Genomic DNA, 54,831 nt, shown 5'->3' on the forward strand with positions numbered 1-54,831 from the left:
TTTTAAGCTAAGTGATTGAAAAATATGCAGCGGGCTCAAATTGGAAGGCTTCTGCTCTACCATTGAGCTACACCCGCGCGGCGGCCCTCTTCCTTGGCCGGCACCGATTTGTCAATGGGGCGCGTTTTCCAGAGCGATCGGGTCGGCGAGCGTGATGCCGTCAAGCACATGCGCAGTTTCGTCGCGCACGCGCAGCATGAGCTCGCGCAGGCGGCACTTGCTCTCTTCGAGGCAGTTCTTGCATGTCTCATGCGCGAAGCGGCTGGCGCAGGGGACGAGAGCAAGCGACCCGCGCGTCAGCCTGACGATATCGCCATAGCTTATGTCGACCGGAGCAAGCGCAAGCCAATAACCGCCATCCTTGCCGCGAAGCGTCGCCACAAGGCCGGCGCGGCTCATCTCGGAAAGGATCACCGTCAGGAACTTTGCCGGAATATTCTGCGCGTCAGCTATCTGTGTGAGCTGGATTGGGCCTTCACCATAATGGTCGGCCAGGTGCTGGAGCGCTCGGATTGTGTACCGGGTCCGTTGAGAAAGCATATTGCGTCAATGAACCCGAAGGCGCGCGATTGCAACTGGCCTGACGCAATCAGCCAATCCCCGGATTGAACGACGGTGGATCGCTGGCTGGGAAGGATTCGTCCGAGGCCTCGTCAACCTCGTGCCAGGCGCGGTTCGCGCCGTCACGCATCGCCGCCGGGCCGGCATTGCGGACCTGCGCATGCGCTTCACGCTCGCTCTCGCCGGGCGAAAAGGCGGCTGCGTGTCCATTCACGGAATCGCGCGATCCGGTCCGCTTGCGAACGAAAAGCCAGCCCGCCAGCAAACCGAGTCCGGCCGACGAAAGTCCGACCATCCATTTGTCGACCTTGATGCTCCGCGCCTTCGCCATGTCGCAACTCCCATGTCCGATGCCGCATCACCAACCCGGCAATGCGCGGCACGTTCCGTTCTATCGCCAACCCTTCTATTCGGGTCGGGGGCGCTTTCCAACGGCCCGCCGCACAAATCGGAACATCCCCTTCGAGCCGCGGGTTGCTTCCCTATCCCGATGACGGGACGATGCAGGAGGACCTTGCAATGCCTGACAAGAAAAAGCAGCAGCAGCAACAGCCCCAGCGGCAGCAACCCGGACGCGACGATCGCCAGCAGCAGCAGCAGCAGCCCGACCGTCAGCGCCAGATGGGTGATGATGATCGCCGCCAGGACCATCAGCAGGGCGGTTTCGACCGCGACCGTTAGGGCAATCGCTCAAGAAACGTCGGGGGCCGCCACGCGGCCCCCATTTTTATCCGTCGCCGACCATGGCGCTTTCAGTGGAGAACAGCAGCGCAAGGTCGCTGCGCTTCACGAGAAGGTCATCGAGCGAATAGCCGTCGAGCACGGCCATGAATGCGGCCAGCGCCTCCCTGAGCGCGCCGGTCAATCCGCAGGCGGGTGCGATAATGCAGCTGCCGCAATCGACGAGATCGAAGCCGTCCTCGGTATGCCGCACCACCGCGCCGACATTGATATCCATGGCTGGGCGGCCCAGTCGCACACCGCCGAAACGGCCACGCACGCTGGTGACATAACCCGCATTCACCAGATCGTTGACGACCTTCATCAGGTGGTTCTGCGAGATGCCATAGGCGCGCGAAATTTCGGCAATCGAGCATAGCTGTTCGGGGCGCGCGCCGAGATAGAGCAGCACACGCATTGCATAGTCGGTGTAGCGCGTAAGGCGCATCTCATTCCCTTGTTTCTCGCCGTCTACTGACGTGGCGCCGTTATATGTATTTTTGTTGCATGTTTCAAATCAGCTGATACATGCACATAATACATGATTGGAGCGTGAGTCGTGAACGATGCAGCACAGATCGACGATACGGGGCTCGAACGGCTCGTCGCGCTGTTTTATGGCCGCGTCCGCGAAGACGCCGAGCTAGGCCCCGTCTTCAACGACGCCATCCACGATTGGCCCGAGCATCTCGACAAGCTTGTCGCCTTCTGGTCGTCGGTGATGCTGACAACGGGGCGCTACAAGGGCAACCCGATGGCTGCGCACCTGAAACATGCTGCACGGATAACCCCCGAACTCTTCGAGCGCTGGCTGACGCTGTGGAATCACACTGCGGCCGAGGTGATGGCGCCCGATGCGGCGGCTGCACTTCAGGGCAAGGCGGCACGCATCGCCGAAAGTCTGCAACTCGCACTGTTCTTCAGGCTCGAACCCCGTCCTGCTTCGAAAAAGGCGGCCGCGTGACATGACCGAGCCCTATCGCTCCACCGCGGTTTTCGACGAAACCACCCTCCCCGCAGCGCTGCGCGCGGAGCACAGCACCAAGGCGGGTGTATGGGGCATGGTGCGCGTCCTTGAAGGACGGCTGAAGCTGACCTGGCTCGATCCCGAAGGCGAAGCGATCCTTACGCCCGACACGCCCGGACTGCTTCACCCTCAGCAGCCGCATTTCGTTACGCCACTGGGACCGGTGAAGATGCGCGTCGAATTCTACACCGGCCCACCCGACGGCTGATCCCCGCCTTTCGCAATTTCCCAACCCGACAAGGAAACGCTGATGACCCAGTCTCTCAGCGAGCGCACGATCGCGCTCGTCAAAGCCACCGTCCCCGCGCTCGAGGCGCACGGTCTCGACATCGTGCGCGAAATGTATGCGCGCATGTTTGAAAATCCCGAGATCCGCGACCTGTTCAACCAGTCGCATCAGGGGGCGGACGGCGCACAGCCTCGCGCACTGACAGGCGCGATCCTCGCCTATGCGGCCAATATCGACAATCTTGGCGCGCTGGCGGCCGCGGTCGAGCGGATCGCGCAGAAGCATGTCGGGCTGCAGATACTCCCCGAACATTATCCGCACGTCGCGAACGCACTGCTCGGCGCGATCAAGGCGGTACTCGGCGACGCTGCGACCGACGAGATTCTCGCGGCCTGGGGTGAAGCCTATTGGTTCCTCGCCAACATCCTGATCTCGCGCGAGAACAATATCTATGGTGAACTCGCTGCGGCAGAGGGCGGCTGGGCCGGATGGCGCGATTTCGTGATCGAGAAGGTGCAACCCGAAAGCGCGGTAATCACCTCGTTCATCCTGCGGCCCGCCGATGGCGGCGGGGTCATCCGTCACAGGCCCGGCCAGTACCTCACTTTCTGGCTCGAAATTCCCGGGAATCCGCCGATCAAGCGCAACTATTCGATCTCCAGCGCCCCCAATGGCGAATATTACCGCATCTCGGTGAAGCGCGAGCCGATGGGCCTTGCCTCGGGCTGGCTGCACGATCACGCGACGCCGGGGACGGTGCTGAAGGTTGCCCCGCCTGCGGGCGAGTTCTTCCTGCCCGAACGGCCCGAGCGCCCGGTGGTGCTGCTATCAGGCGGCGTCGGGCTGACGCCGATGGCGGCGATGCTCGAGAGCGCGGCCGAGCGCCATGCCGATCTGCCGATCCACTATATCCATGGCACGCATGACGGCACGACGCATGCGATGCGCGCATCGGTGAGCGCACTCGCGATGGCGCGCCCCGGCATCAAGGTGACGACCTTTTACCAGACGCCGCGCGCTGAGGACGTCATCGGAGAGCATTATGACCGCGCGGGACTGATCGACCGTGACTGGCTGGAATCCGAGACGCCCATCGAGCAGGCGGACTATTTCCTGTGCGGCCCGCGACCGTTCCTGCGCACATTTGTTACCGCGCTGTCGCAAGCCGGAGTACCGGCCGACCGCATCCACTACGAGTTCTTCGGCCCCGCCGACGAACTGCTCGCGGCCTGACGATGGGGGGACGCGCCTCGGCACGTCCCCCTATACCCATCAGGCAACCGAGCGAAGTCGCGCCTTCGGGCGCTCGTCGCCGGTGTCGAAACGTTCGGCCTGTTGCGCGAGCCCGACCGCTTCGGTGGTGAGATTGCGCGCTGCGGCGGAGGTTTGCTCGACCATCGCGGCATTTTGCTGGGTCGACTGATCCATCGTGGTCACCGCGACGCTGATCTGCGTGATTGCGGAAGACTGCGCCTGATTGTCCTCGGCCATCTGGCCGAGCAGGCCATGGACCTCGCCCACCCCGCCCGAGATCGTCTCGAGCGCGCCGTCGACGCGTTGCACCGCATCGACCGCTGTGACGATGTCCGACTGCGTCACCGTCAGCTGCTCGCGCGCACGCTTGGCCTCTTCCTCGGCGCGCATCGCGAGCGCCGAGACGAGATCGGCGACCACCGCGAAGCCGCGGCCGGCATCGCCGGCCCGCCCAGCCTCGACCGCCGCGTTCATCGCGAGCACGCGCGTCTGGAAGGCGATCTTGTCGACCCCCTCGATCACCTGGTCGATGCCCTTGGCGCTCTCGATCACACGGTCCATCGCCTGCACCGCCTCGACCGCGATCGCACGGCCGTCCGACACCGTTGCAAGCGCGTCGTCGGCACGCGCGACGGTCTTCGATGCGGCGACCGCCGAGGCCTTGAGGCGCTCGTCGATCTGGACGAGCGCCGCGGAAGTTTCCTCGAGGCTTGCCGCATTGCCTTCGGTACGCCGCGCCAGATCCTCGGACGCCTGCGCGATCTCCTGCGAACCCGTGCGGATCCCGCTCGCACTCGCCGTCACCGCGCCGATCATCTGGCGAAGACCCGCCAGCGCTGCGTTGAAATTGTCCTTCAGCGCCGCATAGCCGGCCGGGAAGGCCACATCGATCTCCGCGGTCAGGTCGCCATTGGTTAGCGCGTCGAGGCCCGCACCAACCGCCCCCGTCACCACACGCTGCTCCTCCGCTGCCCGCCGGTCGGCCTCGGCGCGATCCGCCGCGGCGCTGCGGAAGACGTCCGCCGCACGCGCAAGCGTCCCGATCTCGTCCTCGCGGTCGACATGCGGGATGGCCATATCCTCGCCGCGAGACAGGCGATCGACCGAGTCGGTGAGCGAAGCGAGCGGACGCCGAACGATCGCACCGATCGCCTGAAAAAGGCTCCACAGCGCCACGCCGAGCAGTGCGATGCCGCCAAGCGTCAGGATCCACGCCAGATGGGTTGCCGGCGCAGCGATGGTCGCGCTCGGCACGTCGAGTACGAGTGCCCAGGTCGCATTCAGATCCTTCATCCGGATCGGATAGATCACGCGCAGCATGCTCTCGCCGTCGACCTCGAAGTCCTCGATGACCCGCGTCTGTCCGGTCGACAGCGCCTCGCGCACCTGATCGGCACCAGCTTCCTTGTAGGTCTTCATCCGCACTTCGGCCTTGGGATGCGCCACCCACATCGCAGAGCCCGACAGGAGCATCACGCGCCCGGTGCCGAAAGGCTTCAGCTTGCCAAGGCGTTCGGAAATATTGTCGAGCGCGATGTCGATGCCGGCAACGCCGATCAGGCGTCCGTCCGATTTCACGGGATAGGCGATAGACGTCATGGTGATCGTCTTGCCGCCGGTTTCATACGGATAGGGATCGGTGATCGCGGCTTTGCCGGTGTCACGCGCCAGTGCGTAGTAGGAGGCGGAATAGAGTCCGGCCTCGGTATTGGGTTCCATCCTGATCGCGCCATTGTCGCGGATCCAGTAGGGCACGAAATTGCCCTTCGGGTTCGAAGCCGGATGACCGGTCATCGCCGGGTCCTGCCCATCAAAGCCGTTGGGCTCGGCGAAATACCAGCTTCCGAGCGCCATGTCCGAGACGAACGTGTTGGGCTTGAGCGTCGCCATCACCAGCGAACGATCGCGCACGCCCGATTCATGCATCGAGCCGATGTTGACGCTCATCGAGCGGACGGTGCCGCTGATGAGATCGAGATCCGCGCGCAGGCCATTAGCCTGCGATTCCGCCTGCGCCACCGCGGAGTCCGCCGAGAGCTGCTCGACCACCCCGCTGGTCTTGAGAACGACGCCGGTGAAGCCGATCAACACCAGCGCCCCGATCGCGAGGCCTGCGACCGTCATCAACTTGCCCGCAATGTTCATGCGGCTGAGCACGCTATTCATCCTGTTTCTCCGCCTGAAGGGTGGGCTCGCAAGCCTCAGAAGGCCGCGCTGATCGAGAACAGCGCCGCGGCATCGACCGGCCGTGCGCCGCCGAGATCGGTGTCGACATAGGCGACGCCCAGTGTGAGCGCACTGAATGTGAGATCGGCGCCGAGTGACCAGTCGAGATAATCGCCCTGCCCGGGCGCCATCGCGCCCTTGCTGCGCCCGAAATGGCCCTTCAGCGTCAGTGGTGTGCCCGTGACGGGCGCGGCTGCGTCGCCGAACAGATAGAGATGATCACCGCCAAGGGCCGATTGATCCCAGCTATAGCCCGCGCCCAGCGTCGCCTTGACCGGACCGATCTCGCGATTGAGCTTGGCTATGGTCTCGAAATAGTCGGCATTGCCCAGGCTGTCGTCGCCGGCAGGGTAGCTGTAATAGGTGATCGCAACGTCGAGTCCGGTCCTGGGCGCGATCGTCCCGGCCCAGCCGGCATAAAGGTCGATCTCGGTCGGCCCGTAGAGCTCGCCCATGTCGAGTGATGAGCCCCAGGCGCCGACATAAAGGCCGCTTTCATGCGTAATGTTGATCGTGGCCTGAACTGCAGGATCATTCTCACTCAGCGAGATACCACGGAACCGATAGTCGCTGACGATCGCAGCGGAGCCCGAGACGGCGACGGACGATGGCGAGTCCTCCGCAAAGGCGGGCGAAGCAGGCAAGACGAGCGTCGTCAGGGCGAGAAATCTCGCCGGAATGAAAGGGCGCATGGTTATCCTGTGCTGTCAGATTGAATGGCACAGTCATTATAGGAAGGGGGCCAGCCGCAACGGCCGCACGGCGCAAATTTCGGAAAATCCGCGAAATAACAGCGCCGCGGCTCCGGCAACCATGGTCAGGCCGGTAGAGTTACGCCTTCGAATTCGGGGGATGGTGGACAGGGCTGGAGAGTCACTATCGCCAACCATGATATTGATTTTCCTAGGTTCTTACGACCCGGTTGATGCCCAATCCGTACCTGTTTTCCGTACCTATCGCAAGCATCCAAGGCGATGCGGACTCGTGCGCCCTAGCGCGCCATCCAATGGACGCGCCACGGGTGCCCTTCCTCATTGGTCGCAGGAAACGAATCCTTGTGGGCAACAAGCACGTTCCAAACGTCGTCGGGAACAAACATCGGCACATGCTCCATGTCAAAGACCTGTCCCGGACGGAGCGCGTTGCGGATGATCCCGCGCGCGAGAAGCGTGGCGGCGTGCCCCCCGTCTGCCGCACAATCAAAGCTCTTCTGGTTGTTCGCCAAAAGATAGCCGACAATCTTGCGCTCGTCCTCGGTCATGTGTGGGATGTAATCCGTCACCGCTTTTCGGCGCGCTCTGGAGTTCCGCCACCGGTTCCAATGCGTGACGAGCCCAATCATTTTCCAAAGGTCTCGAATGATAAGGGAGGCCCACAGTGCCCCCGCAAAAATGCCGATAAAGACCGCCAGCAACAGCATCCACGGCTCTAGGGGCGGCAAGAGCCCGCTCTTTGCGAGATACACAAAGACGCCACATGCAACTGACAGGGCGAACGCTTGCGCCGCCGATGCCTTCAAAATGTCTGGTAGCTTCAAGCTTTCAAGCAATGCCATGCGTGCCCCTCCCCAAGGCGCTAAACCTGCCACAGCAATCTCACATAGGATAGGATATCGCTAGGTTTCGAAGGGGCTCTTCAGGCACGGTGAAGGAGATGACATGGGAGTACGCTTCGAGCAGGGCAGCACAAGGAAGGTCATCATAATCGGCCCACTCGCGTTCAAGCTGCCCAAGGGTGCCGTCGGCAGGCGCTGCAATCTCCACGAACAAGGGGTCTGGGAGAGAAATCGGGCTCACGAATCGCGAGGACCACGCCTGTGCCCGGTTCGATGGTGTGCGCCCGGTGGATGGCTGCTGATCATGGCTGCAGCAGCACCTGCTCCTCTCGACTTCGACATCTGGGCGCTCGATGATTTCTGGGACTACTGTCCGGGTGACGATGAATGGCCGGGGGAGCCTAAAGCGGCTGACTGGGGTGTCTTTCAGGGGCGACTTGTCATGGTGGACTACTCCACCCCAGCGCTGACCTAATGTCCACTCAGGGGAACTAGGGCCCTGCGAAAAAAGCAGGGCATCTCGCCCCCGAGCGAAAACTTAGGCCACCTCAGCATCCCGCAGGCGGTATATGGTGGACCGAGCGACCCCGAGGCGCTTCGCGAGGGCTGCGGGGCGTTCGCCTCCTGCCAGCGCGGTCTTGATTTCCGCCGCGTCGATGGTCGCCGGGCGTCCCTTGTAGACCCCCTTGGCCTTCGCGGCCTCGATCCCGTCCTTCTGGCGCTCGGCCCTGATGTCCGCTTCGAACTCCGCCACGGCAGCCAGGACGGCGAGTGTCAGCTTGCCGGTTGATGTTGAGGTATCAATCCCCGCCTGTTGCAGGACGCGGAACGATGCGCCCTTCTCCGTCACGCGGGCAATGATCTGGTGGAGGTCGATGACGGAGCGCGCCAGCCGGTCGAGGCGGGTGACAACGAGGGTGTCCCCTTCCCGGATGAAGTCGAGTGCAAGGTTCAGCTGCTCACGGTCGCTGGCCTTCCGTCCGCTCTTCTTCTCGGCAAACACCTTGGTGCACCCGGCATCCTTCAGGGCCTCCAACTGCACCTCAAGGGACTGGCCAGTGGATGATACGCGGGCGTAACCGATAACTGACATGTGAAACTCCCTGTCCGATTTGGGTCTAGAGCCTCGCCAGTAGCTGTCCGACAAATGACATGTCAACCCATATCGGACGCAATGGCGACAGGGATAGGACGTCCGCTATGAGTATACCCATATCGGACCATCAGCTCTGTCGACCCATCCCTCACATTCGAGACCAGTACTCGTCCTCGCCCACTCCGCCCCTACTTTCTTTGCAGGCCGTTTCGACAATGGGCCTCGGCCTAGTCATTGGGATAGGACCAAGGCGAGTTAGCAACCACGCTCACTGGGCAACCACCCCGATGGGGGGAAATGCGCTGTTGCGAGCGTAGGTATGGGCCTTCGAAAATCTGCACCAAATCTAACCGGCCTGCATCTCTCGTTGGTCGATGGGTCTCCCGAGGCGAACTGACCTCGGGGTGACCATCGTGACCGAGAGTTGCGGCTTGTGCCTGAAGACCATCCTGCTCCAGCCCCTTTCCTCGTCCTTTTTGAAGGGGATGGGGAAAGGGTTGGCGAGGTCTGCCCCACGTCGACTTTCTTCCACGCCGGTCCGCCTTCGATGCCCCCAAGATTGAAGTGTCCGAAGTGCTCCCGGCATGATGCTTTCTGTCAGGCTTGCTTGACGGTCTTGAGCTTGGTCGAGCTGTGAGGTGTGGCTCTATAAGAAGGGGTAATTATCGGTGTGCCTCACGCGAACATGTACGTCGCGTCCAGCACGCTTCGAAGATCGAGTTCACCCTTGTTCGGCAGGGGCGGAACTTTCGCGCGCAGCTTGGCATCGTCGAGTTGTCCAAGAATCTCAGCGCGGAACTGGGCCAACGGGTCTGCTTCGTACATGGTCACGAAAGTCTCCCGCAGGAGCCGCGAGAGGCAGGCTGTGTCAGCCGCATGCGTTCCGAAGCTGTCATGAATGACGGCGATGTCGGTGATGCCTTCGTCGGCCGCAGCCAATACGGTCAACATCAGGTGGGCGGAATCCAGCGAGTGGACGAAGTTCGGTGCAATGCCGCTCAGTGCCCGCTTGCCATTTGTGAGGCGAAGGTCAGGGTCTTCGATGAAGTTCGATAGCGTGGGCGGACGCTCGTCGATCAACCCCAATTGCATGCGCTTTCCGCGAAACATCACCTCGGTCTTTTTCAGCTCGGTGTTCGGGTAGCGCTGTAGGACCGGAAGCCCTGCAGGCGATGTCCACCATATTGGTTGGTCAGCGTCGTTCATCACCTTGGCGGCGGAACGCAGCCATTTCATGGCTCCGCTCGCGGCTGGAACCGTTTCTTCAATCAGCTTGAACAGCCGGGTGGACAGCCACCGTGCAGCATCGAAGTTATCGGCACCCAGAAGATGTGGCGGAGCGCCGCTTGCCTTCGCCGCATCGTCGAGGTCATCCAGTTCCTTGACGATCTGCTCGGTCATGCTGAACGCTTTTGCCGAGTAGACGTACGTCATGCACGGACGCTTCACGAGACCTCGGGTAATCTTGCCGCCCTTCCACGATCCAGCGAGGGAGTCGTTGCTCTCGTCCACCATCGCCTGCGCCTTCGCTGCGACCAAAGCGTAGATGTCCCCCGGCCTGCCTGTGGCAACCAAGTTCACATGCGGGGCCGCATCGGTGTCCCGCAGGAGCGCCGTGAGATGCTGCAGGCCCGAGTTCGATCCGTCGATGGCGATAGGCAGGCGCGAGACAAGCTCAGCGCCCTGCTCGACATAGCCCGCCCACTCGAAACATGCGGCCAGCGCCGCCCACGGTTTATCGGCTCTCGTCCAGAACCGCTGACCGTCCAGCGGGTCTTTCGCGCTGTCGAGGATGGCTGCGGTGTTGGCGTCTACCCACTCAATGCGGTCATCGAAGCTGACCTTGTCGATGCCGAACACATTGGCGACGTGGATAGCCAGCCATCGCGCGCCGTTTGCGCCCAGCGCCTTGCCTTGAGAGAACTCCAGCAGCGAGCGTCCGGTATCGCCAGCCTGCGGATGAGGTCCGGCCTGAGGGATGGGATAGACCCGGCCACGCCAGTCGAGGTCGTGCGGGAAATAGATCGCCGGAAAATCGGCCAGCTTGCGGGCAACCCAGAGTTGCTGTGCGAGGGCGAAGCGCTTGCTCTTGCCCCTTGCATTGCGGGCGTGGACTTGTGCCCTCGCGCGTTTCCAGTCGACTTCCAGCTTGGTGCCTTTTGCAGCGGTTTCGGGGCGCTCAGGCAGCGGCTCAAGGTCACGCAGCGGAAGACCCGCCATACCGCCACCGCTTTCGCTGATGGCTTCCATGACGTCCAGAACGCGCCGGTTGATGCGCCATGCGGTGTTCTGGATTGTGTTCACCCCCCGATAGACAGGGTCGATGTCCATGCCTTTCAACTCTTCGAGATACGGCCGCGCATAGGATTGCACCAACTGATTGCCGATAGGCGGTTCAAGATAACCGCCATCGGTTGGCGTCGTCCAAGGACGTGGCGGGACGACCATCGGCAACGGCAGAGGATCGAGAAGTTCACAGCGTTTGTGCTGTTTTTCGAGCCACGAGAGAGCCTTGTCGGACATTTCCAGTCGATATTCGTGACGGTAGTCCTTGCTACGGTTCTTCTTATTCAGCGTAAGCTCGAACAGCCCCGTAGCGTCCGCAGCAAGTTCGAGTAGTTTCGTTCCGAGCAGCAGCTTCTCCCTTGGCTCCCAATGCAGCGCTACGCCCTCGGCCTCGTGAATGGCCGTAACGGCGCGCTGTCGTTTGGCGCTGACCACCGAACGGCCTGCAAGGCTCCGCTGAACACCTTCGGCACCGGCGGGGTTCGCTCTAGCGAACTCCATGCCCTGTATGTGGTCCATGACAGCCCGCGCGACCATGTTCGCCGCGCTCTGTGCGCCAAGCTGTTGAGCGCCTGCCTGAATGGCACAGCGAAGCGTCAGGTACGCAAGCGCCTTCGGGTCTACGTCGTATGGCTTGAGGAGACCGAAAGCGACATGACGTCGGCCCGCACGGCCTGCCTTGCCTGACGCAAGGAACTCTTCGATTGCTTTGACAGTTGGCTCAAATGCCTGCCGCAGCATGGCCCGTCCGGGAGGAAGTGATGCTTCGTCAGCCTGTGGCCCGAACGCATCCATCCAAGATGCCGTCCGCTTGTTGCGGTACTGAGCCTGACCGATGGCGCGAGACTCCGCTTCGAGGCCCCGCTGGCCCTCCATGAGATCAACTTCGACTTCTGACATAGACCGGACTTGCTTATCGTGATGGTAGGAAGACTGGGTTGAAGCAGTTACGGTGCCGCCGCTTCCGGCCCCTGCCCAGCCGCTCTCAACGCCTCATAGAGCTGCCCCGGCCCCAGCAGAATGTCCTTGAGACCCGCACGGACCTTGTCGGACCCGAGTGCCTGTTGGCTCATCTTCTGGTGAGCGTCTAGGGCGTCGATGATGGCGTTCAGGAGTTCATTGTCGAGCGTGGGCGACGAGGCGAACTGAGCCTTGCTGTTGTTCTGCGCCTGCGTGACGAGTTCCTCGGACTCCAGCAGCTTGCCCCTGATAACCTCGTTCACATAGACGAGCTGGTCGCCATCGGTGAGGTCGCCATCGAACAAATCGTTCACGCGCTCGATGATCTCGCGCAGGAGGGCTTTCTGCCTCTCCTGAAGCGTCCCCGAGCCCGCATCCCCCACCGGCGCGATCTTTGGTGCTTCAGCGTCTCCGAGGATCATCGGCTGCTTGCCGAGCTTCTTGAGGGCGTGGTGGGTGAGGACGAGCTGCGACACGTCGACCGTCGTCCGCTCGCGCCCGAAATCAAGGAGGCGGACCAGATACTTGAAGAACAGGAAGCGCTTCTCGATGTCCGTGTTGCCGTAGTCGAACATCTGGCTGAGGAAGGTGTAGATGCGGATGAAGGTCTGCGCATCCGCCTTGAACATACTGAGCGCGTTCATTTCGTCGGACGCCGCAGCCGCTGCCTTCTGATCCTCCAGTTCCTCGGCGTTAGCCTTCGATTCCTTGGCAGCCGCGAAGCGTTTCAGCAGTCTATCCGCGACGGGCCCGACGGCTCCCGCCAAATCACCTTGAGTGGACTTCGGGTCCATGACGACGGCAGCGACGCGATCCACTTCAAAGCTGTCGTACCAGCCGCCCGCGTCGAGCTTGGCGCGAAGATCGTAGACGATGTCGGGGTTAGTCACGCCTTGGAGCTCGGCGGTCTCAAAATAGGTCCGGAACGCGGCGAGCACGTCGTCGGAGCTGTTCACGAAGTCGAGGACGTACGTCGTGTCTTTGCCTGGATGGGCACGGTTGAGGCGCGACAGTGTCTGCACGGCCTGAACACCCGCCAGCCGCCGGTCGACGTACATGCCGCAGAGCAACGGCTGGTCGAAGCCGGTCTGGAACTTGTTGGCGACGAGGAGCAGGTGATAGTCCTCCGCCTTGAAGGCGTCGCGTATGTCACTGCCCTTCAGGTTCGGGTTCAACTCCTTGCTCGCCTCGCTCAGCGGCTCAGGAAAGGAGTCGGGATCATTGACCTCGCCCGAGAAAGCAACGAGCGTTCCGAGCGGGTAACCTTGGCCCTTGATATATTTGTCGATAGCGAGCTTCCAGCGCACAGCCTCCTTGCGGCTGCTGAGCACGACCATCGCCTTCGCCTTGCCCTCCAGCAGCGGCTGGACGTTCTCACGGAAGTGCTCGACGACGATCTGGACCTTCTGGACGATGTTGTAGGGATGCAGCGAGACCCACTGCATGATCCCCTTCATCGCGGTCGAGCGCTCGACCTCGTCGTCGCCCATCTCCTGGCCGCCATGAGCGAGCTTGAAGGCCAGTTTGTAGGGTGTGTAGTTCTTGAGGACGTCGAGGATAAAGCCCTCTTCGATGGCCTGCCGCATCGAGTAGACGTGGAATGGCTCGGGGAGCCCGCCGACTTGCTTGGGACGCCCGAAGAGCTGCAGCGTCTTGGCCTTGGGCGTCGCGGTGAAGGCGACGTAGGTCACGCCCTTGTCACTCGCCCGCGAGGCCATCTGGGCAGCCAGCAGGTCCTCCGTGTCGATCTCGCCGCCGTCGTGCAGTTCGGCGACCTCCTCGGGAGAGAGCACCTCCTTGAGCTTCGCCGCCGCTTCGCCCGTCTGCGAGCTGTGCGCCTCGTCCGCGATCACCGCGAAGCGCTTGCCCTCGGTTGCCGCCAAGTCTCGCACGGCCTGCAGTGCATAGGGGAAGGTCTGGATGGTGCAGACTATGATCTTCTTGCCGGCCTTCAGCGCTTCAGCGAGCTGACCGCTCTTACTACCGCTGTCACTCTTGATCGTCTCGACGACGCCAGTGGTCCGTTGGAAATCAAACAGGGCGTCCTGCAGCTGACCGTCAATCACCCGGCGGTCGGAGACGACGATCACCGTAGAGAACAGCTTCTCGTCGTTCTCGTCGTGCAGCTCGGACAGGAAGTGTGCGGTCCATGCGATGGAGTTGGTCTTGCCTGATCCCGCCGAGTGCTGGACCAGATATTTCCCGCCCACGCCTTCAGCCAACACCGCTGCCTGCAGTTCCCGCGTGACATCGAGCTGGTGGTAGCGCGGGAAGATGATCGAGCGGATGTTCTTTTTCTCGTCACGCTGCGTGACGAGGTAGCGGCCGAGCAGTTCGAGCCAGCTGTCGCGCTGCCACACCCGCTCCCACAGATAACCCGTGGGATGACCGAAGGGCTGCGTGGGGTTGCCTTTGCCGCCACGGTCGCCCTGGTTGAACGGCAGGAAGAAGGTCTGCGGCCCCGCGAGCTTGGTCGTCATCATTACCTCGCGGTTCGACACCGCGAAATGGACGAGCGCCCCCGATGGGAAGCTCAGCAGCGGCTCGCGCTCATGGCCCTTCTGCTGCGGCAGACGATCAAAGCGATACTGGTTGACCGCATCCTCGACTGACTGGGTGAAGTCGGTCTTGAGCTCGACCGTGGCGACAGGGATCCCGTTCAGGAAGAGGACGAGGTCGATGCAGTTCTCTTTGGCGAGGCTGTAACGGACCTGCCGCACGACACGTAGGCGGTTAGCGTTGTAGCGAGCGACGACGTCCGGGTTCATGCCCATAGCCGGCTTGAACTGCGCCAGCGCCATCATCCCACGCACGCCAATCGTCTCGACGCCATTGCGGAGCACATCGAGTGTTCCACGGTCATCGAGCGACTTGCGGACGCGGTCGAGCAGGATGCCCTCCGCAGAAGCCCCGTGGAGCTTGGTCAGACTCTCCCATGCCTTGGGCTGCGTCTCCTGAACCCAAGCGACCAGATCGGCCGGGAACAGCGCCCGCTTGCGATCATAGGCCTGCGCGTCGCCGAACTCGTAGAGCCAGCCCTTGGAGGCGAGTACGGCGCAAACCTCGCTCTCGAAGCTGATCTCCTGATGCAGCGCGCTCATCTGATCGGTTCGTCAAACAGGGCGTCGACCTCGGCGTTCAATTTCTGCGCCTCCCATTCCTTGTAGCTTCGCCCAGTTGCCACCTGCTTCCAGTCCTTAGCGCCGTTTGCCGACCGGCCGGTCGCAACAGAGGCAGCCGCACTCGGACTCTTGAAAGCGTAATTCTGCAGAAACTGCCAACGCCCTTCGGCTTGGCCGATCACTCCTTCGCGACGAAGGTCCCGATAGAGCGATGCATATGAACTCGGCCCATGGGATTCGCGAGCCGAAGAACCGGTCAACACGACGAACTCCCCAGCTTCATTCTGCACAGCCTCGGCCTTGAATCCGTCCTTCCGCATTTCTAACACGAACCGTGGCTCCGGATTGAATGGCGCGCTGACAGTCGATCCGATCTCTGGAACCGAGCTTGCCGGGCGCCGCACCGTAGACTGAGCTGGCACGGGTCGAGTTCGTTGGATGAACATGTCGACGCGAACGGCGGGAAGGACGATAAAGAGGTTCTCCAAGAACGCTTCCATCTTTGCGATGTCGGCCTCGCTGAGGATGGCGGGCGTTGGGCTCGTGTTGTTGTCGAGCGGCACACGACCGATGGTGCGCGCCTCGGCGATCAGCCGAGCTTCAAGGTAGCGCACATGAGCTTTGTTGAGCTTGTTGGCTGCGGCCGTGATCAGGACGGCGCTGGTCCACCATTCCTTGCGGACGTCGTGACTGCGGATGCGGGCCGAGATGTCCTCGCCCTCGCCCACATAGGCGCGCGGCTCGCCCTCCTCTTCTCCAATTAACAGGTAAACGCCCGCATAACTTGCCTCCGGCCGCGCCAGCGCCTCAGCGATCTGGGTGCGCGGAGCCATCAGCACATGGCCGGTCCAGTTGAACAGCTCGGCCGTCAGCATCCCATCCGGCCGACCGTCGATGTAGTAGAGCTCCAGCGAGCGGCCGACCGCTGAGCTCATAGCAGCGTCCCCGTGTTTGTTCTAGGACCCGAGCCGGCGGGGACAATGCCATGCCGACGCATCCAGCCCAGCCACTCGGCTAGCTCATGTGCGTGAAACTTCTCGCGCTTCTCTGGGTGCCAGTCATTAAGGAATCCAGAGATGATGTCCGCGTCGGTAGGCGATGCACCCTCAATGAGCGCGTCGTTCCACACGCCATAAAGAGTCGCCACAGCTTCAGCTCCTTTGGTGCTGAGTGTTGCGAAGTCGGCAATCAGCCTGTCAAACTTGGCCGTCCGATCCGCGCCGAGCCAGTCGGCAAACTCTTGGCGATGCGTGCCGCGCTGCTGACCGGGTCGATAGTTGACGGTGGTGCCAGGGCCGCCCGGTTGATCGCGCCGGATGTCTGCCATGTTCCGAGCGCTGCTCTCCATCTCGTCGAGCATTGAACGGTCGAGTGGGCCGGCAGCCTCGCGCGTGTAAGAGCCAGCAAGTTCGTTTACGCCGACGTGCGCTTCAGTGAGGAAGGCAATCTTCTGGAGCTTCACGCGGCCGAAGGTCGCCTGATGGGAGGAACGTTCAATGATTTCGACGGCGACCAGTCCTCGCGCACGGGATCGATCCATCGGAAATGTAAGTACCGCAGCTGACTCGCGGACATCAATCTTGCCGGTAACGGAAGCGGAGATGAGAGCGGCGCGGTGCTCCTGAAGATAACCTATCGCCCGATTGGCTTCTTTAAGAAGAGCGTCGAAGCGTTCCACTTGTCCAGAAATGACCGTAGCGATCTGATGCTGTTCTTCCAGAGGGGCCACTGGAATCTTGAAGTTGATGATGTCGGAGATATTTATGTGAGGGGAGGTCGCCCCGCCAAGATCAGAGAGGACCTGCTGGTACACTGCGTCGCTGTTGAGCGTCCACATCAGATAGGTCGGTGCAGCGGACGGAGCGCAACGAAACATCATCATGCGCTGTCCTAGGCAAAGTTCGACGCCCTCGGGGACCAGCGCTGCCAAGCCAAAGCGCTCACCTTCACGCGAATAGAGGACATCTCCGGCAAGCGGACGGAGGCGCTGAATCCGCTCCTCGTATATTTCGCGCGACACGAGGCGCGCTTGATCAAGAAGCAACCTTCCTCGTTCGACATCGGCCGTACGGATCGCGGGGTAGATCAGTTCTCCGTCGTACGTGGGCGTGGTGTGCAGGCAGTCCACGACGTGTGAGCAGAGGTGTTTGAGGCTCCAAATGTCCCAATGCGCTGGCACGTCGCCCAGCCATTCCACGCCGGAGTCTTTCATGGGCACCGTGGGGTCGAGGCCCTTGGTTACCGCATGGGAGATGACGGCCTGTCGCTTCTCCTTGAGCAGCTCGATGAGCCGCCGCTGCTCATCCACCAGCGCATCGATCTTGGCCGTCTCGCGGTCGAGGAAGGTGGCGATGCCTGGAACATCTTCATCCGGCGGAATGGCAACCCGTACATCAAGCAGATCGCCTGTGTTGAGACGCAAGAATGCCGTCCCCATTCCCCGACAGCGCGTAAATAGTTCTCCCGCTGCAAGGTCTGTACGAAGCGCCGCACAAAGCAGTGGGCCATACTTTGGCTGTAGGAAAGTGAACACCGAGTAGTCAGGGCTGACCATGCCGTGGTGTGACGAGATTGCAAACACGCCATTCCACGCCTGCATCTTGTTCATCACGAGCTGGCCGGGCTTTACCAGCTTATATTTCCCGTAGTCGCTGGATTCAGCGGCCCCCTGACTCAGTTCGGACCGCTTCACCACTCCCGCAGACTTCGACAGTCCAAGAAGTTCCACGTCTTGAGCGCCGACACGCTCGTCCACTTCCTCGAGCATTGTCTTCAGGCGCACAACTCGCCAATCACTCGGCACAAACCCAAGCCACTCAACGCCGCTATCTTGATAGCTCGGATAGGCCGGAAAGCTCACGCCGCCAGTTCCTCAATCATCGCCTTGATCCGATCGGTCACCTGCTTGAGGTCCGCGTCGATCTCCTCCAGCGGCCGGGGCGGCTCGAAGACGTAGAAGTGGCGGTTGAAGGGAATCTCGTAACCCACCTTGGTCTTGCTCCCGTCAATCCATGCGTCCTCGGCATGGGGCAGGACTTCGCGGCGGAAGTAGGCCTCCACATCCTCTCCCAAGGGCACGTTCTCGGTATCGCGCAGGGCGCTGTCGGCCTGCGGCTTGCCCTTGGCCTTGCCGCGTTGAGCCAGCACCACGTTGCCCTCCTCGTCCCGCTGGGGGCGCTCGACGGTAATCGTGCGGTATCCGAAGGCGCTGTTGGGGAAGAGACGCGAGAGCGGGGCGAGCCTCACCTTGCCGCCCTCAGGCGCGTCCGGTGCCTTCTCGCCGACCCAAACGATCTCGCGGGCGACCTCCTTGCCGTCGGCGTCCAGCACGGTGGCAACCTCTGCTTCCTCGGCACGGCCGAAGAGCTGAGTGATCTGGCGGATGTGTTCCTCGCTCAGTTCCTTGCGCTTCGAGCCGAGAGACTTCCTCATCTTCTGCCAGAAGGCCGAACCGTCGATCAGTTGCACCTGACCCTTGCGGCCGGCCGGCTTACGGTTCGAGACGATCCAGACATAAGTGGCGATGCCGGTGTTGAAGAACATGTCGGTGGGCAGCGCGATGATCGCCTCGACCAGATCGTTCTCCAGCATGTAGCGCCTGATCTCGCTCTCGCCGCTGCCAGCGCCGCCGGTGAACAGGGGCGAGCCGTTGAGGACGATTCCGAAGCGGCAACCGCCCTCGGTCGCCGGCCGCATCTTGGACAACATGTGCATCAGAAACAGCAGCGAGCCATCCGAAACGCGCGGGAGGCCGGGGCCGAAGCGGCCGTTGAAGCCCTGCTGTTCATGTTCCTTGCGGACTTCCTTTTCGACCTTCTTCCATTCCACGCCGAAGGGCGGATTGGCGAGCATATAATCATAGGTGTGGCCGTGGTGCCCATCGTCCGACAGTGTGTTGCCAAAGGCGATGTTGGACACGTCCTGCCCCTTGATCAGCATGTCCGCCTTGCAGATGGCGTAGGATTCCGGGTTCAGTTCCTGCCCCGACATGGTCAGCCGCGCACCGGGGTTCAGTTCCGCCAGATGCTCCTCGGCCACCGACAGCATGCCGCCGGTGCCTGCGGTGGGGTCATAGATTGTCCGCACGACGCCGGGTTTCGACAGGACGTCGTCATCCTCAACAAACAGCAGGTTGACCATGAGGCGAATGACTTCACGCGGGGTGAAGTGGTCACCCGCCGTCTCGTTCGAGGCTTCCGCGAACTTGCGGATGAGTTCCTCGAATACGTAGCCCATCTGGTTGTTCGACACCTTCTCGGGGTGAAGATCGATACCAGCGAACTTTTCGATGACGAGGAACAGCAGCTTGGCACGGGCCAGCTTGTCGATCTGGTTGTGGAACTCGAACTTTTCGAAGATGTCCCGTACTTCGGGCGAGAAGCTCTGAACGTAGGACGTGAGGTTCGCGGTGATGTTATCCGGGTCGCCCAGCAGCTTCTGCAGGTCCATCGGGGAGGTGTTGTAGAAGCTGACGCCCGCCTTGCGGCGCAGGAACGGTTCGGGATTCAGGCCCGCGTTCGAGCGCAGGTCGTATTCGGCCAGAACGTCTGTCTTGGTTACTTCCAAAACGCAGTCGAGGCGGCGCAGGACGGTGAAGGGCAGGATGACCGAGCCGTAATCGGCTGGCTTGTAATCCCCGCGCAGCAGGTCAGCGACCGACCAGATGAATGCGGACAGAGCGGCTTGGTTCATTACGATGTATTCCCCTTTGGCCGCTTGCTACGCGGGTGCGGCATTCCTGTGCAAGCGAAGAAGCGCGTCATTCCCCAAGACACAGGCTGGCAGGCGGACCGTCAGGAAGTCGCATACCGGGGCAGCTTCTCAACGGCAGCTTGCAGAACTGGAAGCGGCTGCTTGCCGTACTTCTCGCCTTCGGTGCGCGGCACATGGCCCTGTATGGCGTCCCGAATCTCCGCGTCGATACCTGCAGAGCGCGCCACGGTCTTGAACCGATGTCGCCAGCCGTGGTTGGGCTGGGGTGTAGTTACGCCAAGTCCCCTGACCCATTCGGCCAGCTTCGAAGCCCGCTGCTTCGGTAGCGGGTTAACCAGCGAGCCACCGTTCTTCGGCAAGTCGTAGAAGAGCGGCGTAGCATCGCCTGCCTTTGCTAGCTGCAGGATGCCTTGCTCGATCAAGTGCGAATGGATCGGGATGGACCGTGCCTTGCTGTCCTTAGTGCTGCCCGCCTCTGGCGTGATGTGATAGACCCAGACGCCGCTCTCCTGTCGGATGTCCATTGCCCGAAGTTGGGTCACTTCACCAACGCGCGCGCCGGTGTAAGCGCAAATCCACGGCACCCACCGTCGTGCCAGCTTGTGGCGCTCCGTCAGTGCATCCGGCTGGGGCGTAAGGGTCGCCTTCAGGATCGTCTCTGCGGCTTCGTCGCTGTGGTCCTTGTCCTTCGTCTCCACGGCCTTCGGAGCGCGGACCTTCAGGCCACTGGCAGGGTTCGACAGGATAAGCTCATCATCGTAGGCGATACCGAGAGCGACGCGAACGGCAGGGATATAGCTATCGGTGATAGTCTTCTTGGCCAATGGCTTGGCAACCAAAGCTTCAACCCATCTATTAAGGTCACCGCGAGTCACCTTGGTGGCATCATCGTGGCCCACATGCTCCACGAAGTTGCGCACCTGCGGCCTCCACTTGCTGCAGGTACGGACGCTGGCAGCGCCTGACTGGGCGTAACGCTCGAATAGATCGGTGATGGAAACAGCGGCCTTAGGGGGTGTCTTGGGCTTCTGGGGAACCGCTGCGGGGAGTGTGACGTCCACAGGCGGAAGAGCGACCAGTGCGGGGTCTGGTCGGGTGTCACCAGCTTCACGGCGCTGCAGACGGTCGAAGTAGGCAAGGTGTAGTTGGCCAAGCTCTTCCAGCAGCATGGCGGCGCTATCGTCGGTGACCTTCAAATCGCGTGACCGGAGCAGCTCGTCCCGCGCGTCGATCAGCTGGAGGCCGGGGACCAGACGCACCTCTGTCGTCTCGGTGTCGTAGACCTCATCAAACAGAAGAGCGCGGGTGGCCTCCCAGTCCACTTGGGAGCCGTCTGGGGCCGTGAGGTCGATCTCCCCTTCCCCGTTAACCGCATCGCGGTACCAGACCCCAGCCAGCGCTTTAGCCTGCTGACGAGTGAGACGGACGAGGCCAGCGCCTGATAGCTTCTGCTTGTGGAGGTCGATCTCTGATTCAATCTTGGCGCGCCACTGCAGGTATTCTGCCAGCGCCTGCGCGTCTGTCAGGTGAGCGGGCCAAGTGCATTTCTCCTCCCGCTTGCCGTAGGCAGGACGAATCCCCTCAGGGATTTCCTTGCGGCCCTGCCAGATGCCTGTCTTGGATCGCTTCAAGCTCACACGCGCTATACCCATTTCCGTACCATCCTTCCGTACCACATTGGGCGAAAGAACCTCGGAAAATCAGCATCTTGTTGAGAAGCCTCGGCTTCTGGGTTTGGTGGTGGACAGGGCTGGATTCGAACCAGCGTACGCTCTCGCGGGCAGATTTACAGTCTGCTGCCATTAACCACTCGGCCACCTGTCCAGGGTGCCTGTCATCAGGAAGGCGGCTCAATGGCGAAACGGCGCTTGCCTGTCAACGCCTCGACGCGCAAAAGCGCCGAGATTATGAAAAGAGGCCATAGACCATCGCAGCAGGCGCACGGACGTCCCCGTTTCTGGGGTCGGCACGCCGTGCTTGCCGCGCTCGCCAATCCCGAGCGCACCGTCCGTAAAATCTGGGGAACGCGGGAGGCTTTGACAAGGCTCGACCTGCCCCCGGTGATTCCCGTCACCTACTGCGATGTCGCTGATCTGGGCCGACTCGTCCCCCCTGACGCGCCGCATCAGGGGATGGTGGCCGAGGTCGATCCGCTCGAGGATGTGTGGCTGGGCGAACTCCTGGAACGCGGAGCCGAGCAGAATCGGCCGCTCGTGGTGCTCGACCAGGTTACCGACCCGCACAATGTCGGTGCGATCCTGCGTTCGGCCGCGGCCTTCGACGCGCTTGGCATCGTGACGCAGGACAGGCACGCCCCTCCCGAATCGGGCACGGTGGCGCGTGCGGCTTCAGGCGCGCTCGAGCTCGTGCCCTGGGTGCGAGTCGTCAATCTGGCGCGCGCACTCGATGAGATCGCGGAAGCCGGCTTCTGGCGCATCGGCCTCACCGGTGGAGCAACGCGTACGCTGGGTGAGGTGATGGGCACGGCCAAGGTCGCGCTCGTGCTCGGCGCCGAGGGTGAGGGCCTGCGACACAACAGCGCGGCGCATTGCGACGAACTTGCCAAGCTGCCTATCAGTCCTAAGGTGGAAAGCCTGAACGTATCGAACGCCGCGGCGATCGCGCTCTATGCGGCGGCGACGCGGCCACAAGTGGGGGGCTGATTCATGCATCACCGGATCGGGCGGCTCGCGCTCGCGATCGTCACGCCCTTGCTGCTGACCGGCTGCCTCCTGACTCCGGGCAAATTCGCCTCGACGCTGAGCATCAACGCCGATCGCAGCTTCACCTTTGCCTATAAGGGCGAAGTGGTCGCGTTCGATCCGAGCGACGAAATGGGCAAGGCGCTCAAGGAAGGTTCGGAGGACGAACCGGGTTCGGACAGCGAAGACGGCGACGCCAAGGAAGACGACACCTACTTCACGCCGGCCGCCCTCCAGAGCGAGGACAAGGACACGGCGGAGACCGATGCCGACAAGGAACGCAAGCATCGCGCAATCGCCGAAGCGCTGACCAAGGAAGCCGGCTATCGCTCGGTGCAGTATATGGGCAAGGGCAAGTATCTGATCGACTATCAGGTGAGCGGGACGCTCACGCACAATTTCGTCTATCCCTATAATCTCGATGCAGAGGTCGTCTTCCCTTTCATTGCGATCGAATTGCGCAAGAACGGGACGGTGCGGCTGAAGGCGCCCGCCTTTGGCAACGAATCGACGGGGGACCAGACTCCGGGCCGCAGCGAGGCAACCAGGCTGCTCGACGGCACCTTCACGCTCGATACCGACGCCGAGATCGTCAGCCAGAACAATGAGGATGGCGTGCAGCTTGTGAGCGGCCGCAAGACGATCGTGTGGCAGGCCAATCCGCTGAGCAAGGCGGCGCCTTTGGCGGTGCTGAGGATGACGCGCTAGGCTCGTCCAAGACCGAGCGAGTCAGAAGACGAACCGCGCGGGAAGCGCCGGCATTGGCCGGCGCCGCCGTGACTCAGTCTTCCTGTGCGATCGTGACGCGCAGGCCGTCGAGGCTGTCGTCGAACGGGATCTGGCACGACAGCCGCGAGGAGTCGTTGCGGTGGTCCGAGCTGTCGAGCAGGTCGTTCTCGTCTTCGCTCATCGACGGCACCTTGTCCGCAAACGCCGTGTCGACATGGACATGGCAGGTTGCGCACGAACAGCAGCCGCCGCAGAGCGCGAGGAGTTCGTCGAAACCGGCGTCGCGGATAACCTCCATGACCGACAGGCCTGTTTCGCCCTCGATCTCATGCTCGGTCCCATCGCGCGTGACTACCACCAGCTTCGGCATCAACCCGTCTCCCATTTCACTGCGCGCCCTATCCCCGAGCGAAACGCACAAATCAAGCCGTTTGGGCAAAGCCCGCAAGCTAGGACATATTTTCGGCCGCAAAGCCGGGCTTCGTCAGAGTTCCCTGAGCGCGCGCGCGGGCCGGATCGACATCAGCGGAATCGAACCGGCGAGACCGATGCCCAGCGTCAACAGTGCCCCCGCGAACAGGGTCGTCAGCACCACGCCCCAGTCAGGCGCCCAGCCGAAATCGAACACCTGCACGATAACATACCATGCCGCCGCACTTCCAAGCGCCAGCGACAAGAGCGCCAGGATTGCGGCCAGAAAGCCATATTCGAGCGCCTGCGTACCGAGCACCTGAAGCCGTGTTGCACCAAGCGTCTTGAGAACGACGCTGTCATAACTCCTCGCCTGGCGTGAGGCTGCGATCGCGCCGATCAAAACGGCTATCCCCGCAAGAATCGCAACCGACGCCGCGGCGACGATCGCGCCGGACATCTGCGTCAGCAGCGCACTCACCTGCCCGATCACCTCGCCGACCGCGATGATCGACACCCCGGCAAAGGCACCAAGCAGCGCGCGCGTGACCGCAGGTTCGCGCTCGGGCGACATAGTGATCGTCGCGGCCAGCGTGTGCGGTGCGTTGCTCAGCGCGTTGGGAGAGAAAACGAGGACATAGTTGAAGCCCATCGTGTCCCAGTTGACCTGCCGCAGCGAGGCGATCCGCGCCTCGATCTCGCGTCCCAGCACGCTGACCGTCAGCGTGTCCCCGACCCCGATGCCAAGCGTCTCCGCCGCCTCCCGGTCGAGCGAGATCAACGGCGGGCCCACATAGTCGGCGGGCCACCATTTTCCGGCCACGAGATCGCTGCCCTCGGGCAGGGTCGCGCTATAGGTTACGCCGCGCTCGCCGCGCAGGAACCATGCGCCCTCGGGCAGTTCCTTCAGATCTGCGACGCGCTGGCCGGCATAAGCGACAATCGTACCGCGCAGTGCCGGAACCATGTTGAGTTCGGCGCCCGGCGCTTCCCTTGCGACGATCGCGCGGAAGCGGGCTTGTTCGGTAGCGGGTATATCGAGCACGAACTGGTTGGGCGCCGTTTTGGGAACAGTACGGCTGATTTCGGCGTCGAGGCTGGTCTGGATGGCCGCCAGCGTCACGAACAGGGTGAGTGCGAGGCCGAGCGCGACGACGAGTGCCGAGGTCTGCGCGCCGGGCCGATAGAGATTCGCGATTGCCAACCGCCAGAGCGGCCGTCTTGGGCGGGGCAGCCGTCGCGCCAGCCGACTGACCGCGACGCCCAGCAACAGAAGGAGGAGAAGGACCGCCGCGACTGCCCCCAGCACCGCAGCCGAGAATAGGGGTTCGCGGGCGGTCAGCAATGCGAGCGCGATCAACGTAGCGGTCGCGACCGTGACGATGATCGCACTCCGCCGATCGAACCGCCAGTTTTCCTCGACCAGTGCGCGAAATATCGCGGCGGCAGGCTGGGTGCGTGCGCGCGCCAGCGGCGGCAAGGTGAAGATGAAGGCGATGAGCAGCCCGTAGGCAGCACTCGTCAGCAACGGCGGGATATGGAGGCGAAACCCGGGACGGACGGGCAATGCATCCCCTGCCAGTGCGACGATTGCGGGCGGCAGCAGCGCCCCCATCGCAAGCCCGCAGGCAATCGCCAGCATGCCCACGGCGCCGATCTGGAGCAGGTAGATGCGCTGGATGTCGGCAGACGTTGCGCCCAGCACCTTGAAGGTAGCGATGCTGCCCCGCTTGAGCATCAGGTAGGAGGACACGCCATTGCTGACGCCGATGCCCGCGATCACCAGCGCGGCCAGGCCGATCAGCGACAGGAACTGGCCCATGCGCTCGAAGAAGCGGTTGGCGCCCGGCGCCGCGCGGTCGCGGTCCTTGAATTCCCAGCCCGCGGACGCGAAGCGCTTTTCGAGTGCGGCGCGCACCGACGCTGCATCAGCGCCCTGCGCCAGCCGAATGCGGTATTTGCTGGTGTACAGGCTGCCGGGCTGGATGAGCCCCGTGCGTCGCAACCCTTCGATCGAAGTGAGCGCGACGGGACCCAGTGTAAAGCCTTCGCCGACGCGGTCGGGTTCATCGACGATCACGTCGCGGATCGTGAAGAGCGCGGAGCCATAGCGCAGCTGGTCGCCCGGCGAGAGGCCCAGCCGCTCTGCAAGTGAATCACCGATCAATATCTGATCGGGCGCCAGATTGCCCGCATGGGCGCCGCCACGGAGCACGAGCGTTCCATAGAGCGGATAGGCTGCGTCGACGCCCTTGAGTGCGGTCAGGACGGCGGGGGGGGCAGCGCCCTGCCCCGCCTCCACGCGCTGCGCCATGGCGCGCATGCGGATCGTTTCACTGAGCCGGCCGGTTTTGCGCAGCGCCTGTTTTTCCGCGTCGCTCGCCTCGCGCTGCGTCATCGCGATCTCGATGTCGCCCCCGAGCAGGTTCTGTCCGCGCACGGCCAGTTCGTCGGTGATAGCGGCGGTCAGGCTTCCAATGGCAGCGAGCGTCGCGACGCCAAGGAACAGGCAGACGAAAAGCAGGCGCAACCCGCGAAAGCCCGCGTGAAGGTCGCGGCGCGCGATCCGCCAGCATGCGCGCCAGCCAAGCGCGGTCATGCGCGCCGGTCCGCGACGATCCGGCCGTCGCGCATCTCGACGATCCGGTCGCAGCGCTCGGCCAAAGACGGGTCATGCGTGATCATGACGAGCGTTGCCGCCGAAGCCGCCTGGCGGGCAAAGAGCAGGTCGATGATCGCTGCGCCCGTAGTCGCGTCGAGATTGCCCGTAGGCTCGTCGGCAAAAATGATCCCGGGCCGGGGCGCCACTGCACGCGCGATCGCCACGCGCTGCTGCTCGCCCCCCGAAAGCTGCGCTGGATAATGATCGATGCGGTGGCCGAGCCCGACCGCGGAAAGCTCTTCGGCGGCGCGCGCAAAGGCATCCTCATGCCCGGCCAGTTCCAGCGGGACCGCAACATTCTCCAGCGCGGTCATCGTCGGCAACAGGTGGAAGGACTGGAGGACGATTCCGATGCGGCCACGACGCGCACGCGCCAGCGCGTCCTCGTCGAGCGCGCCATAATCGACGCCGGCGATCGCCACCTCGCCTCCGCTCGCGCGCTCCAGCCCCGAAAGCACCGCCATCAGTGACGATTTGCCCGAGCCCGACGCACCAAGGATCGCGAGGCTCTCACCACGTCCGATTTCGAGATCGATCCCCTTGAGGATTTCGACGCGCGCCTCCCTGCCGCCCAGCGAGAGCGTGACATTGCGCGCGCGGATCGCAATATTGGAGATATCGACAGGTGCATGCATGAAAAAGGAAAACTCCTTGGCGACGAGATTTGCTCAATATGGATTATTGTTTGCACTTGTCCATCTGGCGGCCGGATGTTCTGACGGCGGTACGAAGGAACAGGCCGCGCCGAGCGGAGTGACCGACGCCGTCGCGTCGACTGCGGTTGCACGGGACACAAAACTCGTCGTCGCCTTCGGAGACAGCCTGTTCGCAGGATACGGCCTTTCACAGGAACAGGGGTTCGCGCCCGCGCTCGAACGCGCGCTTGGCGCTGCAGGGACAAAGGCGCAGGTCTTCAACGCCGGCGTGTCCGGTGACACGACCGCGGCCGGGCGTCAGCGGCTGTCCTTCGTGCTAGACGGCCTTGCCCGCAAACCCGATCTCGTGATCGTTGGCCTGGGCGGCAACGATATGCTGCGCGGGCTTCCCCCAGAGGCGACGCGCGAAAATCTCGACGCAATCCTCACAGAGCTGGGCAAGCGTGGCATCAAGACGATGCTGACCGGGATGCTCGCTTCCCCCAATATGGGGGCGGACTATGCGGCAGCGTTCAATCCCATCTATCCCGAACTCGCAAAAAAACACGGCGCGACACTCTATCCCTTCTTCCTGGATGGCGTTGTCGGCCGGCGCGAACTCCTCCTGCCCGACGGTATCCACCCCAATGACCGCGGCGTGGGCGTTGTGGTGGAGCATATTGTCCCGAAAATATCGGGCGCACTCGCCGGATAACCGCTGGCGTTATCCCATAGACAGGATCGTCGCCCGACATATCCCATAACATTGACTTCAAAGAAGTAACGACGCTATGCAGTCGCCGGGCGAATGGATGCCAAGCAAACAATAAGGACGGAGCGGCACCCGATATGAAACGAAGTCCTGGCACTTCGTACGCTGATCTGGTTCGCCGCGTCGCCGAGCATCCGCCGATGCCCAGATCCCCCGATACCGCTATCATCGACCGGCATCGCTGGACGATCTTTCCCAACAAGATCCGCGAATGGCGCCGGCGTAGCGGCTTTCCAAAGTTGCTGGCGCTGTCGCAGCGTATATCCGGCATACCCTATATCCGGCTGTCCAAGATCGAGCGCGGGGAGGTTTTCGCGCGCGCGGATGAGCTTGCCGCGATCGCGCGCGCTCTGGGGGTCAAGCCGCAGCAATTGCTGATCGACATTGACGATCCCGGCTTCGACATCGCGCGATGGGCATCCGATTTCCAGGATCCCGCAGCTTTCGATGTTACCGAGGACACGTTCGCGGTCCTGCTGGCCGCGGCTTTGCGTGCGCGACGCGATGCCGATGCGCGGCTTTCGATTGCTGCCATCGAGACGGAATACGGGATCCCGCCGGTGATCCTTTCGCGTCTGGAAAACGCATACAAGACGCTGGATCGCTGGAATGATGCCACGCTGGCGGCGCTTTGCCGTATCTTTGGCGTGCGCGATGTCAAATCGCTTCGTGGGGAGATCGCCGACGCGCACGCGAATGGTACGCTGACACCCTATCTCGCCCAGGTTGCCAATCCAGCCCTCAGGATCGCCAAGACCCGCGCGAAGGTTTCGGCGTTGCGCGCGGATCTGGCATCGCCCGGGGCCACGGCTTCAAGCCAGACCACGAAGGCGCCGCCGCCATTGCGCGTGCCCGAAGCCTCCCGTCATGCAAGCGAAACGCCGACATCCCCGGCAGTGATGGCGGCGATCCAGGCCTCGGATATGGCAATGATAAGGTTGGTGCCTGTCTTTGGCACACCGCTGCACGATGGACTGATCGCACGATCAGCCACCGGGGGGACGGTGGAAGCGCCGCGCATCGCGGGCCCCAATGCATTCGGGTTGCGCGTCTGCCGTCCGTCACTCGGAGCGGCCTTGCCCGGCCGGGCCACGGTGATCGTCGATCCCGATCGTTTCCCTTCGGCCGGCGGCATTGCGGTGGTGCGGGAAGAGGGCGGTCTGCGCCTGCTTTCCGTAACCTTCGACCGCGACGGCCGCATGATGGGCCACAGCCTCAATCCAGACCGCGAGATGGCCATAGACAGCCTCGACCCCAGCGATGTGGCAACGGTGATCGGCGCGGTCTTCGAATAGACTGGGCCACCGGTACTCCGATCGGCTGCGGCCGCCCGCATTTGTCCTATAATACATCCGTAGAGGATCGAGTAGGACAGTGGCATGCGCGTACCACGCTGGGCGGAATGGTTATTGTCTGCCCCGACGCACGAACCGGCTCCCGACCCAATCGGCGCGCCCAATGATCCGCTGACGGGTCTGCCACCGCGCCCGATGCTTGCGGAATTGCTCGCGGAAGCGCGGCAAGCTGGCCAGCCGGACGGCGTAATTTCGATGATCGTCGTGAACCTTGATCGCTTCAGGCTCGTCAATGATCTTTGCGGGCATGCCGCCGGCGATCAGGTGCTCAGGGTCGCCGCCGAGCGCCTCCGTCGGATGGTGGAGGCGCATATGCGCCTGCTCCATCTGGGTGGCGACGAGTTCGCCTTGCTCGTCGCACATCAACGCAGCGATCACACGCTCGACGGCCTGGCACGGAGCATCCTCCACGCGGTCACGATGCCGATCGACGTCTGCGGCCGCGTCGTCGACGTCGGGGCTTCGGCGGGCTCCGCGACCGACGAGACCGGTGCAAGCCCCGCTACTGACCTTCTGCGCGCGGCGTGCATCGCGATGTCGCGCGCCAAACGCGATGGAGGCGGAAGCTTCTGCGCCTTCGAACCTTCGATGGACATCGATCTGCGCGATCGCGCAGCGCTGGAGGAGGACCTGCGATCGGGTATCCAGTGCGGCGAGCTCGTCCCGTTTTACCAGCCGATCTTTTCGCTGCGTTCCGCGGATCTGGTGGGCTTCGAAAGCCTCGCGCGGTGGAACCATCCCGGTCGCGGCATGCTCGATCCCGGCACCTTCATCCCGATCGCGGAGGATCTCGACGCGATCAACGACCTTTGCTTCACACTGCTGCGTCAGGCGTGCCGGGACCTCAGAAGCTGGCCGGCGCACCTGACGCTGTCGATCAACGTCTCTCCCATCCAGATCTGCGATCCCGAACTGCCGCTGCGGCTGCTCCAGATCCTTTATGCGGGCGGAATCGCGCCCGGAAGGCTGATCGTGGAAATCACCGAAAGCGCGCTGGTGCGCGACGTCGAACTGGCGCGCGCGACGATCACGTCGCTGCGCAATGCCGGGGTCAAGGTCGCGCTCGACGATTTCGGGACGGGCTATTCGAGCCTCCATCATCTGCGCGAGTTGCAGTTCGACCGCATCAAGATCGATCGATCCTTCATCCACGCGCTCGACGGGTTTGCCGGGAGCAAGATCGTCAAGGCAATCGTCGATCTGGGACAGAGTCTCGGCATGCCGGTCACGGCGGAGGGAATTGAAACGCTTGAACAGGCGACGATGCTGTCGAGCCTGGGCTGCACCTATGGGCAGGGATTTCTGTTCGGCCGCCCCCTGCCCTCAGCCGCGACGCTGCGCATGGTGATCGAGCTTGAGGACGACACCGGACCGCGCCGCGCGGCGGGTTGACGCCAATTCCGCCAATTCCCAGGAAATGTCGCCACCGGTGGCGAGGACTTTGCGCCAACCTTGTTGTAGGACGGTGGGAGGGGCATGCCCTCCCCCGGTTCAATATTCCGAGTTGATCGAAATCGGTGTGGCCATTTCCATGTGCGACACGTTGCCCTGCGCCCCATAGGTCGAGGTTCGGCTGCCCGACAGCCGCTTCGCCTCGGCAGCGACCGCGCCCATCATCTCGGCCGAGAGGTCGATCTGGCGCTCAAGGATCGCGGCATTGGCGGTCGATGCGTCGCCGAGCGCGATCAACGCGTTGGCGAGCGCATCGCGCTGTTCGTCGTCGAGCGCCTCGGTCCAGCCCGGCTGTTCGCGATTGATCCGTGCAAGCTCAGTTTCGAGGACGCCCACAAGGCGCACCTTGGCGGTCGCGAGTTCCGCGAGATCGAGCGCGCGTTCGTGGCCGCGCAACCGATCCGTTTCCTCATTCATGATCAGCGTCAACGAAGCCATGACATCGATCACATTACTGGCCATTGGCCGATCCCTCCTGCATCTTGATCATCTGATCCAGCACCATCGGCGCCAGCCCGAAATTGCCGCGTTTCGCGATCTCATTGCCCATCTGCTCGGCAAGTATGCCGCGGAACATCTCCTCGGCATGACCACCTGAAAAGCCGGTGTCGGTTTCCACCATCTCGACCATGAGCTTGGTCATCTGCCCGACGAACACCGCCTCGAACTCGCGCGCGGTGGTTGCCATGTCGCGGGTCGGCCTGGGCATCTGCGGCGCCTGTGGCGGCGGCAGCGAAGACGTCGGATCCATCATTGCACCTCGATTTCGGCCTGAAGCGCGCCCGCGCTGCGCAGCGCCTGGAGAATGGTAATGAGATCGCGGGGGCTGACGCCCAGCGCGTTGAGTCCCGAGACGAGCGACTGGAGCGAGGCACCACCGCCAACCATCGCGAGCGCGCGGCCGCTGCCGTCGTCGACATCGATCTGCGTACGCGGCAGCACCACGGTTTCGCCCTCCGAAAAGGGTGCGGGCTGCGACGCGATCGGAGACTCGGAAACGCTGATCGTGAGCCCCCCTTGCGCAATCGCGACCGGGCTCACGCGCACGTCGGACCCCATCACCACGGTGCCCGACGCCTCGTTGATCACGACGCGTGCGGGCAGATCGACCTCAACGGGCAGGTTCTCGATCCGTGCGACCAGTTCGATCACGGCCCCGGGGGCACCGCTGCGCGAGCGCAATTCCACGGTGGCCGGATCGAGCACCTCCGCCGCACCCATTTCCTGGCGGTTGATCGCCGCGGCAATGCGGTGCGCAGTCGTGAAGTCGGGGTTCTTGAGCGCCAGCTTCAGGCTGGCCGCCGATTTGAGCGCATAGGGGACCTCGCGCTCGATGATCGCGCCGCCCGCGATCCGGCCCGACGTGCTCACGCCGCGCGTCACGCTTGCCGCCTGGCCGCGCGCCTGAAAGCCCGAAATCGCAACGGGCCCCTGGGCGACCGCATAGATCTCCCCGTCGAGCGCCCGCAGCGAAGACACCAGCAGCGTACCCCCCTGAAGGCTGGAAGCGTCGCCGAGCGCGGAAACCTGGACGTCGATCTTCGAGCCGGCGCGCGCAAAGGCCGGCATCGTCGCGGTCACCGAGACCGCGGCGACATTCTCGGTCCGCATCTGCGTGCCGCGAATGTTGACGCCCATGCGCTCGAGCATCGCCTGCATCGTCTCTTCGGTGAAGGGCGTGTTCCGGATGCGGTCTCCCGTTCCTGCAAGCCCCACTACAAGGCCGTAGCCGACAAGCTGGTTCCCGCGGACGTTCTCGACATCGACGATGTCCTTGATCCGCGGCGCGGGGCCGGCCTGGGCGGGCGTCGCCGCGCACATGGCCAGCCATGCCGCCGAAGCCGCGAAGAGTGCGCGCACGCTGAAGCTGGATGAGGTTCGCATCATAGTCCTTATAGGATGAAGGCGCTGTCGAGAACGCGCAGCGGTGCGGGTTTTTGCGCGCATCATGCGGCCTTTCGCGCCAGCCGCATGACATAGCCGATGATTTCGGCAACCGCGGCATAATGCTCGATCGGGATCGGATGATCGATGTCGACCGCCGCATAAAGCGCGCGCGCGAGCGGCGGGCTTTCGACGATCGGGACCTTGTGCTCGCCCGCGATCTCGCGGATCCTGAGCGCGACCGCGTCGACACCCTTGGCCACAACGACGGGCGCCGCCATGTCGCCATGCTCGTATCTGAGCGCGACCGCATAGTGCGTCGGATTGGTGATGATCACGCTTGCGCCGGGTACTGCCGCCATCATGCGCTTGCGCGCGCGCTGCATGCGGATCTGGCGGATCTTGGCCTTGATCTTGGGATCGCCATCGGTCTGCTTCATTTCGTCCTTCAGTTCCTGAAGGCTCATGCGCATCTTTTTCATGTATGCGCGGCGCTGATAGACGAAGTCGAAACCGGCGAGCAGCAGGACGAGGATCGCGACCGCCTTGATCATCTGATAGACCAGTTCGCCCGCAACCTGCCCGATCGCGCCGGGGTCCGAGCCGATGAGCTGATCGAACGCGACAGCCTTGGGCCAGATCACGATCACCGCGACAATGCAGATGACGACGAACTTGGCGAGCGTCTTGGCGAATTCGACGAGCGCGCGCTTGCCGAGCAGGCGGCCGAATCCGCTCATCGGATTGAGTTTGGACCATTTCGGCTTGACGCGTGACCATGACAGCGATGGACGCCCCTGCAGGAACAGCGACAGCAGAGCGCAGCCGACGAGCAGCCCCGCCACCGGCGCGAGCGATGCCGCGATCTGCGACATGACGCCACCGATAAGGCTCTGCGCGCCTTCGGGTTCAAGCGCGAAATCGTCCGCGCTGCCCCAGAACCGCACAAACATCGCGCTCAGGCTCGACAGCGCGATTGCGCCCATCCCGCCCGCCATCGCGACCAGCGCGACGAACATCGCGGCATGGCGCATCTCGGGGGCATTCGCCACGTCGCCCTTCGCGCGCGCGTCGTCGAGCTTCTTCTGGGTCGGCTCTTCGGTCTTGTTGTCCTTGTCCTCGGCCATGACCTAGAGGCTCCATCCATCCTGGAAATAGGCCGCCATGGCCTGGGCGAACGCGGTCAGCGCCGTGCCGATCGTCACTGCGAAGAGCGACAGACCAAGCAGGATGTTGAGCGGCTGGGTGATGAAGAACACCTGGATCGCGGGCGCCATGCGCGCGGCAAGGCCCAGTGCGACGTTGAAGACGATGCCATAGACGAGCAGCGGCGCGGCCAGGCTGAGCGCCAACGCCAGCGCGCTGCCCGTGGTCTGGACCGCGAGCCGCGCGAAATCCTCGGCCGGGGGCAGCCCTCCGACCGGAAACAGCGCATAGCTGTGCACCATCGAGGCGATCCAGAGATGATGCACCCCCATCGCCATGCAGGTGACCGCCGCAGCAACCGTGACGAGACGCGACAGCAGGGTCGACTGCCCGCCGGCCGAAGGATCCGCGATCAGCGCCGACGACAGGCCGACCTGCATCGAGACGATCGCGCCTGCCATGGCCGCGGCATTGAACAGGATGCGGATGATCATGCCCATCGCGATGCCGACCAACGTTTCCGCGATGATGATTCCCGGCAGCGCAGTATCCGACCGGATCACCGGCGAAACACGCCCTTCTAGCAGCCCGAAAAGCCCCGCGGTGAACCCCAGCGCGAGCATCAGCCGCACGCGCGGCGGGATCGCATCCTCCGAAAAGGCGGGGAGCAGCATCAGCACCGCCCCGATCCGCGCGAAGAGGATCAGGAAGGCAGTCGCGTCGAAGGGCAGGTCGGTCATCGATCAGCCCGCGACGATGATGTCCGCGATCCGCGCCATGAAGGCAGAGAGCGCCGAACCGATCATCGGCAACGAAAGCAGCATGACGATCCCCATCACGACGATCTTGGGAACGAAGGTGAGCGTCATCTCCTGGATCTGCGTCAATGCCTGGAACAGGCCGATCGCGACACCGACGATCAGCGACGCAATCAGCATCGGCCCGACGATCGTGAGCGTGAGCAGCAGCCCGGCCTTGGCCAGCTCCATTGCCTGAAAGGAATCCATGAGTGTGTTGCCTTTGAATGTCCGGCTAAGCCGCTCGTCCTGAGGAGCCGTTGAGCGAAGTCGAAACGGCGTCTCGAAGGGCACATGGGAGCCGGTCCTTCGAGACGGGACTTCGCCACGCTCAGTCCCTCCTCAGGATGAGCGGAGGGTGGTCGTGGCTTGCCAGCCGTCAGATCTGCATCCGCATGATTTCGGAATAGGCGCTGACCACCCGGTCGCGCACCGCAACCACGGTGTCGAGCGCGGTTTCGGCCGCGCCGATTGCGGTGACGACGTCGATCAGGTCGCCCTTGCCCGCAACCTGCTGCGCGCTGGCGGCCTCGGCCTGGCGGAGCGATCCCGCAGCGTCGGTCACCATGGTCTCGATCATCGCGCCGAAGCCGCCCGATGCGGGCGCGGTGGCGGGGCCGGCGTTTCCGACGTCCCCTGATTTGGACGCGATACCGGTCATCGCGCGTCCATAGGCGGACGCGGCGTCAAGAGCTCCAATGGACATCTGTTTATCCTCTTACTTGAGCAGGTCGATGGTGCGCATCGTCAGGCCGCGCGCGGCCTCGATCGCGTTGAGATTGGCTTCATAGGAACGCTGTGCCGCCTTCATGTCGGCGGTCTCGATGAGCCCGTTGACATTGGGACGCAGGACATAGCCCTGCGCGTTGGCGGCGGGATTGCCGGGCTGATAGACCTGCTGGAACGCGGTCTTGTCGCCTTCGATCGATTTGACGGTGACGTTGGTCGCACCCGTATTGCGGTCGACCTCGGCCTTGAAGGTGGCGACGCGGCGGCGATAGGGATCGCCACCCGCGGTCCGGGCGACCGAATCCTGATTGGCGAGATTCTCGGCGATCACGCGCATGCGGAGCGACTGCGCACGCAGGCCCGAAGCGGATACGCCGATCGAAGACTTCAAATCCATGGTTCCTCCAGCAAGTACGCTGCCGACCTCTCCCTTATAGGCATTTTTTGCCTAGTGCCGGCGGATCCCGTAAAATTAATCCTATAACGCCCTTGAAAGGAGACACTCATGTCAGTGCTCGAGGGCATTCCCATTGACCTGTCGATCGTGCTTGGATCGACCGATATTCCCATCCGCCAGGTGCTCAAGATGAGCCGCGGCGCCATGATCCCGCTCGATTGCGGGCACAATGATCCGACATTGGTCTATGTGAACGACGAACTGGTCGCGAAGGGCAAGGTGCTCGTCGACGGCGAGCACATGTCGCTCGAGATCATCGAAGTCGTGCAACGGACGCGCTGAGATGGACTTCCTCTCGCTGCTCCGCACGCTGGGCGCGCTGGGCGTCGTGCTCGGTCTGCTCGCGGGCGCGCTCTGGGCGGTACGCCGCTATGACATCAAGCTGCCCGGCGGAATGATCGGTGGCCTGATCGGCGCCGGTACGGGCACCCGCCGCATCGAACTCGTCGAGCGGCTCCCCATCGATGCGCGCCGCTCGGTTGCGCTCATCCGCCGCGACAACAAGGAACATCTGGTGATGATCGCCCCCGAAGGGCTGCTGATGCTCGAAGCCGCGATCGCGTCAAAGCCCGCTACCAAGGCAAAGCCCCATGCGTAAGCAATCTCTGTTCGCAGCCGCCGGACTGCTGCTGCTGTTCGCAGAGCCCGCGCTCGCCCAAAGCGTTTCCGCCAATCTTGGCGAAGGTTCGATTTCGGGGCGCGCCATCCAGCTCGTGATGATGCTGACCGTGCTGAGCCTTGCGCCCGGCATCCTGATGACCGTCACCTCGTTCACGCGCATCGTCGTTGCGCTCTCGCTGCTGCGCACGGGTATCGGCGCGCCCGGCGTGCCGCCCAATCCGGTGATCATCAGCCTCGCGCTGTTCCTGTCCTTCTTCGTGATGGCGCCGACCTTCGACCAGGCCTGGAAGCAGGGTGTGACGCCCTATAACGAAGGCCGCATTTCCGAGGCGCAGGCCTTCGAGCGGACGTCGAAGCCCTTTCATGCGTTCATGCTCAAGCATGTCCGCGATGAGGATGTGCAACTGTTCGTCGAACTTTCAGGAAAAACCCCGAAAACGCGCGCAGAGCTGCCGATGACGACGCTGATGCCCGCCTTCATGATCTCCGAGCTGCGCCGCGCCTTCGAGATCGGCTTCCTGCTCCTGCTGCCCTTTCTCGTCATTGATCTTGCGGTTGCCGCGGTGCTGATGGCGATGGGCATGATGATGCTGCCACCTGCAACCATATCGTTGCCAATGAAGATCATATTCTTCGTGCTCGTCGACGGGTGGGCGTTGATAGCGGGGTCGCTGGTCAAGAGCTTCGGCGGTTCGGGCTGAGCTGCCCCACCCGCCCCGGTCCGGCCCGGTCCGTCAATCGGGCCGGGCCTTTCCGTGTCACACGGCGGCATAGCGCGTCGCCGGATCGTCGAGCCAGGCCGCCAGCGTGGCAAAGGCGATCGGCTCGAAGAAGGCGATCCCGGCATTCTCGCCGCGCACCCAGCGCACCACCGCACGCATGGGTTCGAGCCCCGGCACCGACAGCGTCAGCATCGCGCCCATCTCCAGCGCCGTCCTGGTCCGCAACTTGGCCCCGCCCTGCGACAGATCGAGCAACGATGCGCGCTGAGGATGGCCATCGATGCGGATATCCGCCCAGCAACTCGTCGGCAGGCGCGGTGCGCGCGGTGCCGGCGCGCCCTTGCGCCGGACCGTCGACGATTCGGCCAGCAAGCGCTCGACATCGACGGGTGCGTCGAACTGCGCGCCGATCGCCTTGCGATCGGTCCAGCGCACGACGCCCGCCACAGCGTCGCTGTTACGGAATTCGATGCGAACGCGCTCGCCGATCATGAAGCGTGCGCGGACCTCCGCCCGCAACCCACCTTCGGAAAGGTTACGGATGCGGCACAGGGCGTCCCGCTTGTCCCCGATGATGCGACCGACAAGCAGCAATGTCAGAGTCCGTGGCGCGCGTGGTGCCAATGATGCAACGGGCTCGTCGCGCGACGTCGGTTCGGCGCTGTTCCCGGGATGCTCGAACGACAGCAAGGTCATGGATCTCTCCTCGAAAACCATATCAAACGGGTGAAGCCTGGGTGACCACGGCGCGACGCACCATGTCTTTGCCGTAGGTCTCGTTGGCGGCTTCGACGACGACCTTCCGAAAGGCGGTCAGGCTGGGGATCAGCCCGTCGCGACCGCTGGCCATCGGCGTGCGATAGGTCCGCATGTTGATCGCGTTGAGCAGGATCGGCAGACGCGCCTCGACATCCTCGCGCGCGCTCGAAGGAACTTCGAGCTGGACCTCGAACGAGACATAGCCCGAAAGGCGGCCATCGGCGAAAACGAGCGGCGCCAGCACCGTGCCGGTGGGCACGAACTCGGTCGACTCGTACGATTGCGGCCTGGCGCCGAGCATCATGCTCGTACCGAACGCAGCCCCACCGCCGACGCCCATGCCGAGCGTCAATACCAGCGCGGAAACCAGTAACCCTTTCACGATACGCCTCCCGCGATCAGAATGTGAAGCTCGCGTCGCGCGGCAGCGACGACGATTCCGCGAGGATCACGATCGTGATCCGGCGATTTTCAGGACGATCGGGGCGATCGGGATAGATTGGCTCCGATCCTGCCTTGGCGACGACCTCCGAAAAGCGATCGGGTGTGAGCCCCGCCGCCACCATTGCGGTCCGCGCTGCGAGCGCGCGCTCGCTTGAAAGCCGCCAGTTTGCATCGCCCTGCCCGCCCGCGGAATCGGTGTGTCCCTCGATCGCGATCTGTGCGCCGGTCTTGACCAGCTTGCGCGCAATCCGCGTCAGCATCTGGCGCGCATAGTCGTTGAGTTCGGCGGTCGGCCCCTTGAACATCGACCGATTGGCGCTGTCGACAAGGTGGACGCGCACGCCTTCCCGCGTCGGTTCGACGCGGACATTGCGCTTGCCCTCGGGCGTCTCGGCGGGCGGCTCGATCGAGATCATCATCTCGTCGGCCAGCACGCGCAGCGCTGCCTCGGGTATCTCCGCAGTACCGCCGCGCGCCGCACCACTGGCACCCGCTTCGGCCGAAGGCTGGCCGACGCTCTGCGAGTCATCGGACTGTGCACGGCGGCTGCGCCCACCAAGACCCGGCTGGCTGCCGGGTGACGTGGTCATCGTCGTTGCGGGGGAATCCTTGGCCGGCGAAGGCGAGAAATATTCGGCCAGCCCCTTCAATTGCGCCTTGTTGGGATTGGCGAGCAGCCAGAGCAGCATGAAGAACGCCATCATCGCGGTCACGAAGTCCGCATAGGCGACCTTCCAAGCGCCGCCGTGATGCGCGACAGGCTTGTGCTTCCTGACCCTGCGTATGATGATGGGCGCGTATTCGTCCTGTGCCATGGCGTGCCTCAGCCGATCGCGGCGCGCAGCCGCTCCTGTATCACAGTCAGGCGGACGCGTGCGATTGCGTCATGGATGTCCTGTCCCTGCGCGACGCGATCGAGCAGATCGGCACTCTCATCGGCCTGCTGGATGACGAGGTCGAACGCCTGGAGCTGGTCGAGATAATCGGTCGCAAAGCGCTCATCGGCGACGAGCGTCTCCGCAAGCTGCTCGATCATCGCGCGAACGCCGCGAATTTCCTCGGCAACCGCCGCGCACAGCGACGTGCTCAGCTGATCAATCTGCGTCATCATCATCGTTTCGACCGATCTCGTATCCGTGGGTTGCTCAGAACAGTTCGACGTCGCCGGCGGGTTCGGCGACAGGCTTTGACTTGATCACAAGGGGTGGCGCTTCGGCGACGCTTGTCGCGCGCACGCGCCCCTCATAGGGCATGAACTCGACCTTGCGCGCTTGCGTCCCGCCCAGCTCGCAGCGCCCGATCTCAATACCTTCGGTTTCCATGAACTGCCGCGCGAACGCGGCGTTGCTGCTCCCGATCGCGCCCAGCCCCGCAATAATGTTCGCGCCGCCGTAAAGGTGCGCGCGCAGACGCGAGCGCAGCGCACCATATTTCATCATCGCGTTGATCAGCAGCTCCATCGCGTGCACGCCATATCGCTGCATCTCGTTCGCCCCCACCTTGCTGTCCACGCCGGGTTCGCCGAGCAGAAAGTGGTTCATGCCCCCCACCCGCGCCACCGGATCCTGCAGGCAAACCGCCACACAGGATCCCAGCAGCGTCGAGATGACGACATTGGGTTCGGCGACTACGCGATGTTCGCCCTGGACGATCGGAATGCGGCGCATGGGATCAGGTGAGCTCGCCGAAGACGCGCTCGATCTTTTCCTTGAGCGCTGCCGGCGCAAAGGGCTTCACGACATAGTTGTTGACGCCCAGCGCCGCCGCCTTCTGCACGACCTCGCGGTCGGCGGAGCCGGTGAGCATGATGAACACTGTCTTGCCGATCACCGGATCGGCGCGCACCGTCTCCAGAAACTGGAGCCCGTCCATATCGGGCATGTTATAGTCCGAGATGATGAGGTGGACGCGATCGCTCTTGATCGCGGCGAGCGCTTCGACCGGACCCGCCTTGTCGCGAATGTCCTTGAATCCCAGATCCTGAAGCGTGCGCCGGATCATCGCACGCATACTCGTCTGATCGTCGACCACCATAACCTTAATTGCAGACGCTGCCGGCATGACCCGCTCCCAAAAATTACTTCCGACATGCCGCGAGGATCGCCTCGGGCATTGCCGACAAACTCAATTCCCGCTCGACCGCCCCGATTTCGAAGGCTGCACGCGGCATTCCATAGACAACACAGCTCGCCTGATTCTGGCCGAGCGTCCGGGCGCCCGCGAGGCGCATGGCCCTGAGGCCGTCCGCACCGTCGCTGCCCATCCCCGTCAGGATCACGCCCACGGCGCGCGCACCGAGCGGCACGACCGAATGGAACAGCACATCGACCGATGGGCGATGGCCGCCGACAGGGTCGGTCGGGCGCAGGCGGATATGGCCGGTCGTGCCGCCCACCAGCTCCATATGGTTGTCTCCCCCAGGAGCAATATAGACGGTCCCGCGCTGGATCGGCATGCCGGCCGCCGCTTCGACGACGGTCACGCGCGCCTCGCGGTCGAGCCGCGTCGCAAAACCGCGGGTGAACGCTGCCGGCATGTGCTGGACGACAAGTACGGGCGGGCAATCGGGCGGCAGCGCGCCGATCACCGAGAACAGCGCCTCTACCCCGCCCGTCGATGCTCCGATCGCGATCACGACGTCGCGCTGCGTGCCGGGCTGCGCCGGGGCTACGGGCGCGAGCTGCGAAGGCCCGCGACGCACCGAAGAGCGCTTGGCTGCCTTCACCATCTTGCGCAACAGCGCACCGTCCTGCGCGATCTCGAGCGGATTGCCTGTCGGCTTGGCGATGCAGTCCACCGCGCCCAGCCGCAGCGCCTCGATCGTCACTTCGGCGCCGCGAGCGGTCAGCGTCGAGCACATGATCACAGGCATCGGGCGCAACCGCATGATCTTCTCAAGGAAGGACAGGCCATCCATTCCCGGCATCTCGACGTCGAGCGTGACAACATCGGGATTGAGATCCTTGATCATCTCACGCGCGGCGTGCGGCTCGGGCGCCATGCCGACGACCTCGATCTCGGGATCGCTCGACAGGATGCGGTTGAGCACCGCGCGCATCGAGGCGCTGTCGTCGACGATCAGGACCCGGGTGCGGTCAGTCATTGCGCGCTCCCGGCTTGACGTAGATTGTCTGTCCGACGGGTTCCATCACGCCCGCCGCCGCACCGATCAGCCTTTCGGAATGACCGATGTAGAGGAAGCCGCCGGGCGCGAGCATGTCGACGAAGCGCGCTTCAAGCTCTGCCTTCGCGACATCGTCGAAATAGATCATCACATTGCGGCAGAAGATCGCGTCGTATTTCTGGCGCATCGGCCAGGGATCGAACAGGTTGAGCACGCGCGCGGTCACCAGCGACCGAAGTTCCTCCGCCACCGCATAGCCGTCGCCCTCGGGCTTCAGCCAGCGGCTGCGATAGCTCGCGGGTATCGGCTCGACCGTCGCCGCCGAATATACGCCGCGTGCAACTGAATCGACGACATGCGGCGCGATATCGGTCGCGAGCAGCTTCACATCGCCCTGGCGCAACCAGCCCGCGCTTGCCTGGGCGTCGCCGGCAAGGCACATCGCGATCGAGTAGACCTCTTCGCCGCTCGAACAGCCTGCCGACCAGATTCTGACCGGCCGGCCGATCCGCGCCCGCCCCTGCAATGCGGGAAGCAGCTTTTCGCGAAGATGGTCGAAATGGTGGTTCTCACGGAAGAAGTGCGTGTGGTTGGTCGTCAGTGCGACAACCATCGCCTCGCGCTCGACCGGGTCGTTGTGCACCAGCGCGACATAGTCGGCGAAACGCGTCAGCCCATGCTCGCGCAGTCTCCGCGACAGCCGCGAATGAACCAGCGTCATCTTGCTTTCGACAAGATGGATGCGCGCTTCTTCCTGCATGATCGCGGCGATCGCGCGGAACTCGGACAGACCGAGTTCCGCGGTTGCGGCGAGCGTCGAGGGTTCGGGCGCTTCACCAGCAACGGGGATGACGCTGTGTTTCACGCGGCGAGATCCGTCAGATGGCGGGTGAGGCTGAGCGCGTCGAGATCGAGCAGCAGCACCATGGCTTCGGTGCTGTCCGCATCGGTCGTGCGACGCTCGATCTTGACGAGGCCGGCGATGACGCTCTCGTCGTTGACCTCGACGTCCGGCGCCGGCTGGATGTCGCCGCCGTTGATGACGACGATGTCGGCGACCTCGTCGACCAGGAAGCCCGCCTGGCGCCCCGCGATGCTGACCACGAGAATGCACGAGCGCGAATGAAGCACACTCGGCGTCCAGCCCAGCCGCTCGGACAGGCCCACCACCGGGACGACCGAACCGCGCAGGTTGGTGACGCCCTTGATGAAGGCGGGCACGCTCGGGAGCGGCGTCGGCTCTTCCCATTCGCGGATCTCGATCAGCGAGCGCATGTCGATACCGAACATCTGCTCGCCAAGCGTGAAGGTGACGATCTTGCGTTCGTCGTTATTCTCTTCGGTCGTGCTCATGCTGCCATTCCTTTCAGAGCGAATTTGGTGAGAGTGCCCGGGGTCGCGACAAGCGCGTCGATGTCGAGGATCAGCGCGATGGAGCCGTCGCCCAGAATGGTCGCGCCGCCGAGCCCGCGGATCGGATGGAGATTGTCCTCGAGGCTCTTGATGACGACCTCGCGGCGGTTGTCGATCGTGTCGACCATCAGGCCGACATGGCCGGCGGCCTCGCTTTCGACTATGATGACCACCGATTCCTCGGGGCTGCGGCGATCGTTGGCGGCAAAGCCGAACATCTCGTCGACCCGCTTGATCGGCAGATATGCGCCGCGCAGCTCGATCACCTCGGCGGTGGGCGATGTGGGCTTGACCTGGCCGGGCTCGGGGCGCACGGTCTCGATCACGTTGCCAAGCGGCACGACATAGCGCTGGTCGCCCAGGCGCACGATCATGCCGTCGAGGATCGCGAGCGTCAGCGGCAGGGCCATGACAAAGGTCGTCCCCTCGCCCGGCGTCGAGTGGATCTCGACACGCCCGCCCAGTGCCTCGACGTTGCTGCGCACCACATCCATGCCGACGCCGCGGCCCGATATGTTGGAGATCGTCTCCGCGGTCGAGAAGCCCGGCGCGCAGATCAGGCCGTCGATCTCTTCGTCGGAAAGCTGCGCATCAGCGCTGATGATGCCCTTTTCGATCGCCTTGGCGCGCACCCGGGCACGGTTGATGCCGCGGCCGTCGTCGCTGACACGCACGACGATGCGCGCGCCCTTCTGCTCGGCGGACAGGCGGATCGTGCCTTCGGCGGGCTTGCCCGCGGCGATGCGTTCCTCGGCACTCTCGATGCCGTGGTCGACCGCGTTGCGGATCATGTGCGTCAAGGGATCGCCGATCTTCTCGATCACGCCCTTGTCGACCTCGGTCATCTCGCCGCTGGTCTCCAGCACAACCTTCTTGCCGGTCTCGGCCATCAGGTCGCGCAACATGCGCGGCACGCGCGAGAATGCCTGCTTGATCGGCTGCGCACGCAGCGACATGACATTGTCCTGGATCTGGCGCGTCAGGCGCGACAGTTCGGGCAGTTCGACGCGCTCTTGGTCGGCGGGCGAAAGCCGGTCCGACAGGATCGATCCGCGGATCACCAGCTCGCCGACAAGGTTGAGCAACTGGTCGAGCTTGGACAGGTCGACGCGGATCGTCTGCGCTGCGGGCTCGGCGGTGCGAACCTCGGCGACAGGCGCGGCCGCAGCTGCGGGCGGCACCGCGAGGGTTGCCGGCGCCACGAGCGTCAGCGTCGGGGCCTCGGCCTTGACCGCCACCGCCTCGACCACAGGCTGCGCTACCGCCGCCATCGCTGCATCACGCGTGACCTCTATAATCGAGTCGGGTGCGACGAAATCGAAGCACTCACGGATGTCCTGCTCGGCAATCGTGCCGGGCAGGCTGAGCGTCCAGACCAGATACCCCTCTTCGGGATCGAGATCGCGCAAGCCCGGCAAGGTCGTGGCGTCGACCGCAACGATCGCGGCGCCAAGCCCTTCGAGCTCGCGAATGATGAACATGGGTTCGCCGCCATTGGCGAGCGCCGCGCGCGATGGGCCGAAGCGTACCGTCCAGCCCAGCGGCTCCTGCGGCGCGACATCGTCGAGCTCGACGGCCACGGGTTCGAAGCCAAAGGGATCGAACTCCTCGACTTCGACGGCCACGGGCACAAAGCCAAACGCGTCTTCATCGACGGCGGGCGGCGCTGCGGCGACCGGCACTGCAGGCGCCTCTGCGGTCGCCCCACCGGGAACGCCCTTGTGCTCCAGGATCGCGTCGAGCTGCTCGAGCATGGCGCCGTCCGCGGGCACCGCTGCGGTTCCCTGCGCCGCGGCGACATGATCCGACAATATGTCGAATGCATTAAGCATCACCTTGGTGACCTCGGCGCTCGCGGCGATATGACCCGAGCGCACCTCGTCGAGCACGTTCTCGAAGCGGTGTGAGAAGGCGAGCAGCGCGGCATGGCCGAACGCGCCCGAACCGCCCTTGATCGAATGGACCGCGCGGAAGACGCCAGCAATCACATCGGCCGAGACGTCGCCTGCGGCCATTGCCGACAGACCCTGCTCGGCGACGACGAGACCTTCGGCGCATTCCTCGAAAAAGATCGCCTGGATTTCGTCCAGTTCGTCGTTCCCGGTGCTCATGGGCACACCCGGCGGATCGCCGCCCCCAGCTTGGTGGCGTCGAAGGGCTTGGTGATCCAGCCCGTAGCCCCCGCCTCACGCGCCCGCGCCTTCTTGTCGTCCGAGAACTCGGTCGACAGCACAAGGATGGGTGTGCCGCGGAACGTGGGCACCGCGCGGACGGCTTCGATGAGCTCGAAGCCATCCATCTTGGGCATGTTGATGTCGGTGATCAGCAGGTCGGGCTGCACCTCGTGCATACGCTCGAGCCCGTGCTCGCCGTCATTGGCGCTCTCGATCCGAAAGCCCTGCGCGGTCAGCGATGTCTTGAGCAGCATCCGCATGCTCGCAGAGTCATCGACGGTCAGGATTAACTTGCTCACTGAACGGTTTCCTCTTCCGTTGCGAGGCCGATGGCGTCGCCCAGCCGGCAAGCGGCCACACGTGCGACAAAGGCGGGACTGGGATTGGCGATCACGAAGCTCTGTCCGGCGCTGTCGGCCTCGGCCTTGGCGGCGATCAGGAGCTGGAGCACGGCCTGGCCGACGCTCTCTACTTCGCTGGCATCGACCACCATCTCGCCGTCGAGATCGCTTGCGAGCACGAGCCTGACGCGGAGGTCTTCGGCGGTGGTGGTGGAACCGTGGACAGGCAGCCTGAGCGAACGGTCATCGCCGGGCATATCAGACGGGTGTTGCATAGATTTCGTCCTTGGCTTGATCGAGCGCGATCTCGAGCTGCGAGAAGGAAGGCGCATAGGTCGACGGGGTCATCCGGCGCGCCAGTTCGATCGCCACCTGCGTCGGCAGGTTCTGCGCATGCCCCAGAATTGCGGTCTTCACGATATTGTAAGGCTTGAAGTCGGCATCGATGATCTGGTGTAACTTCGAGGCAATCGGGCCAACCAGGCAGTAAGCGAGAAGGACGCCCAGAAAGGTCCCGACAAGCGCCCCGCCGATCATCGCGCCGAGGATCTCGGTCGGCTGGTCGATCGAGCTCATCGTCTTGATGACGCCCAGAACCGCCGCGACAATGCCTAGCGCCGGCAGGCCGTCAGCCATCACCTGAAGCGAATGCTGGGGCTGCAGCTCTTCGGCATGATGACGCTCGATGTCGTTCTCCATGGCCTCCGAAAGCTGATGCGGATCCTCGAAATTGACCGTCATCATCCGCAGATAGTCGCAGATGAACTCGATGAGCCCCTTGTCTTCGAGAAGACGTGGGTAGCGGCCGAAGATCGTGCTGTTTTCCGGCGCGTCGAGATGGCTTTCGATCGCTGTGGCACCGCCCTTGCGAAACGTCGCCAGCAGCGTGAACATCAGCGCGAGGAGGTCGCGATAGTCCGCCTCGGTCCAGCGCGGCCCCTTGAAAACACGGATGACCCCTGCCCACGCCTTTTTCGCGGTAGGCAGCGAGTTACCCAGAATGAAGGCGCCGATGGCAGCCCCCGCGATCGCCATCATTTCATGCGGCAATGCGTGGGCGATGACCATCAGGTTGCCTCCCGACAGCAAGAAGCTGCCAAAGACGCAGACCAGGATAATGACGAGGCCGATACCGTTGAGCATGAACAGATCCGGTGAAGGTGGATGGCCGAGGCCGGTCCCCTGATTATAGGATGAAGTTCGAGGGGGTGGCTCGGCAGCCCCGCTTTTTCCGCAATCGACGACGAAGCACGAAAAATGCGACGCCACATGCCCCCCGGCACCGCCTTCGTTCTAAAATGCCTCTGGATATTCCAGGGAGATACCATGTCGCTCAACGCCTATCGCCGCGCGCAATCTATCGCGGAGACCCCCAGGGCCACTGAATATCGGTTGATGAACCAGATCACCGGCGAGATGATCGACGCTCGCGATGCAGGCCTTTCCGGCGCTGCGCTGATGCCCGCCCTGCACCGCAACCGAGAAGCCTGGAGCACCTTCTCCGCCATGTGCGGAACGCCTGGGAACCGGCTGCCCGAGGAACTGCGCGCGCGGATCATTTCACTCGCGCTCTGGGTCGAACGTTACACCAGCGAAGTAATCACGGGGCGGGATTCCATTGAGGATCTGATCGCCGTCAACCGCGCCGTGATAGATGGCCTCGCGCGCGAAAACATTGCGAACTGATCGCAAAAACTCGGTATCGCGTAATTTGTTGTTCTTTATTGTCGAAAATTTTTTAAATAATGACAGATGGTTGCATTAAACTGACGAATTGACGTCATCTAGACGTACAAATCTGTCTTTTACAACATTCCACATTCAGCTAGCGACCAAGCCTCGACATATTTTGAGGCAGTCAGCAAACCGGAATGCAGTCATTCAGTGCAGTCGGGCAGATCGCAAACCGATCCGCGGCGCCCGATGCGGGACCTACCCCAGTCCTTTTCTCGACGATCGCGTTCGGATGCTGCGCGCTGGTTCTGGCGGGCTGGTTTCTGGGCGTGCCCGAGCTCACGGGATTCGGAAATCATCACTATCCGATGCAGCCGCTGACCGCTGCGGCGCTGGCGCTGGTTGCACTGGCTCAGGCTGCGGCGATGCGTGGCCGCCGGGTGCTGACCGTCGCAATTCTCCTTGCGCCCGTGAGCATCGCGGCCGCGGCACTGGCCGAACACGCCACCGGCGTTCCAGCCTGGTTCGACGCAAGCCTTTTCGGCGACATCGTTTCGCGCAAATCCGCGCTGATACCCAAGCACCCGGGGACCATACCTGCAGTCGCAGTTCTCATGGTCGCAGCGGCCACGCTCATTTCGCTCGGCAACCGACGGCATCACGGACAATTGGTTGTCCTGATCGCAAGCCTTACGCTGGGTGTCGCGGTCATTGCCGGAGCTTCGATACCGCTTGGCCTGGATGCGCCTCCCCTGTGGGAGCGACACGCGAGCATGTCCATCCCCACCGCAGCGTCGATTGCAGCGCTTGCGATGGCGCTGATAAGCTGGCGCCGCTATTTTGGGTGGCTTGGCCTGCTTTCGACGCATGGCCTGGAGGGGCGTACGCTACGCACCATCTTCGGCCTGTGCGTGCTGGCCCCCATCGTGTTCGCGCTTGCCCAGCTTTGGGCATTGAACAACACTGCCATACCGTTAAACGCGGTGGAAATCCTGCGCGCGAGCGCACAGATCACCATATCCGCTGCGATCCTGATCTGGGCATGGTCGCGACTGGCGCGCGAACATGTGGCGCGCTGGGAAGTGACCCGCGCACTCGATTCCGCCCCCGTCGTCCTTGTCGATGTGAATGGGCGCGTCGTGCACTGGTCCGAAGGATGTGAGCGACTTTATGGCTGGGCGGCAGCCGAGGCTCTCGGCCAACCCAAGCATGTGCTGACGGGTGCGGCCGATGCCAGCCGTTGGGAAACGATCGTCAGGGCGCTCGATGCAGGCCGGCCTTGGGAGGAAGAAGTCACCGAATTCGCGCGCTGGGGAGCGCAGTTGCGTGTGATCGAACAAGCACGGCTTCTGCAGGCGCGCGAGGATAGCGATCCGGTCATCGTGCTGTCGATGACAGATATAACCGCACGAACAAATGCCGAAGAGGCGTTGCGCGCCAGCGACGCGCGTCTTGGGCTTGCGGTGGAATCGCTCGAAATCGGAATCTTCGAATGGGAAGTGGCCACCAATCAACTGCGTCTGTCCGGTGATGCCGAACGGCTGCTCGGCCCCGCTCCCGCCATGCCTGGATTCAGGCGCTGGCGCGAACAGGTCCGGCAACATTTCGACAGCAAGATCGTCCCGAGCGAGCGCGAAGTGGCTGAGCACAGATTGCCGCGCTTCAGTTTCCGGCTAAGCTCGAAAGCCGGCGCTACAAGGACGCGGACGATCGAAGGATGGGCGCGCTGCGTCTATTCCCCCGAGGGCAGGCTGATGCGCATGATCGGCATCATGTTCGACGCCACCGAGCGCGAAGAGCGTGAAGCCACGCTGCAAGCCCGCGAATCCGAACTCCGCTCAATCCTCGAGACGGTGCCCGATGCCATGGTCACGATCGACGAGCAGGGCCATATTCGATCCTTCAGCGCGACGGCCGAAGCGCTGTTCGGATACAAGGCCCACGAGGTCCTGGGCCACAATATCACGTTGCTGATGCCCGAACGCTATCGCAATCACCATGACGAACTGCTGACACGCTACTTGAAGACCGGTGAACCCTATCTGGTTGGCCGCACCCGAACGATGACAGCATTGCACCGTAACGGTGCCGAGATCCCGATCGAACTCGCGGTCGGTGAAGCGTACAACGGAAATGTGCGCGTTTTCATCGGCTTTGTGCGCAACATCAGCGAGCAACTGGCGGCGCAGGCGCGACTTGGCGAGTTGCGCGACCAATTGCTTCATGTGTCGCGGCTGAGCGCGATGGGCGAAATGGCGGCTGGCCTCGCACACGAGCTCAATCAGCCGCTCGCCGCCATCACCAATTTCCTGGGTGCCGCGGAAATGCTCCTCGCAGAAGACGCTCCCCGGGGCGAGCATGTCAGGGACCTCGTGCAACTGGCTTCCGGGCAAGTGCTGCGTGCCGGCAACATCATCCGCCGCGTGCGCAATTTCGTTGCCAAGGGAGAGGTCGAGATCGGCGTCGAGCCGCTCGAGGAAATCGCCAGCGAAGCGGTCCATCTCGTTCTGGCCGGCGCGCAGAATCAGAAGGTCAACATCCGCTACGACCTCGATCGCGCGCACCCGCTGGTCCTTGCGGACCGGGTGCAGGTGCAACAGGTGCTCGTGAATGTCGTGCGCAACGCGCTCGAAGCATTGCGCGACGGAAGCGATGGTCCGGCCGAGATCGTGCTGGCCTCCCGCGGGATCTCCGACGGCATGGTCATGATGAGCGTCAGCGACAACGGTCCCGGGATTTCGACCGACATACTGGAGCGGCCGTTCGAGCCATTCGCTTCGACCAAGGCCTATGGGATGGGGGTGGGGCTTTCGATCTGCCGGCGTATCATCGAATCCCATGGCGGCAGCTTCTCGGCGCAAAACAGGCCCGGCGGTGGGGCCGTGATTTGCTTCTCCCTCCCCGCCGTTGCCCAGACGGAACTCATGGCAGGATGACGACCAGAAACCTCTACATCGTCGATGACGACGATATCGTGCGTTCGTCGCTCCAGAGCCTGATGTCGGTCATGCCCGACATGGCCATTCGCGGTTTTCGATCGGGCGACGCCTTTTTGGCCGCGGCAGATGCACTGGCACCCGGCTGCCTGTTGCTTGACCTGCATATGCCCGGCGCGTCGGGAATAGACGTGCTCAAGGCCATCGGCCCCGAATGCTCCAGGTTCGTGGCCATCGTCCTGACCGGCCAGGGCGATGTCTCTCTGGCAGTGCTTGCGATGAAGGCCGGGGCGATCGACTTCATCGAAAAGCCTTGCGATCACCTCGCGCTCATCCAGGCGATAGATCTCGCCTTCTCGCGCCAGGCGCACTCGAGTCAGGAGGCCGCGCGCATCGAGGTCGCCGCCGCAAAGCTCGCATTGCTGTCCTCGCGCGAGCGCGACGTGTTGCGCGGCCTCATCGATGGCCGCTCGAACAAGGCGATCGCCTATGATCTCGACATCAGTCCGCGCACGGTGGAGATCTATCGTGCGAAGGTCATGGACAAGCTCGAGGTACGGAGCCTCTCCGAAGCGCTGGGCATTGCTTTCGCGGGCGGCTGGTTTCCAAGGAATTAGACCGCAGCGCCCAACGTGCGCTCGCACCGCCACGCCCTGAGCAGCGCTACCACCACCCTGGTCTCCGCATTTCGCGCCACCATGACGGCTAGCGGATCGCCGCAATCGGTCTGCGGGTTGGAAACCAGCAGGATGACGCCGTTGCACCAGCCCTGGCGGCGCACGGCCGCAATTCGCTCTGACGGTCCGGTGCAGGGTACGCCGAGGTCCGTGATCAGCGTTGCAGCGTTGCGCATCGCTGCATCGAGGGCGGGCTCGTCGCATCTATCCACGATCACGAGGATTTCACCCGCAAGACCCAGCCGCGCCGACCACATGCTGCGTAGCGCCCGATCAGCGATCGCAAGCACCACGATCTCTTCATCAAGGCTGGACATGAAACGGGGCACTCCGGGAGGTCGGCAGAAGTGGCGCGAGGACGGATCAAGGCTGAAGCACGCGGTGCCGACCAGCGAAGCCATGGCTCCGCCGATCGGCACGCTCGTCGAGCAGGTTCAGATCTCGAAGGTCAGATCCATATAGGCGTAGCGCGTATCGCCGGTGTCCGGCGCGTTGGGCGCATCGTCCAGGAAGCGGCGCTTGGCGAGATAGGCAGCGCCCGTATCGATCCGCAGAAGCTCGGGGACGATCCAGTAGCGCACGCGCGCTTCGAGCTGATGGCCGGCAAAGCGCCCCGAAGCACCCGTACGGTCACGCACGCCGGTGGATGCGAAGCTGTCCGTCGTTGAATCGAGCCAGAGCGCACGGTACATGGCCGACGCGTCGAGACGCTTGTCAGGCTTCACATCGAGCCGAACGCCGGGCGACAGGAGGTTGGCACGGCCGATCGGCCCGTAGAGTCCCGTCGGCCCGTAATCGAAGCGGCGCGCGCCGAAGAGCGTGTCGAAACGGTTGTACGTGCGCGACGAGGCTTCGTCACCGCTGGCCAGGTCGTAATGGACTGAAAGCCTCGGATTCAGAGGGCCTGCAAAGGTCTTTCCGATTTCGGCATGAACCAGATAGGCAGAGACATCGAGATCGTTGACGTCGCCGACTGCAGTGCTTCCGCGGGTTTCACCAAATTGATAGGCAGCTTCGATATCGAAATCGATCGCTCCCTTTGCGGGCTTGCGAAACAACCGCATGCCCGGCGTGAAGAGCCTCCGGTTGCGTGTCTGGCGTTCCGTGGAATCGCGCTCCATCAAGCGATAGCCATAGATTTCCAGCGTCCCCTTGCCGAACACGCCCGCCTTGGTGAAGCTGCCGCCGAAGAGCTGCAGATCGGTGGTTTCCTGATCCCACTCCACCTCGTCGTCGCGGATGCCGTCGGCATCGTCGGGCAAACGAATCTGCGGCATCGACCACAGCAGGATCAGCCGGTCGCCTCCGCGTCCCGTCCAGTCGACATAGGCGCCGGTATAAGCATTGGTCGTATTCCGGAATGCCTGACGCGCAACGAGCCTGCGCGAACCGATGTCGAGCGTGAAGCGTCCCGCACGCGCGACAGCTTTCGAACCTCCGCCGAGATCGTCGATGTCCACGCCCAGATAGGCTTGCACGAGTTCCATCGCGTTGACTTCGTTGGTGCCTGCCGAAGAGTTGCGCTTCTGACCATAACTGCGCGCGTCCCACAGCTCGGCGCCTGCCCTTACCGGCCCGGCGTCATACTCCGCCACCACCGTCGTCTTGAGCGAGAACATGAAATCGTCCTCGGCCACATTGGGGCGAAACTGGCCGTCAATGCCCTCGACGCGTGACCGCACGCTGGCGGTCAGGGTCAAGTTCTCGGGCGCGCCCACCGCCTCATGCAGTGGATTGGTGTTGGCATGGGCGACACCGGCCGGAAACGCGACAAACGCCGCATGAAACAGCGCGGCCGAGAGTAGCCAGCGTGTGGAGGACGGTGTGCGGCGCTCAGTCGGCCGCTGGTCATTCGGACCGGTCTCGAAGGGCATTGAACGAAACTCCAATGGGGATCAGCTTCCCTTATAGGAACGTCCCGTGCTCGCTGGCGCGATTTACACAAATCTAACCAAATTGACTTTCAAGCACACTCGCCCGCGTCGTCCGATCTGCAATCGGCCGCTCCGCGCTCTCCTCATCCTATAATTGAACTGGCTGCGAGCGCATGCGCGGAGCCCGGATATCGCCTCCACAGGATTTCTTGCCATGACCACCATGCCTGCGAACGTCGTATTTTTGTACGTTCCCAACCGGTTGTCCGCCGATCCGCATGCGGCGCAACCGGGTCCGACGCTTCGCTCGAATGGCGTTGCTGCCACCATATCCCGCTCAGCACTGCCCTCCACCAAACCCTTCCGGGCGCAGAATTTCGTCTGACCCGGCAAGCTACCCTCCAGACTGAAGGAAATTCGAGATGCAAGATGCTCTCCAGAACTGGCGACTGCCTCGAAAGATGCTGGTCGCATTTTCACTGATCGCCCTGCTTGTCGCAGCTCTGGGCGCAGCAGCAATCATTTCCAACAATCAGATCAGCGCCGCTGGCGCTCGTCACATCACGCGCGGGTTGCCGACCACCGGTTCGCTCGCCAGGATTCTCGGCTATCTGCGCGAATACCGTATCATGGTCTATTCGCACATGACCGCGGTAAGCGCAGAGGAAACGAGCAGCCTCGACAAGCGGATCGAGAAGAACCACGAGGACATCGGCGCCGAACTCGACAATCTTGAAAAGGTTGCGGGAGAAGATTTCGCCGGCGAAGTCGCGACGCTCAAGGAAAATGTCGAGAAGCTGCAGAGCGTCAACGCCGGGATCCTCGATCTCAGCCGCCAGCAGCGCGACGCCGAAACGCTCGATCTTCTGAAGACCGACGGCAAGGAAGCTTCGCACGCCGCGCTGAAGCAGGCCAACAAGCTGATCGAAATGGCGCTGGAACGCGCGCGCAAGGGCGGCGAGACCGCCGATGCGTTCGCGCATTCGGCTCTGATCTTCATGTCGGTGATGGCGCTGCTTTCGATCGGTGTTCTCGTGTTCATCTGGAACGCGCTCAACCGCACCGTTTCGCGCCCGTTGAGCGAACTGACCGGCGTGACGACCGCGCTTGCCGAGGGTCGCGAAGCCGTGGTGCCGCATCGTGATCGCGGCGACGAGCTCGGGGAAATAGCCCAGGCGGTCGAACAATTCCGCCTCGCCGCCGTCGCGCGTCAGGAAGCCGATCGCAAGCTCGCCGAGGAGCAGCAGCTTGTCACCACCACGCTTGGCGACAGTCTTTCGTCACTGGCGCAGGGTGACCTGACGACCGAGGTGAAGGCCGAATTCCCCGTCGCCGTCGCCAGCCTCAAGACCAACTTCAACGAGGCGGTCGTGCGCCTGCGCGAGATGATCGGTGCCGTTTCGGAAAGCGCGACGGGCATCCGCACGGGTTCGCAGGAAATCGCGCAGGCATCGGAAGATCTCGCGCGCCGTACCGAGGGCAATGCTGCAAGCCTCGAGGAAACCTCCGCCGCGCTGGTCCAGATCGACGATCGTCTCAAAGCCACCGCGGTTGCCGCAGGTCGCACCGTCGCGCGTGCCGACCAGGCGATCGCCACCGTCAGCGGTGGCCGCTCGATCGCCGACGAGGCGGTCCAAGCGATGGAGCGCGTACGCGAAAGCGCGACGGGCATCGACTCGGTCATCGAAGGTCTCGACAAGATCGCCTTCCAGACACGCGTTCTCGCGATGAACGCTGCGGTCGAAGCTGGCCGCGCGGGCGATGCGGGCCGCGGGTTCGCGGTCGTCGCCGACCTCGTCTCCGCGCTTGCGATGCGTTCGGAAGAAGAGGCCAAGCGCGCCCGCGAACAGCTGACCGCCACCCAGGCCGATATCGTGATGGCCGTGGGCGCGGTACAGAAGGTCGACGGTGCGCTCGCCGACATTTCGGGCGACGTGGGTGAAGTCCACACGCTGCTCGGCAGCATGGCTGCGGACAATCAGGCGCAGTCGTCGGCGATCAGCCAGATCAGCGTCGCGATCAGCACCATGGACCAGTCGACCCAGCAGAATGCTGCCATGGTCGAGGAGACTTCGGCCGCTGCGCGCAACCTGACGACCGAAGTCACGTCGCTCGCCGAGCAGGCCGCTCTGTTCAAGGTGAGCAATGAAACCCGCTCGACCTTGCGCAAGCCCGCAGCCCCGGCCAAGGCCAGCGTCAAGACGGGCGTCAGCGCGACCTCGAATCCCTATGTCTCGCCGGTCAAGCCGCTGCCCGTTTCGGCAATGGCAAAGACGAACGGTGCTTCAAACGGCCATGCCGCGAGCAGTGAGGACTGGTCGGACTTCTGAGCCCTTCACGCTTCAGGTCGACCTGGACTGAAATACAGACCTGACAAGGCGCCCGGCGGGATCAACCGCCGGGCGCCTTTTTCTTGTCCCTCGACAGCGCCATCTTTTCGTGCGCGATCCCGGATCAGGGCACCATCGATGACCGAAGACGCAAATTTCCGGCGTTAACGGAACGTCCGGACCCGCCGGGCGGGTTCAACTGGTCATCGCAACACCTTCTAATCATGCTGATGAAGGAGGTGTTCTATGGTGACGTCGCGGA

At 63.3% G+C, this 54,831-nt stretch carries 57 protein-coding genes and 1 tRNA gene; 18 read left to right on the forward strand and 40 right to left on the reverse strand.

Annotation, left to right across the window (positions count from 1 at the left end):
• Nucleotides 1-111 precede the first annotated feature (111 nt).
• Together MKI88_RS14600 and MKI88_RS14605 are read right to left on the reverse strand one after the other, a co-directional pair.
• Nucleotides 112-540: an Rrf2 family transcriptional regulator gene (locus MKI88_RS14600; RefSeq protein ID WP_241632127.1), complete on the reverse strand. Its 429-nt coding sequence runs from the start codon at nt 538-540 to the stop codon at nt 112-114.
• 49 nt (nt 541-589) lie between these two features.
• Entirely contained in the window at nt 590-892 is a 303-nt protein-coding gene (locus MKI88_RS14605) for a hypothetical protein (protein ID WP_241632128.1), read from the reverse strand.
• A 188-nt stretch (nt 893-1,080) separates the two neighbouring features.
• Here MKI88_RS14605 and MKI88_RS14610 point away from each other — a divergent pair, with 188 nt between their 5' ends.
• On the forward strand, nt 1,081-1,242 hold the full coding sequence (locus tag MKI88_RS14610; protein WP_241632129.1) for a hypothetical protein: 162 nt from the start codon (nt 1,081-1,083) through the stop codon (nt 1,240-1,242).
• A 46-nt stretch (nt 1,243-1,288) separates the two neighbouring features.
• On the opposite strand, the gene MKI88_RS14615 is transcribed toward MKI88_RS14610, so the two are convergent.
• Nucleotides 1,289-1,729: an Rrf2 family transcriptional regulator gene (locus MKI88_RS14615; protein ID WP_241632130.1), complete on the reverse strand. Its 441-nt coding sequence runs from the start codon at nt 1,727-1,729 to the stop codon at nt 1,289-1,291.
• A gap of 111 nt (nt 1,730-1,840) precedes the next feature.
• On the opposite strand from MKI88_RS14615, the gene MKI88_RS14620 reads away from it, so the two are divergent.
• From MKI88_RS14620 to hmpA, 3 genes are read left to right on the forward strand one after another with little or no spacing between them, the layout of a single operon-like run.
• Nucleotides 1,841-2,245 carry a group III truncated hemoglobin gene (locus tag MKI88_RS14620; RefSeq protein ID WP_241632131.1) on the forward strand — a complete coding sequence of 135 codons (405 nt, stop codon included), beginning with the start codon at nt 1,841-1,843 and terminating at the stop codon, nt 2,243-2,245.
• Between the two features lies 1 nt (nt 2,246).
• The gene (locus MKI88_RS14625) at nt 2,247-2,516 is read left to right on the forward strand and encodes a DUF1971 domain-containing protein (protein ID WP_241632132.1); all 270 of its coding nucleotides are present in this window, start codon (nt 2,247-2,249) and stop codon (nt 2,514-2,516) included.
• Between the two features lie 42 nt (nt 2,517-2,558).
• Nucleotides 2,559-3,770: an NO-inducible flavohemoprotein gene (gene hmpA, locus MKI88_RS14630; protein WP_241632133.1), complete on the forward strand. Its 1,212-nt coding sequence runs from the start codon at nt 2,559-2,561 to the stop codon at nt 3,768-3,770.
• Nucleotides 3,771-3,809: 39 nt separating this feature from the next.
• Here hmpA and MKI88_RS14635 read toward each other — a convergent pair whose 3' ends face one another.
• The 3 genes from MKI88_RS14635 to MKI88_RS14645 form a co-directional block, all read right to left on the reverse strand.
• Nucleotides 3,810-5,957, reverse strand: coding sequence for a methyl-accepting chemotaxis protein (locus MKI88_RS14635; RefSeq protein WP_241632134.1), 2,148 nt, complete (start codon nt 5,955-5,957; stop codon nt 3,810-3,812).
• Between the two features lie 35 nt (nt 5,958-5,992).
• A complete protein-coding gene (locus tag MKI88_RS14640) occupies nt 5,993-6,709 on the reverse strand; it encodes a TorF family putative porin (RefSeq protein WP_241632135.1) in 717 nt (238 codons plus the stop codon).
• A gap of 299 nt (nt 6,710-7,008) precedes the next feature.
• Nucleotides 7,009-7,572 carry a super-infection exclusion protein B gene (locus tag MKI88_RS14645; RefSeq protein ID WP_241632136.1) on the reverse strand — a complete coding sequence of 188 codons (564 nt, stop codon included), beginning with the start codon at nt 7,570-7,572 and terminating at the stop codon, nt 7,009-7,011.
• 103 nt (nt 7,573-7,675) lie between these two features.
• Between MKI88_RS14645 and MKI88_RS14650 the strand changes: the two genes are divergently transcribed.
• Nucleotides 7,676-8,047 (forward strand): hypothetical protein, encoded by a 372-nt coding sequence (locus MKI88_RS14650; protein ID WP_241632137.1) that lies wholly within the window; start codon nt 7,676-7,678, stop codon nt 8,045-8,047.
• A 63-nt stretch (nt 8,048-8,110) separates the two neighbouring features.
• Here the strand turns inward: MKI88_RS14650 and MKI88_RS14655 are convergent, their stop codons facing one another.
• The 8 genes from MKI88_RS14655 to MKI88_RS14690 all read right to left on the reverse strand — a co-directional run bounded on the left by MKI88_RS14655 (nt 8,111) and on the right by MKI88_RS14690 (nt 21,573).
• On the reverse strand, nt 8,111-8,665 hold the full coding sequence (locus tag MKI88_RS14655; protein ID WP_241632138.1) for a recombinase family protein: 555 nt from the start codon (nt 8,663-8,665) through the stop codon (nt 8,111-8,113).
• 678 nt (nt 8,666-9,343) lie between these two features.
• Nucleotides 9,344-11,854, reverse strand: a complete 2,511-nt coding sequence (locus MKI88_RS14660) for a DNA-directed RNA polymerase (protein WP_241632139.1) — start codon at nt 11,852-11,854, stop codon at nt 9,344-9,346.
• Between the two features lie 47 nt (nt 11,855-11,901).
• Entirely contained in the window at nt 11,902-15,015 is a 3,114-nt protein-coding gene (locus tag MKI88_RS14665; protein WP_241632140.1) for a type I restriction endonuclease subunit R, read from the reverse strand.
• A complete protein-coding gene (locus tag MKI88_RS14670) occupies nt 15,012-15,971 on the reverse strand; it encodes a GIY-YIG nuclease family protein (RefSeq protein ID WP_241632141.1) in 960 nt (319 codons plus the stop codon). The genes MKI88_RS14665 and MKI88_RS14670 overlap by 4 nt, the downstream gene beginning before the upstream one ends.
• A complete protein-coding gene (locus tag MKI88_RS14675) occupies nt 15,968-17,896 on the reverse strand; it encodes a restriction endonuclease subunit S (RefSeq protein ID WP_241632142.1) in 1,929 nt (642 codons plus the stop codon). Before MKI88_RS14675 ends, MKI88_RS14670 begins: the two co-directional genes overlap by 4 nt.
• Nucleotides 17,893-19,728, reverse strand: a complete 1,836-nt coding sequence (locus MKI88_RS14680) for a class I SAM-dependent DNA methyltransferase (protein ID WP_241632143.1) — start codon at nt 19,726-19,728, stop codon at nt 17,893-17,895. Before MKI88_RS14680 ends, MKI88_RS14675 begins: the two co-directional genes overlap by 4 nt.
• A gap of 101 nt (nt 19,729-19,829) precedes the next feature.
• Complete coding sequence (locus MKI88_RS14685) at nt 19,830-21,401, reverse strand: tyrosine-type recombinase/integrase (protein WP_241632144.1); 1,572 nt, start codon at nt 21,399-21,401, stop codon at nt 19,830-19,832.
• 86 nt (nt 21,402-21,487) lie between these two features.
• Nucleotides 21,488-21,573, reverse strand: a tRNA-Tyr gene (locus MKI88_RS14690).
• Between the two features lie 83 nt (nt 21,574-21,656).
• Between MKI88_RS14690 and rlmB the strand changes: the two genes are divergently transcribed.
• Nucleotides 21,657-22,412, forward strand: a complete 756-nt coding sequence (rlmB, locus tag MKI88_RS14695) for a 23S rRNA (guanosine(2251)-2'-O)-methyltransferase RlmB (RefSeq protein WP_241632145.1) — start codon at nt 21,657-21,659, stop codon at nt 22,410-22,412.
• 3 nt (nt 22,413-22,415) lie between these two features.
• Nucleotides 22,416-23,159, forward strand: coding sequence for a hypothetical protein (locus tag MKI88_RS14700; RefSeq protein ID WP_241632146.1), 744 nt, complete (start codon nt 22,416-22,418; stop codon nt 23,157-23,159).
• Between the two features lie 73 nt (nt 23,160-23,232).
• Here the strand turns inward: MKI88_RS14700 and MKI88_RS14705 are convergent, their stop codons facing one another.
• The 3 genes from MKI88_RS14705 to MKI88_RS14715 form a co-directional block, all read right to left on the reverse strand.
• The gene (locus tag MKI88_RS14705) at nt 23,233-23,550 is read right to left on the reverse strand and encodes a 2Fe-2S iron-sulfur cluster-binding protein (protein ID WP_241632147.1); all 318 of its coding nucleotides are present in this window, start codon (nt 23,548-23,550) and stop codon (nt 23,233-23,235) included.
• Nucleotides 23,551-23,664: 114 nt separating this feature from the next.
• Nucleotides 23,665-26,190, reverse strand: a complete 2,526-nt coding sequence (locus tag MKI88_RS14710; protein ID WP_241632148.1) for an ABC transporter permease — start codon at nt 26,188-26,190, stop codon at nt 23,665-23,667.
• Complete coding sequence (locus tag MKI88_RS14715) at nt 26,187-26,888, reverse strand: ABC transporter ATP-binding protein (RefSeq protein WP_241632149.1); 702 nt, start codon at nt 26,886-26,888, stop codon at nt 26,187-26,189. Before MKI88_RS14715 ends, MKI88_RS14710 begins: the two co-directional genes overlap by 4 nt.
• Between MKI88_RS14715 and MKI88_RS14720 the strand changes: the two genes are divergently transcribed.
• The 3 genes from MKI88_RS14720 to MKI88_RS14730 all read left to right on the forward strand — a co-directional run bounded on the left by MKI88_RS14720 (nt 26,887) and on the right by MKI88_RS14730 (nt 30,407).
• The gene (locus MKI88_RS14720; RefSeq protein WP_241632150.1) at nt 26,887-27,603 is read left to right on the forward strand and encodes an arylesterase; all 717 of its coding nucleotides are present in this window, start codon (nt 26,887-26,889) and stop codon (nt 27,601-27,603) included. The two genes, MKI88_RS14715 and MKI88_RS14720, sit on opposite strands and share 2 nt — an antisense overlap.
• Nucleotides 27,604-27,737: 134 nt before the next feature.
• Nucleotides 27,738-28,955, forward strand: coding sequence for a helix-turn-helix transcriptional regulator (locus MKI88_RS14725; RefSeq protein ID WP_241632151.1), 1,218 nt, complete (start codon nt 27,738-27,740; stop codon nt 28,953-28,955).
• Between the two features lie 84 nt (nt 28,956-29,039).
• Nucleotides 29,040-30,407: a bifunctional diguanylate cyclase/phosphodiesterase gene (locus MKI88_RS14730; RefSeq protein ID WP_241632152.1), complete on the forward strand. Its 1,368-nt coding sequence runs from the start codon at nt 29,040-29,042 to the stop codon at nt 30,405-30,407.
• 99 nt (nt 30,408-30,506) lie between these two features.
• Here MKI88_RS14730 and MKI88_RS14735 read toward each other — a convergent pair whose 3' ends face one another.
• The 8 genes from MKI88_RS14735 to flgC form a co-directional block, all read right to left on the reverse strand.
• On the reverse strand, nt 30,507-30,929 hold the full coding sequence (locus MKI88_RS14735) for a flagellar biosynthesis protein FlgN (protein WP_241632153.1): 423 nt from the start codon (nt 30,927-30,929) through the stop codon (nt 30,507-30,509).
• A complete protein-coding gene (locus MKI88_RS14740) occupies nt 30,919-31,176 on the reverse strand; it encodes a rod-binding protein (protein ID WP_241632154.1) in 258 nt (85 codons plus the stop codon). The genes MKI88_RS14735 and MKI88_RS14740 overlap by 11 nt, the downstream gene beginning before the upstream one ends.
• A 41-nt stretch (nt 31,177-31,217) precedes the next feature.
• The gene (locus MKI88_RS14745; RefSeq protein ID WP_407073360.1) at nt 31,218-32,351 is read right to left on the reverse strand and encodes a flagellar basal body P-ring protein FlgI; all 1,134 of its coding nucleotides are present in this window, start codon (nt 32,349-32,351) and stop codon (nt 31,218-31,220) included.
• Nucleotides 32,352-32,413: 62 nt separating this feature from the next.
• Complete coding sequence (flhB, locus tag MKI88_RS14750) at nt 32,414-33,478, reverse strand: flagellar biosynthesis protein FlhB (protein ID WP_241632155.1); 1,065 nt, start codon at nt 33,476-33,478, stop codon at nt 32,414-32,416.
• Between the two features lie 3 nt (nt 33,479-33,481).
• Nucleotides 33,482-34,237 (reverse strand): flagellar biosynthetic protein FliR, encoded by a 756-nt coding sequence (gene fliR / locus MKI88_RS14755; RefSeq protein WP_241632156.1) that lies wholly within the window; start codon nt 34,235-34,237, stop codon nt 33,482-33,484.
• 3 nt (nt 34,238-34,240) lie between these two features.
• Nucleotides 34,241-34,504, reverse strand: coding sequence for a flagellar biosynthetic protein FliQ (locus tag MKI88_RS14760; RefSeq protein WP_241632157.1), 264 nt, complete (start codon nt 34,502-34,504; stop codon nt 34,241-34,243).
• 169 nt (nt 34,505-34,673) lie between these two features.
• A complete protein-coding gene (locus tag MKI88_RS14765; RefSeq protein WP_241632158.1) occupies nt 34,674-35,000 on the reverse strand; it encodes a flagellar hook-basal body complex protein FliE in 327 nt (108 codons plus the stop codon).
• A gap of 12 nt (nt 35,001-35,012) precedes the next feature.
• Complete coding sequence (flgC, locus tag MKI88_RS14770) at nt 35,013-35,420, reverse strand: flagellar basal body rod protein FlgC (protein WP_241632159.1); 408 nt, start codon at nt 35,418-35,420, stop codon at nt 35,013-35,015.
• A 108-nt stretch (nt 35,421-35,528) separates the two neighbouring features.
• Here flgC and MKI88_RS14775 point away from each other — a divergent pair, with 108 nt between their 5' ends.
• From MKI88_RS14775 to fliP, 3 genes are read left to right on the forward strand one after another with little or no spacing between them, the layout of a single operon-like run.
• Nucleotides 35,529-35,762, forward strand: a complete 234-nt coding sequence (locus tag MKI88_RS14775) for a FliM/FliN family flagellar motor switch protein (RefSeq protein ID WP_241632160.1) — start codon at nt 35,529-35,531, stop codon at nt 35,760-35,762.
• Between the two features lies 1 nt (nt 35,763).
• On the forward strand, nt 35,764-36,078 hold the full coding sequence (locus tag MKI88_RS14780) for a flagellar biosynthetic protein FliO (RefSeq protein ID WP_241632161.1): 315 nt from the start codon (nt 35,764-35,766) through the stop codon (nt 36,076-36,078).
• Nucleotides 36,071-36,802 carry a flagellar type III secretion system pore protein FliP gene (gene fliP / locus MKI88_RS14785; RefSeq protein WP_241632162.1) on the forward strand — a complete coding sequence of 244 codons (732 nt, stop codon included), beginning with the start codon at nt 36,071-36,073 and terminating at the stop codon, nt 36,800-36,802. The genes MKI88_RS14780 and fliP overlap by 8 nt, the downstream gene beginning before the upstream one ends.
• A 57-nt stretch (nt 36,803-36,859) precedes the next feature.
• On the opposite strand, the gene MKI88_RS14790 is transcribed toward fliP, so the two are convergent.
• Genes MKI88_RS14790 through motA form a run of 13 tightly spaced genes read right to left on the reverse strand, consistent with a single transcriptional unit; the run spans nt 36,860 to nt 46,221 of the window.
• Nucleotides 36,860-37,519: a PilZ domain-containing protein gene (locus MKI88_RS14790; RefSeq protein ID WP_241632163.1), complete on the reverse strand. Its 660-nt coding sequence runs from the start codon at nt 37,517-37,519 to the stop codon at nt 36,860-36,862.
• Between the two features lie 22 nt (nt 37,520-37,541).
• Entirely contained in the window at nt 37,542-37,964 is a 423-nt protein-coding gene (locus MKI88_RS14795; protein WP_241632164.1) for a hypothetical protein, read from the reverse strand.
• A gap of 16 nt (nt 37,965-37,980) precedes the next feature.
• Complete coding sequence (locus MKI88_RS14800; protein WP_241632165.1) at nt 37,981-38,841, reverse strand: flagellar motor protein MotB; 861 nt, start codon at nt 38,839-38,841, stop codon at nt 37,981-37,983.
• A gap of 8 nt (nt 38,842-38,849) precedes the next feature.
• Complete coding sequence (locus MKI88_RS14805) at nt 38,850-39,140, reverse strand: hypothetical protein (RefSeq protein WP_241632166.1); 291 nt, start codon at nt 39,138-39,140, stop codon at nt 38,850-38,852.
• A 31-nt stretch (nt 39,141-39,171) separates the two neighbouring features.
• Nucleotides 39,172-39,693: a chemotaxis protein CheD gene (locus MKI88_RS14810; RefSeq protein WP_241632167.1), complete on the reverse strand. Its 522-nt coding sequence runs from the start codon at nt 39,691-39,693 to the stop codon at nt 39,172-39,174.
• 4 nt (nt 39,694-39,697) lie between these two features.
• On the reverse strand, nt 39,698-40,087 hold the full coding sequence (locus tag MKI88_RS14815) for a response regulator (protein ID WP_241632168.1): 390 nt from the start codon (nt 40,085-40,087) through the stop codon (nt 39,698-39,700).
• A 16-nt stretch (nt 40,088-40,103) separates the two neighbouring features.
• A complete protein-coding gene (locus MKI88_RS14820) occupies nt 40,104-41,129 on the reverse strand; it encodes a chemotaxis response regulator protein-glutamate methylesterase (protein WP_241632169.1) in 1,026 nt (341 codons plus the stop codon).
• Nucleotides 41,122-42,015 carry a protein-glutamate O-methyltransferase CheR gene (locus MKI88_RS14825; protein ID WP_241632170.1) on the reverse strand — a complete coding sequence of 298 codons (894 nt, stop codon included), beginning with the start codon at nt 42,013-42,015 and terminating at the stop codon, nt 41,122-41,124. Before MKI88_RS14825 ends, MKI88_RS14820 begins: the two co-directional genes overlap by 8 nt.
• Nucleotides 42,012-42,503: a chemotaxis protein CheW gene (locus MKI88_RS14830; protein ID WP_241632171.1), complete on the reverse strand. Its 492-nt coding sequence runs from the start codon at nt 42,501-42,503 to the stop codon at nt 42,012-42,014. Before MKI88_RS14830 ends, MKI88_RS14825 begins: the two co-directional genes overlap by 4 nt.
• Nucleotides 42,500-44,674: a chemotaxis protein CheA gene (locus MKI88_RS14835; RefSeq protein ID WP_241632172.1), complete on the reverse strand. Its 2,175-nt coding sequence runs from the start codon at nt 44,672-44,674 to the stop codon at nt 42,500-42,502. Before MKI88_RS14835 ends, MKI88_RS14830 begins: the two co-directional genes overlap by 4 nt.
• Complete coding sequence (locus tag MKI88_RS14840; protein WP_119764757.1) at nt 44,671-45,036, reverse strand: response regulator; 366 nt, start codon at nt 45,034-45,036, stop codon at nt 44,671-44,673. Before MKI88_RS14840 ends, MKI88_RS14835 begins: the two co-directional genes overlap by 4 nt.
• The gene (locus MKI88_RS14845; protein WP_241632173.1) at nt 45,033-45,353 is read right to left on the reverse strand and encodes an STAS domain-containing protein; all 321 of its coding nucleotides are present in this window, start codon (nt 45,351-45,353) and stop codon (nt 45,033-45,035) included. Before MKI88_RS14845 ends, MKI88_RS14840 begins: the two co-directional genes overlap by 4 nt.
• Nucleotides 45,337-46,221, reverse strand: a complete 885-nt coding sequence (motA, locus tag MKI88_RS14850) for a flagellar motor stator protein MotA (RefSeq protein ID WP_241632174.1) — start codon at nt 46,219-46,221, stop codon at nt 45,337-45,339. The genes MKI88_RS14845 and motA overlap by 17 nt, the downstream gene beginning before the upstream one ends.
• Before the next feature lie 183 nt (nt 46,222-46,404).
• Between motA and flaF the strand changes: the two genes are divergently transcribed.
• The 3 genes from flaF to MKI88_RS14865 all read left to right on the forward strand — a co-directional run bounded on the left by flaF (nt 46,405) and on the right by MKI88_RS14865 (nt 50,305).
• Nucleotides 46,405-46,764, forward strand: coding sequence for a flagellar biosynthesis regulator FlaF (gene flaF, locus MKI88_RS14855; RefSeq protein ID WP_241632175.1), 360 nt, complete (start codon nt 46,405-46,407; stop codon nt 46,762-46,764).
• Between the two features lie 185 nt (nt 46,765-46,949).
• The gene (locus MKI88_RS14860) at nt 46,950-49,688 is read left to right on the forward strand and encodes a PAS domain S-box protein (protein WP_241632176.1); all 2,739 of its coding nucleotides are present in this window, start codon (nt 46,950-46,952) and stop codon (nt 49,686-49,688) included.
• Entirely contained in the window at nt 49,685-50,305 is a 621-nt protein-coding gene (locus tag MKI88_RS14865; protein WP_241632177.1) for a response regulator transcription factor, read from the forward strand. Before MKI88_RS14860 ends, MKI88_RS14865 begins: the two co-directional genes overlap by 4 nt.
• Here MKI88_RS14865 and MKI88_RS14870 read toward each other — a convergent pair.
• Together MKI88_RS14870 and MKI88_RS14875 are read right to left on the reverse strand one after the other, a co-directional pair.
• Nucleotides 50,302-50,682 carry a hypothetical protein gene (locus MKI88_RS14870; RefSeq protein ID WP_241632178.1) on the reverse strand — a complete coding sequence of 127 codons (381 nt, stop codon included), beginning with the start codon at nt 50,680-50,682 and terminating at the stop codon, nt 50,302-50,304. The genes MKI88_RS14865 and MKI88_RS14870 overlap by 4 nt on opposite strands.
• Nucleotides 50,683-50,799: 117 nt before the next feature.
• A complete protein-coding gene (locus tag MKI88_RS14875) occupies nt 50,800-52,239 on the reverse strand; it encodes an alginate export family protein (protein ID WP_241632179.1) in 1,440 nt (479 codons plus the stop codon).
• Between the two features lie 214 nt (nt 52,240-52,453).
• On the opposite strand from MKI88_RS14875, the gene MKI88_RS14880 reads away from it, so the two are divergent.
• Together MKI88_RS14880 and MKI88_RS14885 are read left to right on the forward strand one after the other, a co-directional pair.
• Nucleotides 52,454-52,624, forward strand: coding sequence for a hypothetical protein (locus MKI88_RS14880; RefSeq protein ID WP_241632180.1), 171 nt, complete (start codon nt 52,454-52,456; stop codon nt 52,622-52,624).
• A 37-nt stretch (nt 52,625-52,661) separates the two neighbouring features.
• On the forward strand, nt 52,662-54,569 hold the full coding sequence (locus tag MKI88_RS14885; RefSeq protein WP_241632181.1) for a methyl-accepting chemotaxis protein: 1,908 nt from the start codon (nt 52,662-52,664) through the stop codon (nt 54,567-54,569).
• Nucleotides 54,570-54,831 lie beyond the last annotated feature (262 nt).

Source organism: Sphingomonas sp. LaA6.9 (assembly GCF_022601895.1).
In the GTDB taxonomy this organism is placed as follows: Bacteria; Pseudomonadota; Alphaproteobacteria; order Sphingomonadales; family Sphingomonadaceae; genus Sphingobium_A.

Coding starts and splice junctions, on each gene's coding strand:
- MKI88_RS14600 (WP_241632127.1), bottom strand. CDS start 540: ATGCTTTCTCAACGGACCCGGTACACAATCCGAGCGCTCCAGCACCTG.
- MKI88_RS14605 (WP_241632128.1), bottom strand. CDS start 892: ATGGCGAAGGCGCGGAGCATCAAGGTCGACAAATGGATGGTCGGACTT.
- MKI88_RS14610 (WP_241632129.1), top strand. CDS start 1,081: ATGCCTGACAAGAAAAAGCAGCAGCAGCAACAGCCCCAGCGGCAGCAA.
- MKI88_RS14615 (WP_241632130.1), bottom strand. CDS start 1,729: ATGCGCCTTACGCGCTACACCGACTATGCAATGCGTGTGCTGCTCTAT.
- MKI88_RS14625 (WP_241632132.1), top strand. CDS start 2,247: ATGACCGAGCCCTATCGCTCCACCGCGGTTTTCGACGAAACCACCCTC.
- hmpA (WP_241632133.1), top strand. CDS start 2,559: ATGACCCAGTCTCTCAGCGAGCGCACGATCGCGCTCGTCAAAGCCACC.
- MKI88_RS14635 (WP_241632134.1), bottom strand. CDS start 5,957: ATGAATAGCGTGCTCAGCCGCATGAACATTGCGGGCAAGTTGATGACG.
- MKI88_RS14640 (WP_241632135.1), bottom strand. CDS start 6,709: ATGCGCCCTTTCATTCCGGCGAGATTTCTCGCCCTGACGACGCTCGTC.
- MKI88_RS14645 (WP_241632136.1), bottom strand. CDS start 7,572: ATGGCATTGCTTGAAAGCTTGAAGCTACCAGACATTTTGAAGGCATCG.
- MKI88_RS14650 (WP_241632137.1), top strand. CDS start 7,676: ATGGGAGTACGCTTCGAGCAGGGCAGCACAAGGAAGGTCATCATAATC.
- MKI88_RS14655 (WP_241632138.1), bottom strand. CDS start 8,665: ATGTCAGTTATCGGTTACGCCCGCGTATCATCCACTGGCCAGTCCCTT.
- MKI88_RS14660 (WP_241632139.1), bottom strand. CDS start 11,854: ATGTCAGAAGTCGAAGTTGATCTCATGGAGGGCCAGCGGGGCCTCGAA.
- MKI88_RS14665 (WP_241632140.1), bottom strand. CDS start 15,015: ATGAGCGCGCTGCATCAGGAGATCAGCTTCGAGAGCGAGGTTTGCGCC.
- MKI88_RS14670 (WP_241632141.1), bottom strand. CDS start 15,971: ATGAGCTCAGCGGTCGGCCGCTCGCTGGAGCTCTACTACATCGACGGT.
- MKI88_RS14680 (WP_241632143.1), bottom strand. CDS start 19,728: ATGAACCAAGCCGCTCTGTCCGCATTCATCTGGTCGGTCGCTGACCTG.
- MKI88_RS14685 (WP_241632144.1), bottom strand. CDS start 21,401: ATGGGTATAGCGCGTGTGAGCTTGAAGCGATCCAAGACAGGCATCTGG.
- rlmB (WP_241632145.1), top strand. CDS start 21,657: ATGAAAAGAGGCCATAGACCATCGCAGCAGGCGCACGGACGTCCCCGT.
- MKI88_RS14700 (WP_241632146.1), top strand. CDS start 22,416: ATGCATCACCGGATCGGGCGGCTCGCGCTCGCGATCGTCACGCCCTTG.
- MKI88_RS14705 (WP_241632147.1), bottom strand. CDS start 23,550: ATGCCGAAGCTGGTGGTAGTCACGCGCGATGGGACCGAGCATGAGATC.
- MKI88_RS14710 (WP_241632148.1), bottom strand. CDS start 26,190: ATGACCGCGCTTGGCTGGCGCGCATGCTGGCGGATCGCGCGCCGCGAC.
- MKI88_RS14720 (WP_241632150.1), top strand. CDS start 26,887: ATGAAAAAGGAAAACTCCTTGGCGACGAGATTTGCTCAATATGGATTA.
- MKI88_RS14715 (WP_241632149.1), bottom strand. CDS start 26,888: ATGCATGCACCTGTCGATATCTCCAATATTGCGATCCGCGCGCGCAAT.
- MKI88_RS14725 (WP_241632151.1), top strand. CDS start 27,738: ATGAAACGAAGTCCTGGCACTTCGTACGCTGATCTGGTTCGCCGCGTC.
- MKI88_RS14730 (WP_241632152.1), top strand. CDS start 29,040: ATGCGCGTACCACGCTGGGCGGAATGGTTATTGTCTGCCCCGACGCAC.
- MKI88_RS14735 (WP_241632153.1), bottom strand. CDS start 30,929: ATGGCCAGTAATGTGATCGATGTCATGGCTTCGTTGACGCTGATCATG.
- MKI88_RS14740 (WP_241632154.1), bottom strand. CDS start 31,176: ATGCCCAGGCCGACCCGCGACATGGCAACCACCGCGCGCGAGTTCGAG.
- MKI88_RS14745 (WP_407073360.1), bottom strand. CDS start 32,351: ATGCGAACCTCATCCAGCTTCAGCGTGCGCGCACTCTTCGCGGCTTCG.
- flhB (WP_241632155.1), bottom strand. CDS start 33,478: ATGGCCGAGGACAAGGACAACAAGACCGAAGAGCCGACCCAGAAGAAG.
- fliR (WP_241632156.1), bottom strand. CDS start 34,237: ATGACCGACCTGCCCTTCGACGCGACTGCCTTCCTGATCCTCTTCGCG.
- MKI88_RS14760 (WP_241632157.1), bottom strand. CDS start 34,504: ATGGATTCCTTTCAGGCAATGGAGCTGGCCAAGGCCGGGCTGCTGCTC.
- MKI88_RS14765 (WP_241632158.1), bottom strand. CDS start 35,000: ATGTCCATTGGAGCTCTTGACGCCGCGTCCGCCTATGGACGCGCGATG.
- flgC (WP_241632159.1), bottom strand. CDS start 35,420: ATGGATTTGAAGTCTTCGATCGGCGTATCCGCTTCGGGCCTGCGTGCG.
- MKI88_RS14775 (WP_241632160.1), top strand. CDS start 35,529: ATGTCAGTGCTCGAGGGCATTCCCATTGACCTGTCGATCGTGCTTGGA.
- MKI88_RS14780 (WP_241632161.1), top strand. CDS start 35,764: ATGGACTTCCTCTCGCTGCTCCGCACGCTGGGCGCGCTGGGCGTCGTG.
- fliP (WP_241632162.1), top strand. CDS start 36,071: ATGCGTAAGCAATCTCTGTTCGCAGCCGCCGGACTGCTGCTGCTGTTC.
- MKI88_RS14790 (WP_241632163.1), bottom strand. CDS start 37,519: ATGACCTTGCTGTCGTTCGAGCATCCCGGGAACAGCGCCGAACCGACG.
- MKI88_RS14800 (WP_241632165.1), bottom strand. CDS start 38,841: ATGGCACAGGACGAATACGCGCCCATCATCATACGCAGGGTCAGGAAG.
- MKI88_RS14805 (WP_241632166.1), bottom strand. CDS start 39,140: ATGATGATGACGCAGATTGATCAGCTGAGCACGTCGCTGTGCGCGGCG.
- MKI88_RS14810 (WP_241632167.1), bottom strand. CDS start 39,693: ATGCGCCGCATTCCGATCGTCCAGGGCGAACATCGCGTAGTCGCCGAA.
- MKI88_RS14815 (WP_241632168.1), bottom strand. CDS start 40,087: ATGCCGGCAGCGTCTGCAATTAAGGTTATGGTGGTCGACGATCAGACG.
- MKI88_RS14820 (WP_241632169.1), bottom strand. CDS start 41,129: ATGACTGACCGCACCCGGGTCCTGATCGTCGACGACAGCGCCTCGATG.
- MKI88_RS14830 (WP_241632171.1), bottom strand. CDS start 42,503: ATGAGCACGACCGAAGAGAATAACGACGAACGCAAGATCGTCACCTTC.
- MKI88_RS14835 (WP_241632172.1), bottom strand. CDS start 44,674: ATGAGCACCGGGAACGACGAACTGGACGAAATCCAGGCGATCTTTTTC.
- MKI88_RS14845 (WP_241632173.1), bottom strand. CDS start 45,353: ATGCAACACCCGTCTGATATGCCCGGCGATGACCGTTCGCTCAGGCTG.
- motA (WP_241632174.1), bottom strand. CDS start 46,221: ATGCTCAACGGTATCGGCCTCGTCATTATCCTGGTCTGCGTCTTTGGC.
- flaF (WP_241632175.1), top strand. CDS start 46,405: ATGTCGCTCAACGCCTATCGCCGCGCGCAATCTATCGCGGAGACCCCC.
- MKI88_RS14860 (WP_241632176.1), top strand. CDS start 46,950: ATGCAGTCATTCAGTGCAGTCGGGCAGATCGCAAACCGATCCGCGGCG.
- MKI88_RS14865 (WP_241632177.1), top strand. CDS start 49,685: ATGACGACCAGAAACCTCTACATCGTCGATGACGACGATATCGTGCGT.
- MKI88_RS14870 (WP_241632178.1), bottom strand. CDS start 50,682: ATGTCCAGCCTTGATGAAGAGATCGTGGTGCTTGCGATCGCTGATCGG.
- MKI88_RS14875 (WP_241632179.1), bottom strand. CDS start 52,239: ATGCCCTTCGAGACCGGTCCGAATGACCAGCGGCCGACTGAGCGCCGC.
- MKI88_RS14880 (WP_241632180.1), top strand. CDS start 52,454: ATGACCACCATGCCTGCGAACGTCGTATTTTTGTACGTTCCCAACCGG.
- MKI88_RS14885 (WP_241632181.1), top strand. CDS start 52,662: ATGCAAGATGCTCTCCAGAACTGGCGACTGCCTCGAAAGATGCTGGTC.